Genomic DNA, 56,738 nt, shown 5'->3' with positions numbered 1-56,738 from the left:
ACAGGTGACAGGTAGGTAAGGGCTTTGCGTTCGTCGGGGGTGCTCGGGGCGGTTGGTGAATGGTGTGACACGGCACCGGGGCGGTGAGCGGGCGGGCCGTGCCTGGCGGTGTGCCGTCGCGTCAAAAGGAGTTGCAGGACGGCCATTGCCAAGAGTGGTAGGGCGTGTGGCGAACGTGCGGTTGCCGCCGTCCTCGGTGGTTGCTTTTGGTGGCGAGGACGGCGGCGGTTCTGGTCAGTCGCCCGGGGTGAACGCGTTGAAGACCGCCTCGGGTGTGTCGCGCTTCGCGTACAGGTTCCAGGCGGCGTCGGCGATCGTGTCGGGGTCGAGGGTTCCGACGTCCATGCCGCCGAGCCTTTCGGGCTGGGACGTGACCATGCGGTGGATGTCGCCGCGTTCGATGAGACCGCCGATCGTCAGGGTTCCCGCGTAAACGCCCTGGTCGGCGAGAGCCGCATGCAGGGTCACGGCGTAGTTCCGCAGGGCCGCGGACGAGATCGCCAGGTTTCCGATTATCGGCATCGGAACGATCGAGCTGAGGCCGCCGGCGAAGAGCAGCCCTCCGCTGCCGCGCTCCAGCATGCCGGGCAGCACCGCACCGACGGTCTCGATCGCCGGATACACCCACGTCATCGCGTCCTTGGTGGCGGCCACGTCCGTGGACGTGATGGGAGTCGGATGGGCGTCGGGGTCCGCGGCGCCGGGGCCGTAGTAGACGACGTCGATGCGGCCGTGCTGTTCGGCGACCGCGTCGAGCGCGGCGAGGAGGCCGTCCCGGTCACGGACGTCGGCCGGATGCGACGTCGCCTCGATGCCCTTGGCCTTCAGCGAGGAGAGGTACCCGGGGTGGCGGGTTCCGTTCCGGGAGATGAGGGCGACGCGGTGGTCTTCGCGGCCGAAGCGGTGCGCGATCGACATGCCCAGGCCCGGCCCGGCGCCGATGACGACCGTGGTTGCTGACATGTGAGGGAACCTCCATGAAGTTGAGGATGCCCTCAAGTTAACCGAAACTTGAGGGCATCCTCAACTTCGTAGGATGGAGGCATGTCCAGGAAGACGAGGCCACCCCGGGCCGACGCCGCCCGCAATCGGGACAGACTTCTCGCCGCGGCGGCCGAGGTGTTCGGTGAGCGCGGGCTCGACGCGCCGCTGGAGGAGGTAGCGCGCCGGGCGGGCGTCAGCATCGGCACGCTTTACAACCATTTCCCGGCACGCCAGGATTTCTTCGACGCCATCTTCCCCGCGCGGCTGGCCGCGCTGGACCGGATCGCCGAGGCGGCCCTGGCCGACGCCGACCCGTGGGACGGCTTCGTCGCGTTCGTCGAGGGCCTGATCGCGTTGCAGGCCGAGGACCGGGGGCTCAACGACGCGCTGGTCCGGCGGTTCCCGCTGGCCTCAGAGGTGAGCGCGGCATGCCATCGCGGATTCGCGCGCCTGGTCCAGATCATCGCGCGGGCCAAGGAGTCGGGGCAACTCCGCGACGACTTCGAGGTGCAGGACGTCGTGACGCTGATGTGGGCGATGTCCCAGGTCATCCGCGAGTCCGTGGACGTCGCGCCGGACGTCTGGCGCCGCTGCCTCGCCTTCCACCTCGACGGTCTCCGCGCGGCCGCCGCGCATCCGATCACCGTCCGGCCGCTGACCGCGGAACAGGTCGCGGGCCTGATGACCCCCGGCTGACGCCCTGTCGGGAGCGCAGATCCGCGAGAGTCGTGCGCCTGCGGCCCCTCATCTGGGAGCGCGTGGCGATGTGGGGGAGCGGTGTGGGTGGTGGGCTGCGGTGCTTGGGTTTCTGGGTGGATCGCCCGGGCGTACTGTCGCGGCCGGGTGCGGCGGGTGTCGCTGACGTTTTCGGTGGCGGTCTAGCGGATCGGCGGCTGGGGGACGGTTTCCAGGGCTTGGAGGACGGCGTTCACCGCGGCCAGGTCGGCCTCGCTGAAGACCTGGACGCCCTCGCGTTCGAGGAGGGCGGTCGTGACGCCGTCCCCGGTGATCGGCGTGCCCGTGAAGGTGCCGTCGTAGATCCGGTGGCTGCCGCAGGACGGGCTGCCCTCCTTGAGGAGCGCGATGCGGGCGCCGGAGCGGCGGGCGGCGTCGAGGGCCTGGCGGGCGCCGTGGAGGAACTCGGCGGTCACGTCCTCGCCCGTGTCCGTGCGGACGTGGGCGGTGCCGTCCAGGACGGCGTGGCCGTCGCCGCCGACGATCTCTGCGGGCGGGCGGGGGACGGCCAGCCCGCCGGACACCTCGGGGCAGAACGGGACGAGGCGGCCCTCGGCGCGCCAGCGCTCGAAGAGGTCGCCGCCCACCGGTTTGGCCGCGCCGTCATAGCGGACCGGCCGGCCCATGAGGCACGAGCTGACCAGGATGCGTTCCACGTCGTCCAGCTTAGGCGGGTATGAGGGGCGCCGGCCGCGGTCGCCGGAGCTCGATCCAGGCCGGGCGGACAGGCGGTTACTTGCGGATGCGGCTCACGGCCAGCTGCGCCACGCGGACGGCGGCGCCCGGGTTGAGGCGGACGCCGCGCCAGGCAAGCCGCCCGTGGGCGGGCGCGACGATGAGCGCCTGGTTCCTGGCGATGCCGCGCATGATGTCGCGGGCGAGTTTCTCGGCCGTGTAGAGGCGCGGGGACGCCTTGGCGATGTCGCCGGTGGCGTCCCCGCTCATCGGCGTCTCGGGCAGGTCCGGGTTGACGTTGTGGAGCAGCGGCGTGTCGACGAAGCTCGGGCAGACGACGCTGACCTTGACGCCGCGTCCGGCGGCCTCGGCGCGCAGGCCGAGGGACAGGCCGACGACGGCGTGCTTGGTCGCGGTGTACGGGATGCCGATCGGCATCGGGACGAGCCCGGCGAGCGAGGCGGTGTTGACGATGTGGCCGCTGCCCTGCTCCAGCATGATCGGGTAGGCGGCGTGGACGCCGTGCACGACGCCCTTGAGGTTGATGTCGATCGCGCGGTTCCAGTGGTCGAGGGTGAGCTCCTCGGCGAGGCCGCCGATGGCGATGCCCGCGTTGTTGAACACCAGGTCGAGGCGTCCGTGGTCGGCGCGGACGCCCTGGTAGAGGTGGGCGACGGCTTCGGCGTCGGTGACGTCGAGCGCGGCGGACGCCGCCTTGCCCGTGCCGAGGGTGTTCAGCTTCTCGGCGACGTGCGCGGCGCCTTCAACGTTGATGTCGGTCACTACGACGGTGTCGCCGCGCGCCACCAGGGATGTGGCGACCGCGCGGCCGATGCCGGACGCGCCTCCAGTCACGATCGCGATGCTCAAGGGGGCTCCGCTCGATGTTGGACGCCGGGACCACGGGCTGCTCGGGCTCAGCGGGCTCAGCGGGCTCAGGTGGCGACGGCTGAAGGGGGTGTTCGTTCACGTGCGGCGGTGCGGCGCGGCCTCTGTCACGGGCCGTCCCGCCCCGCCGCGGGCGTCGCCACGGCGGGGCGGGGGCTCTCCGTCGGTCCTGTGGGGGCTGCCGCGCCGGCCACGGTCACGCGGCCTTGACGGCGCGGCGCTGCTTCGGTTCGTCCCAGATGCCGAACGCCTTCCAGACCTGCTTGCCGACGGGGCTGACCACGCCGAGCTCGGCCATCAGGTCGCGGATCTTGCCGACGGAGTTGGAGATCTCCGCCATCGACGCCTCGCTCTTGTACGCCTGCCGGACGACGTCCTTCGGGATGCCGAAGTGCCGCACCATCGGCCCGGGCGGCGACAGCATGATCCGCGCCATCACGCCGAGGACGACCGGCGTCGCGACGCCGAGGATCCGGCGGCGCAGCGGGTTCATGTTCGGCACCCGGTGCTTGAGGTAGTGCCGGGCGAACGAGATGTGCCGGGCCTCCTCCGCGATGTGGATCTTCATGATGGTCTCTTCGAGCGGGTGCTTGATGTGCCCGCCCTTGAGCGACTTGCGCTGGACGTAGTCGATCGGGTCCTCGCCGCCGAGCACGAAGATGAAGAACATCTCGGTGCTGACCAGCGGGATCCACGGCGCGGCCTGCGCGATGAGGCTGAGCGAGCGCGGCATGCCGCGGATCGGCATCTTCGTCCGGTTCACGAACTCCTGGAACATCATCCCGTGGTGACATTCCTCGGTCGTCTCGTGGTAGACGTACCGGAATTCGGGGCGTCCGTTCGGCAGCCGGTAGGCGTAGTTCAGCAGCCCGCGCTTCAGCAGGTTCTCGAACTGCAGGCCGATCTTCATGGCGGTCGCGACGCGCCACAGCCCGATCTGCGCTTGGACCTCCGGCGGCTGCGACCCGTACCAGGCGGTCTCGCCGAGCCGGTCGAACGGCGGCAGCACCCAGCGCGGGTCGTTCTTGTCGACGGTGAACTCGGGGTCGTCCCACGGGATGTCGGCGTAGGCCTCCCAGTGCTTGTCGACCGACGCCTTGTTCAGGCGGTCGATGACGCCGAGGTAGGACTTCTTGTCCTTGACCTGCTCGCGGACCTCTTCGGCGAGTTCGGTGGGGGCTTTCGGCATGTCGGGCGCTCCCTCGGGGCGGTGCGGTCGGCCGCGGCCGACGAGGTGTTCAGGAGGTTCGGTCGGGACGTTCGGGAGGTGCGGACGGGGGCGTTCCTGGGCCCGGGACGATCAGCCGTGCGACGTCCTTGACCTGGCGCAGCACGGCGGCCTGGTGGCCGTCGGCGTCGTCGTCCAGCGCGTTCTGTATGGACAGCCCGACGAACATCGCGAACACGCCGCGCAGCATCGTCGGGACGAAGTCGGGGGGCAGCGTGTTCTCCGGGAACAGCCGCTCGAACACCTCCAGGATGACCTGGAGGATCCGCTCGTTCAGGTCGCGGCACAGCGGGCGTAGCTCGTCGTCGGTGCGGGCCGCGACGGCCAGTTCCGTGAGGGCCTTGGCCGGACGTCCGCGGAACACCTCCCACAGGAGGTCGAGCGCGCCGGAGACGTCGCGCCGCTCGGGCGGGAGCGCCGCGAACGCGGTCACGTACGCCAAACGCTGCGCTTCGAGCAGATGCTCCAGCGCGGCCGCGACCAGCACCATCTTGGTGGGGTAGTGGTGCTGCTGCGCCCCGCGCGACACTCCCGCGCGGCGGGCCACCTCGGTGGTGGACGTCCCTGACCAGCCGAGGTCCACCAGGCATTCCATGGTGGCCTCCAGGAGGCTGGCCCGCGTGCGCGACCGGCGCTCCTCCTGCGTCCGGCGGCGAGACGGGATGTGCCGGTGGCGTCGGCGGCTGCTTACTGTCACGCCCCCGACGGTACGAGCCGACATACAAGCAAGCAAGCCTGCATGTATGTTGCCCGCATCACAATTGGACATCGCGTCTTATTGATCTTCGCGAACGGGGCGGCGTACCGCGGCGGACGTAGACGGAGGCGCCCGGGTGCTTCGCTGGGAGCAGGCGGGGTGCCTCTCCTCACCCGACGACGGGCGGCGGACCTCGACGCCACGATCCCGGACATGGGAAACGCAGCAGAAGCAAGGCGATCGACCAACGACGAGACGGGCGCGGGCACCGGCAAGGGCGGCGCGACCGGCAAGGGCACCGCGACGGGCCAGGGCGGCGCCCGCACGGTTCATCTCAGCAAGGTGTACGGGACCGGCGACATGGCGGTGCGCGCGCTCGACGACGTCAGCGTGGTGCTCCCGGAACGGCGGTTCACCGCGATCATGGGGCCGTCCGGCGCCGGGAAGTCCACGCTGATGCACTGTGTGGCGGGGCTGGAGGACGCGACGTCCGGCAAGGTCTACGTCGGCGACGAGGAGCTCGGCGCGCTGTCCGACCGGCGGCTGACCCGGCTCAGGCGCGAGCGCATCGGGTTCGTGTTCCAGGCGTTCAACCTGCTCCCGACGCTGACCGCCCGCGACAACATCGTCCTGCCGATGACGCTGGCCGGGACGAGCCCCGACCGGGAATGGCTGGACACGGTCGTGCGCGTCCTGAAGCTGGCGGACCGGCTCTCGCATCGTCCGTCCGAGATGTCGGGCGGGCAGCAGCAGCGGGTGGCGCTGGCGCGCGCGCTGGTCACCCGCCCGCAGATCGTGTTCGCGGACGAGCCCACCGGCAACCTCGACTCCCGCACCGGCGCCGAGGTGCTGACGCTGCTCCGCAACGCCGTGGACGACCTGGGCCAGACCGTCGCGATGGTCACCCACGACCCGGTCGCCGCAGGGCACGCCGACTCGGTGGTGTTCCTCGCCGACGGCCGCATCGTCGACATCATGGACGCGCCCACGCCCGACCGGGTGCTGGACCGCATGCGCGGGCTGGGGGACAACCGATGATTGGGCTCGTCTTCAAGGAACTGTGGGGACGCAAGCGCCGGATGGTCGGCTCCCTAGTGGCGGTCTTCCTCGGCGTGTCGTTCCTGACGGGAACGCTCGTGCTCGGCGACACCCTCGCGGGAAGCATCGACGGCTACTTCTCCAAGGCGTACGGCCAGACGGACGTCAGCGTCCGCAACTCGACCAGTGTCAGCGACGAGCCGTGGGGGTCCCGCGGTCAGATCGACGCGTCCGCGCTCGACAAGGTCCGCCAGGTGGACGGCGTCGCGAACGCCGAACCCGTCATCCAGGGGTCGGGGCAGCTGCTCGCCAAGGACGGCACGATCGTCGAGTCGCGCGGCCCGCGCACCGCCGGGAACTGGCTGAACGACCCGAAGCTCAACCCGTACCGGCTCGCCGAGGGCCGCGCGCCGCGCGCGCCGAACGAGGTCGTCATCAACAAGATGTTCGCCGACGAGGGCAAGCTGAACGTCGGCGACCGGACGGCCGTGCTCACGCCGGAGAAGGTCCCGGTGACCGTCGTCGGGATCAGCATGTTCGGCGACGAGGAGGCGTTCGGCGAGACGTCGTTCACGGCGTTCAGCCTGGACGGCGCCCGCCGGTACGTCGCGAAGTCGCCCGACCGGATCAGCGGCGTCTACGTCAGCGCGGCGGACGGCGTCAGCCAGGACGAGCTGGCGTCGCGCATCAAGCCCGTCCTGCCGGCAGGGGCCGAGGCCATCACGAACAAGGCGCAGGTCGACGAGGGCATGTCGCAGGTCGAGTCCGGGTTCCTGCAGATCTTCCGAACCGTCCTCGGCGCGTTCGGCGGGGTGGCGCTGCTCGTCGCCGCGTTCAGCATCCACAACACGTTCGCGATCACGATGGCGCAGCGGACCCGGGAGTCGGCGCTGCTGCGCGCCCTCGGCGCCGGTCGCCGCCAGGTCATGACGATCGTCGGATTCGAGGCGCTGGTCATCGGCGCCGCCGCGACCCTCGCCGGGCTCGGGGGCGGGATGGGGTTCGCGGCGCTGCTCCGTTGGCTGTTCACGCAGTTCCGCATCGGGATCGCGATGGAGGGGCTGACCGTCTCCGCCACCTCGATCCTGATCGCGGTGCCGGTCGGGCTGCTGGTGACGCTGGTCGCCGCGCTCGGGCCCGCGATGAAGGCGTCCCGGGTGGCGCCGCTGGCCGCGCTGCGCGAGGTCGCCGCCGAGTCCGCCCGCCCGACCGACACCCGCGTCATCACCGGCGGCGTGCTCGCGGCCGTCGCCGCCGGGACCGTCGTGTTCGGCGCGGTCACCGAGCAGATGGCGATGGCGGGCGCGGGCGCGCTCCTGTGCGTCATCGCGATGGTCGCGCTCGGCCCGGTCGCGGCGCGGCCGGTCGCCGCCCTGATCGGCGGGCCCGCGGCGCGGACGCGCGGCGTGTCCGGGGCGCTGGCCCGCGACAACGCCGCCCGCAGCCCGAAGCGGACCGCGGGCGCCGCGACCGCGCTGATGATCGGCGTCGGGGTGGTCACGCTGATGACGGTGTTCATCGGGTCGCTCGGCTCGTCGCTGGAGAACAGCGTCGCCGGGTCGTTCAAGGGGCCGCTCGTCGTCAACTCCGGAGGCAACGAGACCGGCGGGTTCGGGACGGGCCTCGCCCAGGACGCGGCGAAGCTCCCGCAGGTCGAACGCATCGCGGGCGCCGGAATGGGCAGCATGCGGGTGGACGGCGACGCGTCCACCGTCAGCGTCGCCGACCCGGCGGCCCTCGGACGCGTCCTCGACCTGGACGTCACCCAGGGCGCCATGACGGACGCGGGCGCGCTCGCCGTCGCGAAGGGCGTCGCCGACGACAAGGGCTGGCGGCCCGGCTCGCAGGTCCCGGTCACGTTCGCCGACGGCACGTCGCAGCGGCTCACCGTCGGCGCCGTCTACGAGAACACCGACCTGACCGGCGACTACGTCGTCCCGAGGACGGTGTGGAACGCGCACACCCGCCAGGTGCTCGACACTCGGGCGTTCGTCGTCCTCAAGCCCGGCGCGTCCGTCGCCGCCGCGACGCAGGCGCTCACCGCGCTCGCCAAGCCGTACGGCGCGCCGGAGGTGCAGACGCGGGACGACTTCGTCACCGCGCAGACCGAGGACATGCAGGGCTTCATCACCGTCGTGTACGGGATGCTGATCCTCGCCATCGTCATCGCGCTGCTCGGCATCGCGAACACGCTGTCGCTGGCCGTCCACGAACGGACCCGGGAGCTCGGGCTGCTGCGCGCGGTCGGCGCGACGCGTCCGCAGATCAGGTCGATGGTCCGCTGGGAGTCGGTGATCGTCGCGCTGTTCGGCACGGCCGGCGGGATCGGGCTCGGCGTGTTCCTCGGCTGGGGGCTCGGCAGCGCGCTCGGCAACCCGTTCGCGCCGCCCACCGTCACGCTGGTGGTGGTCGCGCTGGTCGGGGCGGTCGCGGGGGCGCTCGCCGCGATCCGTCCGGCCCGGCGGGCGGCGCGGCTGGCGATCCTGGCCGCGATCTCCGCGCCATGATCGCCCGCGTCCCGTCCCCCCGCCCGCCCGCGCGGGGGGACGGGACGCCGGTCGCACGTGGCGGGTGGACGGGACGCCGCGGTCCGGCCGTGGCTATGGTGAGTCCATGCAGGTCAACCAGTCGGGGAAGCTCACCAGCGTCTGTTACGACATCCGCGGCCCGGTGCTCAAGCGCGCCAGGCAGCTGGAGGCCGAGGGCAACAACATCCTCAAGCTGCACATCGGGAACCCGGCCCCGTTCGGGTTCGAGGCGCCGCCCGAGCTCCTCCAGGACATGATCCGCAACCTGCCGGACGCGCACGGCTACAGCGACTCCAAGGGCATCCTGCCCGCCCGCCGCGCCATCGTGCAGCGCCTGGAGGACGACGGCGTCACCGGCGTCGACGTCGAGGACGTCTACCTCGGCAACGGCGTCTCAGAGCTGATCGTGATGACGCTCCAGGCGCTGCTCAACGACGGCGACGAGGTCCTGATCCCGGCGCCCGACTACCCGCTGTGGACGGCCGCCGTGTCGCTGTGCGGCGGGACGCCCGTCCACTACCTGTGCGACGAGTCCGCCGACTGGGCGCCGGGCCTGGACGACATCGAGGCCAGGATCGGCGACCGGACGCGGGCGCTGGTGCTGATCAACCCGAACAACCCGACCGGGGCCGTCTACCCGCGCGAGGTCCTCGCCGGGGTCGTCGAGCTCGCCCGCCGCCACAACCTGATCATCTTCGCGGACGAGATCTACGACCGGATCCTGTACGACGACGCCGAGCACATCCCCATCGCGTCCCTGGCCCCCGACCTGCTGTGCCTCACCTTCGGCGGCCTCTCGAAGAACTACCGCGTCGCCGGGTTCCGCGCCGGATGGGTCGTGCTGACCGGCCCGAAGGAACACGCCGAGTCCTACATCGAGGGCCTGGACATCCTCGCCAACATGCGGCTCTGCCCCAACGTCCCCGGCCAGCACGCCATCCAGGCCGCGCTCGGCGGCTACCAGAGCATCGACGACCTCGTCCTGCCGACGGGGCGGCTCGGCGAGCAGCGCGAACGCGCCTGGAAGCTGCTGAACGACCTGCCGGGGGTGAGCTGCGTCCGTCCCATGGGCGCCCTGTATGTCTTTCCGCGCCTCGATCCCGAGCTGTACCCGATCGAGGACGACATGCGGTTCGCCCTCGACCTCCTCGAACAGCAGAAACTCCTCGTCGTGCAGGGGACCGGGTTCAACTGGCCGTCCACCGACCACTTCCGCATCGTCACCCTGCAGTACGCCGACGACCTCGAAGAGGCCGTCGGCCGCATAGGCGACTTCCTCCGCACCTATCCCCGCTGACCGGCGCGACGTTCATAGGACGCCCTGCTCAGTCGCCGCCGAAGGCGTGGCCTGGGCGTTGGTAGGGCTGGCGTGGGCGTTGGTAGGGCTGGCCTGGGCGTTGGTAGGGCTGGCCTGGGTGCTCGTCGGGCTAGGACTGGGTGCTCGTAAGGCTAGGACTGAGGCTGGTCGGTCGCGGCTGCGTCGAGGCGGCGGAGCGCGCCGCGGACGACGTCCGGGTCGGTCGTGGCCCAGAACGGCGGCAGCGTGTTCTTCAGGAAACCGCCGTAGCGGGCCGTGGCGAGCCGCGGGTCGAGGACGGCCACGACGCCCCGGTCGTCCATCGAGCGCAGCAGCCGCCCGGCGCCCTGCGCGAGCAGCAGCGCGGCGTGGGTCGCGGCGACCGCCATGAAACCGTTGCCGCCGCGCGCCGCGACCGCCCGCGACCGCGCCGACGACACCGGGTCGTCCGGGCGCGGGAAGGGGATGCGGTCCATGATGACGAGTTGCAGGGACGGGCCGGGCACGTCCACGCCCTGCCAGAGCGACAGGGTGCCGAACAGGCTGGTCCGCTCGTCCTCGGCGAACTGCTTGACCAGCAGGGACGTGGAGTCGTCGCCCTGGCACAGCAGCGGATGGGACAGGTGGTCCTTCAGCTCGTCGGCGGCCTGCCTGGCCGCCCGCATCGACGAGAACAGCCCGAGGGTGCGGCCGCCCGCCGACTCGATCAGCTCGGTGATCTCCGTCAGGTAGGCGTCGGCGAGCCCGTCCCGTCCGGGTTGCGGCAGATGCCGCGCGACGTAGAGGATGCCCGCCTTCGGGTGGTCGAACGGCGAGCCGACGTCGAGGCCCGACCACACGACCTCCGACTCCTCGCCCTTCTCCGTCGCGGTGCGGGCGAGGCCTTCGGCCGCCGTCCTCGCGTCCTTCGAGGAGTTCTCGGCCAGCGAGGGCAGGCCCCACTGGCGGGCGAGCGGCTCGAACGACCCGCCGAGCGTCAGCGTCGCCGACGTGAGGATCGCGGTGCGCCGCTCGAACAGGGTCGTCCGCAACAGGCCGCCGACGCCGATCGGCGCGACGTGCAGCGCCGGCGGACGCCTCGGCCGCCCATCCTGGACGAACGGCTTCTCCAGCCACACCACGTCGAAGCGTTCGGCCATCTCCGGCTTGAACGCGTCCAGCACGCGCACCGCCGTGTCATGCAGCTCTTCCAGCGACGAACGCGCCGCCTTGCGCGCCGCCATGTCGCCCGGGTCCGCGTCCTTCTTCTCCGGTCCGAGGGCCGTGACGCAGGCGTGCGCGACGTCGCGTACGACCGCGAGGGTGTTGCCCAGGGCGGGGGACAGGACGTCCATACGCCCGGCCTGCGAATCCTCCAGAAGCAGACCGAGACCCTCCGCGGCCTCCTTCAACCGGTCGGCGGTGGACTCCTCGATGAGCCGCCCGCATCTGCGCGCCGCCGTCTCGACCGCAGCCGCGCTGAGATCGCCGGTCGCGACCGACGTGACCCGGTCGACCAGTTCGTGCGCCTCGTCCACGACCACCACGTCGTGCTCGGGCAGGACCTGGAACTCCTCCAGCGCGTCGATCGCGAGCAGCGCGTGGTTGGTGACCACGATGTGCGCCTCGCCCGCCTCCGCCCTGGCCAGCTCGGAGAAGCACTGCGTGCCGTGCGGGCAGCGCTGCGCGCCCAGACACTCCCTGGCCGTGACCGCGACCTGCCGCCACGCCTGCTCGCTCACCCCCGGCACCAGCTCGTCCCGGTCGCCGGTCTTGGTCTCCTCCGCCCACTCATTGAGGCGCTTGACCTGGCGTCCCAGGTTGGACAGCTGCTGCGGGTCGAACAGGCTCGGGCCTTCGTCCTCCTCGGGGACGCCCGTCTGGACCCGGTGCAGGCACAGGTAGTTGCGGCGGCCCTTGAGGATCGCGAACTTCAGCTCCGTCCCGAGCAGCGGCCCGAGCGCCTCCGCCAGCCGCGGCAGGTCGCGGTCGACGAGCTGGCGCTGCAGCGCGATCGTCGCCGTGGAGACGACCACCGTCGTCTGCTTCTCCACCGCGTGCCGGATCGCCGGGACCAGGTAGGCCAGCGACTTGCCGGTGCCGGTGCCGGCCTGCGCGGCGACGTGCTCGCCGGACGCGATCGCCTTCTCGACCGCCTGCGCCATCGTCACCTGCCCTGGGCGCTCGGCTCCTCCGATGGAGGACACGGCCGCGGCGAGCAGCGTCGCCATGTCGGGAATGCGGGTATCGCTGCCGTTCAGCAGATCAGGGGCGGGCACGCCGACCAACGCTACCGCCCACGACCGACACCCGCGTCCCGGGACGGGTTATCCACAATCTCCGGGACGGTGTCGCGCGGCGGCCCGCGGCTGCGAGGGTCGAGGACATGACAGCCCTGGTGATCCGCTCCGCACAAGACGCCATCGCAGCCGTCCCGTACCTGCTGGGGTTCCACCCGTCCCGCAGCCTCGTCGTGATCGGCTTCGAGAGCGACGGCAACGGAACCTGCGCGGTCCGGCTCGACTTACCGTCGTCGGACGCGGCCGAGCGGGTCGCCGCACTCCTCGCCTGCAACGGCTTCCGCCGCTCGCTCCTCCTCGGCTACGGGCCGGACGGCGATGTCCGTGAATCCGCGGCCGCCGTGTGCGCGGCCCTCGCCTGCGCGGGGGTGCCGGCCGCCGAGGCCGTCCGCGTCGCCGACGGCCGCTGGTGGTCGCTCACCTGCGACGACGACTGCTGCCCGCCCGAGGGCGTCCCCTACGACAGCTCCGCCAGCGTCGTCGCGGCCCAGGCGACCTTCGCCGGGCAGGTCGCCCTCGCTGATCGCGCCGAACTCGTCCGGTCCGTTCAGCCGGTCGGCGGCGCCGTCCGGGCCTCCATGCGCGAGGCCACGGCACGCGCGGAGACACGGCTCCTCGCTCAGCCCGAGACCTTCGGCGAGAGCTCCGACTTCGTCCCCGCCCTCCTGTCCCGCGCCCGCGCCGGCACGCCGCCGTCCGACGACGAGGTCGCCCGGCTCGGCGTTCTCCTCACCGACCTGCGCTTCCGCGACGAGGCCTGGATCCGCATCGACGAGGACGCCCCCGCCACCGACATCGCCTTCTGGCGCGACATCGTGCGCCGCGTGGAGGAGCCCTACGTCCCCGCCCCGGCGTCCCTGCTGGCCTTCGCCGCCTACTCCGCGGGCGACGGCGGCCTCGCCAACGTCGCCCTGGAACGGGCCTTGGACGCCGACCCCGCCTACTCCATGGCCGTGATCCTCGGCGAGGTGATCAACGCCGGCATCCCACCCTCGAAACTCCGCCTACGCATGACCCCCGACCAATTAGCGACCGCCTACTACAACCGCCAACAAAAGGCTGGCTGACCCACTCCCAACTCACGCCCGCTCGCGTGTGGGTTTGGGCGGGGGTGGGGGAGTGGTCGTTGGTTCTCGGGGCTGGGGTGTGTGAAGGGGGGATGGCGGGTGGTGTCTATGGGGCTACGGCTTGGCCGGGGGTGCCGGGGTCGATGCGGCGGTCGGGGTTGCGCTCGTTCCAGGCGCGCATGCGGGGCGGGTAGCCGACGATCTGGACGTCGTAGACCGGCAGGCCGAGGTCGCGGGCCACCTTGCCGATGACCTTGGGGGAGCCGACGCGGCGGCGGGTCCACTCGCCATCGTGGGCGACGGCGACGGCGGTGGTGTCGGTGGCGAAGGTCTCCGGCTCGACGAAGAACTCGACGCCGCGGCGGGAGCGGGCGAACGCGATCAGCGCCTCGATGTCGGAGTCGGTCGCCTCGCGGTCGAGCCTCGTCACCGTTGACCCGCGGTTCTTGCGGATCCCGAATCGGTCCCGGAACCTCATTGCCTGCCCCGTCGTCTGGTGGCGCCCCGGAACCGTTCCGGGGGCGGTTGTGGTGTACGACGATAACGATGGTTCGGTGTCCACGGGTTCCCGACACAGCGGCGGCGTCCACGGTGGTCGGGGACGCGAGCCCTAGACTTGCGGGTTCACGGGGGGATCAGCAGCGGGGGTGTTGATGGACGGGCCGAAACTGGTCCGGCGATGGGCTGCCGCCGCGCTCGCGGTCGTGATCTGCGGCTGGCTCAGCACACTGGCGCCGGCCGCCGAACGGGTCGAGCTCGTCAAGGCGCAGCGGAACGGCCTGCCGCCGCCCAAGGCGCCGGAGCCTGAGCCCGCGCCCGCACCGCCGCCGCCGGACTGCGTGCGGGCGAAATGCGTGGCCCTGACGTTCGACGACGGACCGGCGGCGAGCACCGGCGAACTGCTGGACATCCTCGCCGCCCGGCACGTGAAGGCGACGTTCTTCCTGATCGGGGAGAACGCCGCCGAGCACCCCGAGCTCGTCCGGCGCGAGCACGAGGCCGGGCATGAGCTCGCCGACCACAGCTACTCGCACGCCGACCTCGGCAGGGCGTCGGAGAAGAAGATCCTCTCGGAGCTGACCAGGACGCAGGACGCGATCCGGCGGGCGTCCGGGGTCACGCCGGTCATGCTGCGTCCGCCGTACGGGTCGACGTCCAAGCGGCTGACCAGGATCACGCGGGACCTGGGCATGGCGCAGGTGCTGTGGACCGTCGACCCGCAGGACTGGGAGAGCCGCGACACCGAGGACGTGGAGCGCCAGGTCCTGAAGGCGGCCAGGCCGGGCCACATCGTGCTGATGCACGACATCCACCGGACGACTGTGCGCGCCGTCCCGAAGATCATCGACGGGCTGGCGGCGCGCGGATACGTGTTCGTGACGGTGTCGGAGCTGTTCGGCGGGCGGCTCACGCCTGGGAAGGAGTACGTCCAGCTGAATTCAGGGGCGCCTCAGGGTCTTCCCTGATGGCCGCGGCCGCCGGTGGCGCGGACCATGAGAGGTATGGACAGCAGCTACGCGGTGGGGGATCTGCGGGTCTCGGACGCCGAACGCGAACCGGTCATCGAGCGCCTGCGGGACGCGTACGCCGACGGCCGTCTCGACCACGACGAACTCGACCTGCGGATGCACCTGGCGATGACGGCCAAGACCCGGAGCGACCTGGGCGCGGTGACCCGCGACCTGGTTCCCGCGCCCGGACGGCCGCCCGCCCTGCCGGCCGGCGAGGCGCCCACCGGCGAGGACCGCATGCTCGCGGCGGCGGCGCACGCGGTCGCGATCCCGACGCTGTTCGTCGGACCGCTGGTGCTGATGCTGGTCAGCGGCAAGCGGTCGGAGTACGTCCGGCGGCAGGCGGCGGAGGCCGTGAACTTCCATCTGACGCTGCTGCTGATCACGATCGTCACGTTCGGGATCGGCGGAGTGGTCTACGCGGTGGCGTGGATCCTGTCGGTGGTGGCGGCGATCTACGCCCTGGCCGGTCAGACGTTCCGCTACCCCTGGATCCTGCGCCTGGTGAAGAAGTAGCCGTCCTCCGGCGGCTGGCCGAATCAGGCGGCGGCTGGCTGAATCAGGCGCATCAGGCGCATTGTGCTCGGGCCTGGGGCGCTGGTCCTTGGTCGGGTGCCTTTCCCCTGTTCGGCTCGCCTGTTCGGCTTTGTGCATGCATGCGTCCGCGTGTCTTCGGGGGAGGTCGCCGAGCCCTAGGAGGTGGCTCCGGTGAAGTGGACTCCGTCGCCTGGGCGAGGACGAGCTCAGCAGAACGTCCTGGCCGTAGTCGGGCCGCTACACGGATGCGCGCACGTCGGCGCCAGCCCGTTCTCGGTGGGGTTGAGCGTGTGGGCCGGGCTGGGTAGGGGTGGGGGTTTGGGGTGGTGAGCTGTTCGGTTTGTGGTCGTGGGCTGTGGTGGACGGTCGGCTTCCGTGGCGTGGCGGCCGAGGGCGGAGTGTTCTTGGTTTGTCGGTGTAGGGCTTCGGGGAAAGGTTGACGTGGCCGAGTTGTTGCGGTTCTGTCGCTTCCGGGAGATGAAACGACGCCGATGTATGCGCCTGTGGCTTTATTCCCCTTCCATCCTGTGACTCCCATAACGTCCGAGTCTTGTGGACCGGTGCATGGGATGATCGATTAACTGTGTCCGGGAGGGGTAGATGACGGAGCTTGCGATCAAGGGCGGCCACGAGCGGTCGGTGGAGGCGCTCAGGAAGTCCTACGAGGCGATCCCGCCGGGCACGCCGGTGCGGCTGGCGAAGCGGACCTCGAACCTGTTCCGCTGGCGCGACCCCTCGGCGGCGCCGGGCCTGGACGTGTCCGGGTTCGACAAGGTGCTGAGCGTCGACGAGAAGGAGCGGACGGCGCAGGTCCAGGGCATGACGACGTACGAGGACCTCGTCGACGCGACGCTCCCGCACGGGCTGATGCCGACGGTCGTCCCGCAGCTGAAGACCATCACGCTGGGCGGCGCGGTGACCGGGCTCGGCATCGAGTCGACGTCGTTCCGCGACGGGCTCCCGCACGAGGCCGTCCTGGAGATGGAGGTCCTCACCGGCGACGGGCGGATCGTCACCGCGACGAAGGACAACGAGCACGCCGACCTGTTCTACGGCTTCCCGAACTCCTATGGGACGCTCGGCTACACGCTGCGCCTGAAGATCGAGCTCAGGCCCGTCGGCCCGTACGTCCGGCTGCGGCACCTGCGGTTCGGGGACGCGGCCGAGCTGGCCCGCGTGATGGGCGAGATCACCGGGTCGGGGACGTTCGAGGGCGAGTCCGTCGACTTCATGGACGGGACGGTCTTCGGCCCCGCCGAGCAGTACGTCACGCTCGGTTTCTTCGCCGACTCGGCGCCGTACACGTCCGACTACACCGGCCAGAAGATCTACTACAGGTCGATCCGGGAGCGGTCGGTCGACTTCCTGACGATCCGCGACTACCTGTGGCGCTGGGACACCGACTGGTTCTGGTGCTCGGGCGCGTTCGGCGTCCAGAACCCGACGGTCCGGCGGCTGTGGCCCGACAAGTACAAGCGCTCCGACGTGTACCGCAGGCTCGTCGCGTACGACCGGCGGTACCACTTCGTCGCGCGGGCGGAGCGGTGGCGCGGGCTGCGGCCGCGCGAGGACGTCATCCAGGACATCGAGGTGCCCGTCGAGCGGCTGCCGGAGTTCCTGGAGTTCTTCCACGACAAGGTCGGCATGAGCCCGGTGTGGCTGTGCCCGCTGCGCGCCAAGGAGCGGTGGCCGCTGTACCCGCTGGACGTGGGACGCCCGTACGTGAACGTGGGTTTCTGGGGGACGGTCAGGCTCCCACCGGGACAGATCCCCGAGTACCACAACCGGCTCATCGAGCGCAGGGTCGCGGATCTTGACGGCCACAAGTCCCTCTACTCGACTGCTTTTTACGGCAGGGACGAGTTCTGGCGGTACTACGACGGGGAGACCTACCGGCGGCTCAAGGGGATCTACGACCCCGGCGAGCGGCTGCTCGATCTCTACGACAAGTGCGTGCGCGGGCGCTGACCAGGCGTCCGCATCGGGGGATTGGCCCCGGCCGGAGCGGCGGGCTTCGCCGCCGCGGGCAGGGGCGGAGAGACAGGAGGGATCACCATGACGCTGGCCAGGGTCTTCGAGCAGCTCGCCGGGGCTGAGGCGCCAGTGGAGTTCACGGCGTACGACGGTTCGCGGGCGGGGGTGCCGGGCGCGGACATCCGCGTCGACGTCCGTTCGCCGTACGCGGTGTCGTACCTGCTGCATTCGCCGGGGGCGCTGGGCCTGGCCCGCGCCTACGTCACCGGCATGATCGACATCGGCGGCGACATGATCGCGGCGCTGACGACGATGCAGCAGGTGCTCGGCGACGTGACGCCGCGGGACAAGGCGCGGATCTTCGGCGCGGTCCTGGGCGACCCGCTGCTGCGCGGCGCGGTCACGCGCCGGCTGGACCCGCCGCCGCAGGAGGCGCCGTTCAGCCGCATCCCGTCGTGGCTGCGGCATTCCAAGAGGCGTGACGCGAAGGCCATCTCGCACCACTACGACGTGTCCAACACGTTCTACGAATGGGTGCTCGGCCCGTCCATGGCGTACACGTGCGCGTGCTTCCCCCGAGAGGACGCGACGCTGGAAGAGGCCCAGTTCAACAAGCACGACCTGGTGGCGAGGAAGATCGCGCTGAAGCCGGGGATGCGGCTGCTGGACGTCGGCTGCGGCTGGGGCGGCATGGTGATGCACGCCGCGAAGGAGTACGGCGTCAAGGCGCTCGGCGTCACGCTGTCGAAGCAGCAGGCGGAGTGGGCGCAGAAGGCCATCGCCGACCGCGGGCTGTCCGACCTGGCGGAGGTCCGGCACCTGGACTACCGGGACGTGACCGAGACCGGCTTCGACGCGATCAGCTCCATCGGCCTCACCGAGCACATCGGGAAGCAGAACCTGCCGTCCTATTTCGCGTTCCTGTACGGGAAGCTGAGACCGGGCGGGCGGATGCTCAACCACACCATCACCCGTCCGGACAACCGCGCCCCGGCGCGCAAGGAGAACGGGTTCATCAACCGGTACGTGTTCCCGGACGGCGAGCTTGAGGGCCCCGGCTTCATCCAGATGCAGATGAACGACGCCGGGTTCGAGATCCGCCACCAGGAGAACCTGCGCGAGCACTACGCCCGCACGCTGACCGGCTGGTGCGAGAACCTCGACGCGCACTGGGACGAGGCCGTCGCCGAGGTCGGCGAGGGCACCGCCCGGGTGTGGCGCGTGTACATGGCGGGCTGCGTGCTCGGCTTCAACCAGAACTGGATCCAGCTGCACCAGACGCTGGGCGTCAAGCTGGGCGTCAACGGCGCCAGCCACATGCCCCTGCGCCCCGACTGGGGTTCCTGACACCACGCTGGGCGGGATGGCCTGCGGGCGTCCAACCTCGGGTCAACATTCGTCCTGCCCTGATATCGACGCAGGTGGACGGGGGTACGGAGGCTACGCGGCAGTCGGTGCCTGCGAGCTCGGGGGGACGTGTGGCCATGCACATCCGGTCCCCGGTGAGGCCGATGCTGGCCGCGGCCGTCGACCACGTCCCGTCGCCGCAGTCGTGCCCGGGCGGCTGCCGGTACGAGCCGAAGTTCGACGGGTTCCGGGCGATCGCGATCGTGGCCGAGGACGGCGCCGTCCGCCTGTCGTCCCGCCGCAGGACCCGCCTGGACGACGCGTTCCCCGAGATCGCGGCGGCCGTCCGCGAGCGGCTCGCCCCGGGCACGGTCGTCGACGGGGAGATCGTCCGCTGGGGGGTGGACGGGCGCCTCGACTTCGGCGCACTGCAGCGCCGCCATTCCGCCGGACGCCGCCGCGCGGGACTCGCGCGCACGGAGCCCTGCCACTACGTCGTGTTCGACGTCCTCGAATCGGGCGGCGAGGACCTGCGGCCCCGCCCGCTGCGCGACCGCCGCGCCGTCCTTGAGGCCCTGCTCGGCGGGGCGGACGAGGCGTCGACGCGGGTGGTCGTCACGCCGCAGACGTCCGATGTGGAGGAGGCGCGCGTCTGGTTCGACGCCCTCGCCCCGCAGGGCGTCGAGGGTCTCGTCGTCAAGGACGCCGACGGCCCCTACCTGGAGGGACGCCGCCGCTGGCGGAAGGTGAAGCGCCGGTTCACGACCGAGGCGATCGTCGGCGGCGTGACCGGGACCCGGCAGGCGCCGGAGTCGCTGATCCTCGGCCGCTACGACGCCGAGGGCCGGCTCCGCGTCGTCGCGCGGACGACGCCGCTGCCGCCCGAGGCGCGCACGTCGCTCGGCGAGCTGCTGCGGCACGCCGGGCCCGACCATCCGTGGCCCGCGGAACTGCCCGCCGGGTTCGCGGGCGGCCCGTACGGGTCGCATCCGCCGATCCGCTACGTCCGGACGGAGCCGGAGACGGTCGTGGAGATCAGCGCGGACGCCGCCGTCGAGCAGGGACGCTGGCGGCACGCCGTCCGGTACATCCGCGTCCGCGCGGACCTGGACGCGTCGCAGTCCCCGCTCTTCGGCGCCTGACCCCGCGAGCCCCCGCGCGCTTGAGCCCGCCAGCCCTGCGCGCTTGAGCCCGCTAGTTCAGCCAGCCGAGGATGTGGTCGTTCACGTTTGCGGGGCGGTCGAGTTGCAGGAAGTGTCCGGCGCCCGGCACGAGCTCGGCGCGGGACCCGGCGGGGAGCGCCGCCAGGACGCCGCCGAGATCGCCGCCCGGCGCGACGACGTCCGCGCCCACGCAGCCGTCCTCGGAACCGTGCAGGTAGAGGACGGGCACGTCGCCGCGCGATGAGACGGCCCGCTGTTCGGCGGCGTAACGGTCGGAGTGCCGCGACGCGTCGAACATCGCGCGGTAGTAGCCGAGCGCGGCGGTGACGTTGTCCGGCGCGGCGAGGCACTCCATGACGTGGTCGACGTCCTCCGCGTGGCCGCCGGCGCCGGGCGGGGACCAGTCGCGCCAGAGGCCCTCGACGAAGGCGCGGCCCAGGACCGCCTCGGCGACCGGCGTCTGGAAGACGTACATGTAGAACGAGCGCTTGAGCTGCTCGTACTCGAAGAACCGGCCGGTCACCAGGGAGATCGGCGGGACGGACATCGCGACGGCCCGGCGCCAGCGTCCCGGAGCGAGGCTCGCGGCGCCGTAGGCGGCGAAGGCGCCCCAGTCGTGTCCGATGACGACGGCGTCGGGCCCGCCGCCGAGGGCCTCGTGCAGGGCGACGGCGTCGGCGGCGAGGGCGCCGGTCTGGTAGGCGCCGTCCTCCGGGACGGACGTCGGCGCGTAGCCGCGCATGAACGGGGCCACCGCGCGGAACCCGGCGGTGGCCAGTTCCGGCAGGAGGTGCCGCCAGGTGTGCGCCGAGTCGGGGAAGCCGTGCAGGAGCAGCACCAGCGGAGCGTCCGCGGGACCCGCCGCGAGGTAGCCGAAGTCCAGCCCGTTCGCCGTGACCGACCCGGTCGTGATCTCGCCCATGCAGCCTCCTCGGTTCGCGCCGCACGTTACCCCGCGTGCGCCGGCGGTCGCGTGAGCCGGCGGTAGTGTGAGCCGGGTCACCGGGCCGATCAAGGTCCGCACGGCGCTTTACTTGAGAAGCTGCCTGTAAACCGAATCGGTCGAAGCGACGAGGTGGTGGCAGGTGCTCAGGGTCAACGAGATCGACCTGACCGACTGGGAGTTCTGGCGGCGTCCGCACGAGTACCGGCACGAGGCGTTCAAAACCTTACGGTGGCACCCCGAACTGGTGCGCTTCGAGGAACCCGACATCGTCATCGTGCCGCAGGGGCCCGGCTACTACGCCCTGACCCGGCACGCCGAGGTCGTCGAGGCGTCCCGCCGCCCGCAGGACTTCTGCTCCGGCAAGGGCTCCACCAGCATCTGGGACATGCCCGGCGACCTGCACGAGTACTTCGGTTCCATGATCAGCATGGACGATCCCCGGCACGCCAAGATCAGGCGGATCGTGTCCAGGGCGTTCTCGCCGCGCATGATCCAGCGGTTCCAGGACCAGGTCGAGGCCGTCGCCGTCCAGATCATCGACGACGTGGCGGCGGGCCGCGGCACCGGCGACTTCGTCGCGGACATCGCCGCCCGGCTCCCGCTGAAGATCATCTGCGACATGATGGGGATCGGCGAGGAGCACTACCGGACCGTCTTCGACGCCACCAACGTCGTCCTCGCGGGCAACGACGACGAGTTCCTCCCGTCCGACGACCCCGAGCAGGTCGCGATGGCGCTGCTCGGCGCGGGCGAGACCCTCAAGAACCTGGTCGAGGACCTCGGACGCCAGCGCCGCAAGGAGCCGACCGACGATCTGACCTCGGCACTGGTGAACGCGAACATCGACGGCGAGTCGCTGACCGACCAGGAGCTCGGCTCGTTCTTCATCCTGCTGGTCGTCGCCGGCAACGAGACCACCCGCAACGCCATCGCGCACGGCCTCGACCTGTTCACCCGCCACCCGGACCAGCGCGCCCTGCTCACCGACGACTTCGACGCCCGCGTCCCCGGCGCCGTGGAGGAGATCGTCCGGTACGTGTCGCCGGTCATCTGGATGCGCCGCACCGCCACCCGCGACACCATGCTCAACGAGCACGAGATCAAGGAGGGCGACAAGCTGCTCCTATACTACTGGTCGGCCAACCGCGACGAGTCCGTCTTCACCGACCCGGAGAAGTTCGACATCCTCCGCGACCCGAACCCGCACATCGGGTTCGGCGGGCCGGGGCCGCACTTCTGCCTCGGCGCGCACCTGGCCAGGCGCGAGATCACCGTGCTGTTCCGCGAGCTGCTGCGGCGGACGCCCGGCGTCCGCGCGTCCGGGGAGCCCGAGCGCCTGGAGTCGAGCTTCATCAACGGCATCAAGCGCCTGCCCTACACGTTCTAGCGCGGCTACCAGGGGATCCGGCCGTCCTCGTCGATGAGGGCGCCCGTCGGGCCGTGCGCGCCGAGCCGGGCCACGTCCGCGATCACGGCCGCCCCCTGGGCCGCCGGCCGGACGCCGGTGTGCCCGTTCAGGTCGGTCGCGCAGAACCCGGGCGCCGCCGCGTTCACCTTGATCGGCGTCCCGGCCAGTTCCCTCGCGTAGGCGACGGTCACCGCGTTCAGCGCCGACTTGGACGTGTTGTACGGCAGCAGGTTCGGCCCATGGAAGGACGGATCGCCCACCCGCGCCAGCAGGCTGAGATGGCTGGACACGTTGACGATCCGTCCGGCGGGGGAGCGGCGCAGCAGCGGGAGCATCGCGTTGGTGACGGCGACGACGCCGAACACGTTGGTGTCGAACGCGGCCCGCACGAGGTCGGGCGCGACCCGGCTGGGCGGCGTGATCGTCGCGGGGTCGGACGCGTCCGTCGTCGTGATCCCGGCGTTGTTGACGAGGACGTCGAGGCGGCCGTGCTCCTGCCCGATCCGTTCCGCGGCGGCCTCGGCGGACTCCGGGACGGTCACGTCGATCCGGACGAAACGCGCGTCGATCCCTTCGCCGCGCAGCACGGCGGCGGCCTTCTCGCCGGCGCCGGCGGAACGGGCGCCGATCAGGACGGTCGCTCCGTCCCGCCCGAGGATCCGGGCGGTCTCGAAGCCCAGGCCCTTGTTCGCTCCGGTGATGAGGACGATCTGTGCGGTCATGCCCTCAGCCTGCGCGGCGGCGCCGCCGGTGCGGAGAGACCGGCCGAGGCTGGGATCGCCGGTACCACCTTGCGCCTGGCGCCGGCGCCGCTGCGTCGGACATCCTGGATGGCATGGACAGGCAGGGGATGGCGTTGTTCCTGCGCTCCCGCCGGGCCCGCGTCCAGCCGGCGGACGTCGGGCTCCCGGCCGGCGCGCGCCGCCGCACGCCCGGGCTGCGCCGTGAGGAGATCGCGCGGCTGGCGGGGATGTCGGTGGACTACTACATCCGGCTGGAGCAGGGGCGCGGGCCTCATCCGTCCAGGCAGGTCCTCGGCGCGCTGGCGCGCGCGCTGAGGCTGACCGGCGGCGAACGCGACCACCTCTACCACCTGGCCGGTCAACCTCCGGAATCGCCGGGCGCGCCGTCGCAGGACGTCCCGCCGGGCATCCTGCACCTGCTCGAACGGCTGGACGACACGCCCGCCTACGTGCTGAACGCCCGCCATGACATCCTCGCCTGGAACGCCCTGGCGGCGGCGCTGATGACCGACTTCGCCGCCATGGAGCCGCGCGAGCGCAACGTCGTCCGCTGGCTGTTCACCGGCCGGTCCATCGAGCGGTTCGGCGCGGACGAGTACGTGACGCAGCTCGCCCGCGAGTCGGTGGCGGACCTGCGCGCCGCGTCGGGCCGCTACCCCGGCGACCCGGGCATCGCCGAGCTGGTCGCCGAGCTGTCCGCCCGCAGCCCGCTGTTCGCCCGGCTCTGGGACGAGGGCGAGGTCGGGATCAGGCGCGGCGGCCGCAAGCGGATGACGCACCCGGTCGTCGGGGAGCTGGAGCTGCACAGCGACGTCCTGTACGTCCCGGAACGCGACCAGCGGGTGGTGCTGTACACGGTCACGCCCGGGACGCCGTCCCACGAGGCGATGAAGCTGCTCCGCGTCATCGGGACCCAGGACCTCAGCTCGCGCTGAGGACGGCGCCCCGGCCGGGGGTCAGCGCAGCTCGCGTTTGAGGATCTTGCCGGTGGCGGTCATCGGCAGCTCGTCCCGGAACTCCACGATCCGCGGGTACTTGTATGTGGCGAACTGCTCCTTGCCCCATTCGACCAGTTCGTCCTCGGTGACGGCGGCGCCGGGCTTGCGGATCACGTACGCCTTGATCTCCTCGCCGTGCGAGGGGTGCTCGACGCCGACGACCGCGGCGAGCGACACGTCCGGGTGCGTCATCAGGACCTCTTCGAGCTCCCGCGGGTACACGTTGTAGCCACCCCGGATGATCATGTCCTTGGAGCGGTCGATGATGAAGTAGTAGCCCTCGTCGTCGCGGCGGGCCACGTCGCCGGTGCGGAACCAGCCGTCCTTGATCGCGTCGGCGGTCGCGTCGGGACGCCCGTAGTAGCCCTTCATGATGTTGTGCCCGCGGATGGCGACCTCCCCGGGCCCCTCGCCCTCGATCTCCTTCCACTCGTCGTCGATCAGCTTCATCTCCACGCCCCACACGGGCAGCCCGATCGAACCGGGCTTGGTCGGACGGTCAGGACGGTTGAACGAGGCGACCGGCGAGGTCTCCGACAGGCCGTAGCCCTCCAGGATGTCGACGTCGAACTTCTTCTTGATCCCCTTGAGGACCTCCATGGGCAGCGCCGAGCCGCCCGACACCGCGACCCGCAGGTTCTCCCGGATCGTCGTGATGTCCTCCTCGGACGTGTCGTCGGTCAGCAGGCCCCAGTACATCGTCGGGACGCCCGCGAAGATGTTCACCTTCTCCTTGACCATCAGCTCGACGGCCTGCTTGGCGTCGAACCTGGCCTGCATGACGAGCGTCGCGCGGCGGTAGAGCCCGACGTTCATCACGCACGTCTGCCCGAAGATGTGGAACAGCGGCAGCGTCACCAGCGAGGTGTCGTGCAGCGTCCGGTAGAACAGCGTGTCGTCCACCATGGCGTTCAGCAGCAGATTGTTGTGCGTGAGCTCGGCGCCCTTCGGCTGGCCGGTCGTGCCGCTGGTGTAGATGATGACGGCGGTGTCGTTCGGCTCGGTCTGCTCCGTCTCGAAGGTGTTCGGCTGCCCGCCGAGCGCCGCCCAGAACAGTTCGGCCCCCTCGATGGGGGATTCGGCCGCGCCCGGGTCTGTGGGCAGCAGGAAGAGGTGCTCGCAGTTCTCGGCCTGCTCGAACCCGGCGTGCGCCATCTGGCCGAGCGGCAGCTCAGGCGTCCCCTCGAAGCAGAACAGCGCCCGCGCGTCGGAGTCGGCCAGGTGGTAGGCGATCTCCCGCGGCTTGAGCAGCACGTTCAGCGGGACGACCACCGCGCCGGCCTTGAGCGCCCCGAAGTACACCATCGGGAAGTACGGGAGGTTCGGGCAGGACAGGGCCACCTTGTCGCCCGGCCGGACGCCGCGCGACACCAGCAGGTTCGCGACCTGGCTGGCGACCGTGTCGATGAACGAGTAGGAGAGCCGGATGTCGCCGAACACGACCGCGTCACGATCGGGCGTCTCCCGGGCGGCGTCCTCCAGCAGCACGGACAGGTTGAGCATGGCACTCCTCGCGCGGAATGGTGACCGGCCGGTTAGTTACCGGCGAGTGTACGAACCGTTCCGCACATCCTGCTCCATCGGCCTCCGCCCGCGCCATCCCCTGCGCTGGGGAAAGACCGGGGGAGGCGACGAAGACGGCGGGAGGCGGCGAAGGGGAGAGACCGGTGGCGGCGAAAGACCCGGGGAAGGCGGCCCAAGAAGGGACGGGGGAGGCGGCGCAAGAAGGGAGGGACCGGGCGGGAGCGCGGTCCCGCCCGGTCCCTCAGGTGCGGGCGACGGAGAGCGACGCGGCCCGCGGGGGATGGTCTTTAGCTGAACTCCACATCCGAGCACTGGTAGAAGGCGTTGCCGGTGTCGGCGATGTCCCAGACGGCGAGGATCAGGTGCCGGCCCTGCTTGTCGGGCAGCGTGCCCTGGTGGGAGACGCTGTTCGGCGGCCGCTTGCCGCCGTCGTTGATCTGCAGGAAGGGCTGCGGTTCCAGCGCGGCGCGGGTGAGCGGCTTGGTGGGGTCCCAGCCGTCCTTCGTGATGAAGTACCGCCAGGAGGTGGTGGCGTGCGCGGCGGTGAGCGTCCATTTGAAGGTGTAGGACTGGCCGCCCGTGAGCTTGTTCGCAGGCCACTGGCCGCCGCGCGGGTCGTCGAGCGGCGCGAACCCGCCGCCTCCGCAGATCGTGCCGTCGCGGGGCCCGCGCTCCGGGAACCCCTTCGGCCCTTCGATGCTCTGCGGCTCGTGCTCGGCGCCGCCGCAGTTCTTCGCGGCGCCCTGCTTGCAGAACAGGGCGCGGCTGATGGGAGCGTTGGTGTAGCCGTGCGAGAGGGCGGCCGTGGCGGTGGCCACGGTCAGCCCCGTCGAGGCGACGGCGGCGAGGGCGAGCGTCCGTTTTCGGGGCGGACGGAGCTTGGCGGGCATACTCGGTCCTCCTGGCGGGGGGTGGAGGCGACCTTGATCGGAGTCGGTAGCCACGGGTCGGATGGACGTCTGGGAAAGCTTTTTATAGGAAACCTTCCTATTAGATCGAGGATGGAGGATGGACGCCCACCGCGTCAACCCCTGATTTCACGGCCGCTCCGAGCCCGCCCGTCCATGGCCGGTTTTCTCCCCCGTCGGCCGATTCCCGCCGCATCCCGCAGCCCGGCACCGTTACGATGTGCGATTCGAGCGAGGAGAGGTGCGGGATCTTGATCATTTTCGGTTGGCGGGTGGTGTTCTTCACCCTGAGCAGGGGAGTCTTCCATTGCCCCGACTGCGGCGGCGACCGCGACTACCGGCGCCGGCAGGGCCGCAACTTCTTCACCCTGTTCTTCATCCCGGTCATCCCGCTGACGAAGGCGGGCGGTGAGATCGTCGAGTGCGACACCTGCCGCGGGCGCTGGAACCCCGCCGTCCTCGACGTGCCGACCACCGCGCAGCTCGCCCAGATGCCCGCGATGCTCCTGCGCATGACGATCGCGCAGGTCCTGCGCTCGGGCGACTACACCAACGCCGCCGCCCGCGCCCGCGCCGTCACCGTCGTCCGGCAGGCCGGCGAGCACGCCTACGACGACAACGCGCTGACCGCCGACCTCGGCCGTCCGTTCGAGGAGGTCCGCGTCGAGATCGGGCACGCCGCGCCCGCGCTGGCGCCCGAGGCGCGCGAGAGCATCCTGCGGGCCGCCGCCGAGATCGCCCTCGTGGACGGCCCCCTCAGCGTCTCGGAGGAGGAGACCCTGACCGCCGTGGGCGCCGACCTCCGCCTCACCCGCGTCCAGGTGACCGGCGTCATCTCGCTGGCCCGCCAGGAGTCCGGTCACTGAACCCCCGGCGGGAGGGCTTGCGATTGCGCTACTCTTGATGTATGTCGGCACGGCTGCTCCTCGAACGACCACGTTGACGCACTGACGTCGACGTGGTGGCCCCTCCTGAGCGAGGGGCCGTTTCATGTCGGAGGACGGCCCACGCCCCTGAAGCAGCCCAGCGAACGAGCAAGAAACCGGAGTCTGGAAGCGTGAGCAGCGACGCAACTACCCGCGCGGCGGCCGGGGGGCCAGGGGGGTCGCCCTCCCCGAGTGACGGGTACGACCCACGGGCGGTTCAGGACAAATGGCAGGCCCGCTGGGCGGAGCTCGAACCGTTCGCGGCCGACGAGAAGGACGACGACCGGGAACGGCGCTATCCGCTGGACATGTTCCCGTACCCCAGCGGCGACCTGCACATGGGCCACGCCGAGGCGTTCGCCATCGGCGACGTCCCCGCGCGGTACTGGTTCCAGCGCGGCTTCAACGTCCTGCACCCCATCGGCTGGGACTCCTTCGGCCTGCCCGCCGAGAACGCCGCCATCAAGCGCGACTCGCACCCCGCCGAGTGGACGTACGCCAACATCGACACGCAGGCGTCGTCGTTCCACCGCTACGCGCCGTCGTTCGACTGGACGCGGCGGCTGCACACGTCCGACCCCGAGTACTACAAGTGGACGCAGTGGCTGTTCCTGCGCTTCTACGAGCGCGGCCTGGCGTACCGCAAGGGCGGCCACGTCAACTGGTGCCCGAAGGACCAGACCGTCCTCGCCAACGAGCAGGTCGTCGGCGGGCACTGCGAACGCTGCGGGACGCTGGTCGAGAAGCGCGTCCTGACCCAGTGGTACTTCAAGATCACCGAGTACGCGGACCGGCTGCTGGACGACATGGAGCAGCTGGAGGGCAAATGGCCCGAGCGCGTCCTGCTGATGCAGCGCAACTGGATCGGCCGCTCCACCGGCGCCGACATCGACGTGGTGATCGAAGGACTGGACCAGCCGGTGACGATCTTCACCACCCGGCCGGACACCATGTTCGGCGCGACGTTCTTCGTCGTGGCGCCGGACGCCCCCCTGGCGGAGGAGGTCTGCGCACCGGAACGCCGGGCGGCCTTCGAGGCCTACCGCGAGGAGACCTCCCGGGAGAGCGACATCGAGCGGCTGTCCACGGAGCGCGAGAAGACCGGCGTCTTCCTGGGCCGGTACGCGATCAACCCCGTCACGGGCGAGCGCATCCCGGTCTGGGCGTCGGACTTCGTCCTGGCCGACTACGGACACGGCGCGATCATGGGCGTGCCCGCGCACGACCAGCGCGACCTGGACTTCGCGATGAAGTTCGGGCTGCCGGTCCGCATCGTCGTGGACACCGGCGAGGACGATCCCGCCGAGACCGGGATCGCGACGCCCGGCGACGGCCGCCTGATCAATTCCGGGCCGATCGACGGGCTGACCAAGGCCGACGCCATCGCCCGCATCATCGAGATCGTGGCGGAGCGCGGCACGGGCCGCGCGGCGGTGAACTTCCGGCTGCGCGACTGGCTGGTGTCCCGGCAGCGGTTCTGGGGCTGCCCGATCCCGATCGTCCACTGCGAGGCGTGCGGCGAGGTGCCCGTCCCCGACGACCAGCTGCCGGTGACGCTGCCCGAGGGGCTGCGTGGCTCCGACCTGGCCCCGAAGGGCACGTCGCCGCTGGCAGCCGCGGCCCACTGGGTGAACGTCGAATGCCCCAAGTGCGGCGGCCCCGCCAGGCGCGACACCGACACCATGGACACGTTCGTCGACTCGTCCTGGTACTTCTTCCGTTACTGCTCGCCCGGCTACGAGGGCGGCCCGTTCGACGTCGACCAGGTCCGCCGGTGGATGCCGGTCGACCAGTACACGGGCGGCGTCGAGCACGCCATCCTGCACCTGCTGTACAGCCGGTTCTTCACCAAGGTGCTGTACGACATGGGCATGGTCGAGTTCACCGAGCCGTTCCGGCGGCTGCTGAACCAGGGCCAGGTCATCAACCAGGGCAAGGCGATGTCGAAGTCGCTGGGCAACGGCGTCGACCTGGGCGCGCAGATCGCCGAGTTCGGGGTGGACGTCGTCCGGCTGGCGATCCTGTTCTCCGGGCCGCCGGAGGACGACATCGACTGGGCGGACGTGTCCCCGCACGGCATGTCGAAGTTCCTGTCCCGCGTGCACCGCATCGCCACCGAGGTCGCGTCCCCGCCGGGCGTGGACGTCGCGTCCGGCGACCCGGCCCTGCGCCGCGTCACCGCCCGGACGATCCACGAGGCCACGACCCTGGTCGAGACGCAGCGGTTCAACGTGGCGATCGCGCGGATCATGGAGCTGGTGACCGCGACCCGCAAGGCGGTCGACTCCGGGCCCGGCGCCGCCGATCCCGCCGTCCGCGAGGCGGCCGAGGCCATGGCGATCATGCTGTCGCTGTTCGCGCCCTACACGGCCGACGAGGTGTGGGAGCTGCTGGGGCGCACCGCCCCGGTCATCCGCGCGGGCTGGCCGTCCGCCGACCCCGCCCTGCTGGTGGAGGAGTCGGTGACGTGCGTCGTCCAGGTCGCCGGGAAGGTCCGCGACCGGCTGGAAGTCGCGCCGGGCATCGCCGAGGCCGACCTGGAGCGGCTGGCGCTGGCGTCCACCAAGATCCAGGACGCGCTGGGCGGCGCCGAGATCGCCAAGATCATCGTCCGGGCGCCCAAGATCGTCAACATCGTCCCGAAGCGCTGACGAATCCCGAAGCGTTGACGACACCCGTCCGTCTGGCCGGGGGGACCCACCGGGCCTGAGGGACGAGACCACGACCGGCCCGGTCGCGCGGCCCCGGGTTCGCGGGGCCGCGCGCGGGTCACATCTTGCGGAGGACCGCGACGACGCGTCCGAGAACCGTCGCCTCGTCGCCGGGGATCGGCTCGTAGGCGGGGTTCTGCGGGAGCAGCCAGATGTGGCCGTCCTCCCGGCGCTTGAACGTCTTCACCGTCGCCTCGCCGTCGATCATGGCGGCCACGATGTCGCCCTGCTCGGCCACCGGCTGCTGCCGGACGACGACCCAGTCACCGTCCGCGATCGCCGCGTCGATCATCGAGTCGCCGGTGACCTTCAGCAGGAAGTGCGTGCCCTCGCCGACGAGTTGCTTCGGCAGGGTGAACACGTCCTCCACGGCCTCCTCGGCCAGGATCGGCCCACCTGCGGCGATCCGTCCGACGAGCGGCACGTAGGCGGGCGTGGGCTGCGCCGACGAGGGCTGCCCCCCGGCCGCCTCGTAGGCCTCGTCGTCCGTCCGCACCGGCGTGGCGCCCGGCACCCGCACCTCGACCGCGCGCGGCCGGTTGGGGTCGCGGCGCAGGAAACCCTTGCGCTGCAGCGCCCGGAGCTGGTGCGACACGCTGGACGTACTGGTCAGGCCCACGGCCTCGCCGATCTCGCGCATCGAGGGCGGGTACCCACGGCGCTGGACCGAGTCGCGGATCACCTCCAGGACCATGCGCTGCCGCTGCGTCAGCCCCGACTCGTCCATGGGGCCGTCTGGCAGCTCCCGGACCTTGCTCATCGCTTGTCGCCTCCCGGCGCCTCGATCGGTCACTCCTTGTCATGGAACCTATCGCGTCGGAGCGCAATGATCAAACAATTGTTCGAAGTGGTGCTCGCTTTTTGTCGGCGCCTCCTGGTAGAACATCGTACAGGCGTTCGATCGAAAATGCATTCGACGACGAGGAGGGGAGAGATGCCGGGTTCACCCCAGAGTGACCGTGCCCCGATCCGCCTGACCCGCCGCGGACGCGCCGTCCTGGTCCTGTTCGCGGCGACCGTCACGCTCGTGGGTCTGTGGCTGAGCGTGGGGCCCGGCGCCTCGGCCGGGGGCCGCGAGACTCGCACCGACCCGTCCGGGCCGTCCAGAACGGTGGTCGTCGAACCCGGCGACACCCTCTGGAACCTGGCCGCCGACGCCGACCCGGGAGCCGATCCCCGCGTCGTCGTCCAGCGCATTATCGATCTCAACGGGCTCGGCGGCGATCCGACCGTCCAGCCGGGCCAAGAGATCCGCCTCCCCGCCCGCTGACCCGCCGCCCGGCACGAGCGTCGTGGACGGTTGCGCGCGGCCCTCGGAAACGCCGACCGCGTCGGGGTTGTGGGCGGTATGCCCGCTGTCTGGAGGGGCGATCTGACGCTCTGTGTTCAATGCGGGGCTCCGTGTGACGACACGCCCGGGACGAAATCGCGGATGATCGTCCTGACCTGGTCGTACGCGGCGGATGTGATCCATGAGGCGCCGGTTCAGGTTGCGTACGCCTGCGGCGAGTCGTACCGTTGGACCACAACATCTAGTAGTCACACCGATGTACTTCACCTATATATGGAATCGTTCAGCGGTGTGAAGCGTTATCGTCAGGGGAGGGATCCAACGTGCACTGCCCGTTCTGTCGCAACCCTGACACCAAAGTGATCGACAGCCGTTCGACCGACGACGGGGGCGCCATTCGGCGTCGCCGCTCGTGCGCCGAATGCGGCCGGCGATTCACGACGCAGGAGAATGTGCTCGTCATGGTGGCCAAGCGCAGCGGGGTCACCGAGCCGTTCTCGCGCGAAAAGATCATCGCCGGTGTGCGCAGGGCCTGCCAGGGCCGCCCGGTCGACGAGGACGCGCTCGCGAAGCTGGGGCAGCGGGTCGAAGAGGAGATCAGATCCTCCGGCTCCGCGGAAATCCCCTCGCACGAGATCGGCCTCGCGATCCTGGGGCCGCTCGGCGAGCTCGACGAGGTCGCCTATCTGCGATTCGCCTCGGTCTACCGGGGCTTCGAGTCGCTGGACGACTTCGCCAAGGAGATCGAAACACTGCGCAAGGCCGGTTTCTCGGGGGAGCCGGGACCGCCTCGGTAAGGCGGGTTCCGAAAACACATCAGCACAGGTAAGAGCGTCTCCGCGCGGGGCATGCCCCACGCGGCGGCAGGGTTGTTCCTGAACAGGGCCCCGGCGGGTGGGCCCGAGAGGGGGAAGGTCATGACGGAGACGGTGAGCGGCTCGGCGGCACGGCGCGGCAAGGGGAGCCGCAAGGGGCTGAAGATCGAGCGCATTTTCACCACGCCCGGCGTGCATCCGTACGATGAGCTGCGCTGGGAACGTCGTGACGTCGTCATGACCAACTGGCGCGACGGCTCGGTGAACTTCGAGCAGCGCGGCGTCGAGTTCCCCGACTTCTGGTCGCTGAACGCCGTCAACATCGTCACGTCCAAGTACTTCCGCGGCGCGGTCGGCACGCCGCAGCGCGAGTGGAGCCTGAAGCAGCTGGTCGACCGCGTCGTCCGCATGTACGCGGACACGGGCCTCAAGCAGGGCTACTTCGCCACCGAGCAGGACGCCGAGATCTTCGACCACGAGCTGAAGTACGCGCTGGTCCACCAGCTCTTCAGCTTCAACTCGCCCGTCTGGTTCAACGTGGGCACGAAGTCCCCGCAGCAGGTCAGCGCGTGTTTCATCCTGTCGGTGGACGACACGATGGAGTCGATCCTCGACTGGTACAAGGAAGAGGGCGTCATCTTCAAGGGCGGTTCCGGGGCCGGCCTGAACCTGTCGCGCATCCGGTCCAGCAAGGAGCTGCTCTCGTCCGGCGGGACGGCCAGCGGCCCCGTGTCGTTCATGCGCGGCGCCGACGCGTCCGCCGGGACGATCAAGTCCGGCGGCGCGACGCGGCGGGCCGCGAAGATGGTCGTGCTGGACGTCGACCACCCCGACGTCGAGGAGTTCATCGAGACCAAGGCGCGCGAGGAGAACAAGATCCGCGCGCTGCGGGACGCCGGGTTCGACATGGACCTCGGCGGCAAGGACATCGGCAGCGTCCAGTACCAGAACGCCAACAACTCCGTCCGGGTGTCGGACGAGTTCATGCACGCCGTCGAGTCGGACGCCGAGTTCGGCCTGCGCGCCCGGATGACCGGCGAGGTCGTCGAGACCGTCAAGGCCAAGGACCTGTTCCGGCTGATGGCGAAGGCCGCCTGGGAGTGCGCCGACCCCGGCATCCAGTACGACGACACGATCAACGACTGGCACACCAACCCGGAGACCGGGCGCATCACCGCGAGCAACCCGTGCTCCGAGTACATGAGCCTGGACAACTCGTCCTGCAACCTGGCGAGCATCAACCTGCTGAAGTTCCTCACCGATGAGGGGACGTTCGACGTCCAGAGGTTCGTCAAGCTCACCGAGCTGATCATCACGGCGATGGACGTGTCGATCACCTTCGCCGACTTCCCGACGGAGAAGATCGCGGAGACGACCCGCGACTACCGGCAGCTCGGCATCGGCTACGCCAACCTCGGCGCCCTGCTGATGGCGACGGGCCACGCCTACGACTCCGATGGCGGACGGACCCTCGCCGCGGCGATCACGTCGCTGATGACGGGCGTCGCCTACCGGCGGTCCGCGGAGATGGCGAGCGTCGTCGGCCCGTACGCGGGCTACGCGCGCAACGCCGAGGGCCACAAGCGCGTTATGCGCAAGCACGCCGCCGCCAACGACGGCATCCGCACGCTGGACGCGATGGACAAGACGATCCACGCGGCCGCGGCGAAGCAGTGGCAGGAGTGCCTGAAGCTCGGCGAGAAGCACGGCTACCGCAACGCCCAGTCCTCGCTGCTCGCGCCGACCGGGACGATCGGCCTGATGATGGACTGCGACACCACCGGCATCGAGCCGGATCTCGCGCTGATGAAGTTCAAGAAGCTCGTCGGCGGCGGGTCCATGCAGATCGTCAACCAGACGGTGCCGCGCGCGCTGGAGATGCTCGGCTACCAGCAGGAGCAGATCGAGGCGATCGTCGAGTACATCGCCGAGCACGGCCACGTCGTGGACGCCCCCGGCCTGCGCACCGAGCACTACGAGGTGTTCGACTGCGCGATGGGCGAGCGGGCGATCAGCCCGATGGGGCACGTCCGGATGATGGCGGCCGTCCAGCCGTTCCTGTCCGGCGCGATCTCCAAGACGGTGAACATGCCGGAGCAGGCCACCGTCGAGGACATCGAGAAGGTGTACTTCGAGGGGTGGCGGCTCGGCCTGAAGGCCCTGGCGATCTACCGCGACAACTGCAAGGTCGGCCAGCCGCTGTCGGCCGCCGGGAAGAAGGAGGAGGCCAAGGAGGCGCCGGCGGAGGCCGCCGGGGCGACGCGTCCGGTCCGCAGGCGGCTGCCGAAGCAGCGTCCGGCGACCGTCACGCGGTTCTCCGTCGCGGGCGCCGAGGGCTACATGACGGCGTCGTCCTACCCGGACGACGGCGTCGGCGAGGTCTTCCTCAAGCTCGGCAAGCAGGGCTCCACCCTCGCCGGCGTGATGGACGCCTTCTCCATGGCGATCTCCATCAGCCTGCAGTACGGCGTCCCGCTGGAGACGTGGGTGGAGAAGTTCACCAACATGCGGTTCGAGCCCGCCGGGATGACCGACGACCCCGACATCCGCATGGCGACCTCGGTGATGGACTACATCTTCCGCCGCCTGGCGCTGGACCACCTTCCCTACGAGGAGCGGGCGGGCCTCGGCATCCTGACGGCGGGGGAGCGCGCCATGCAGGCCAACGGCGAGGACCCCGCCGCCCTGCACGCCGAGGACGAGGTCGACCACGAGTCCCTGGCCCAGTCCGCCGCGATCTCCCGGCCCGCGCCCGCGGCGTCGGCCCCGGCGGGGGAGGCGCGCTCGTCGATGGAGGTCATCGAGAGCCGTCAGGGACGCACCGCGGACGCGCCGCTCTGCCTCACCTGCGGCACGAAGATGCGCCCGGCGGGCAGCTGCTACGTCTGCGAGGGCTGCGGCTCCACCAGCGGCTGCAGCTGATCCCGGGCCTTCTCGCTCGCCTGATCACGCGCCGAGGATGGAGATCGCTCGCGCGCGTGATCAGGTGTGTGCGCGTGATCGCTCGTGTGTGCGGGATCAGGAGTTGTCGGCGGGGTCGTTCTTGTCGTCGGGCGAGGCGGTGCTCTCGGCCGGCTGGGCGCCCCGAGCGCGGCGCCGCCGGGCCGCCTTGCGGGGGCCGGCCACCAGCAGGTCGTCCTCGGAGCCCTCGGGGACGGCGGGGAGCCCGGCGGGCCCCGCCGGCCCGGCGGGCTCGGAGGTTTCGGCTGGCGGGGCCTTCTTGGCCGACCGTCGCGCCCGGTGCTTCCGCGCGGGCTTCGTGTCGGGCTTCGTCTCGGCCGCGGGCCTCGATTCGGCCTCGCGGAGCGATCTCACGAAGCTCGCCGCGTCCTCCTCGACGTCGTCCGGACGGCGCTGCCGCTTCGTCGCGATCCACTGGTCGAGGGTCAGCCGGCCGCCGGCGCCCGCGGCGAAGAGCAGGCTCGCCAGGCCGAGCACGAGGACGAGTTCGTAGCCGTTCTCGACGGTTCCGCCGTCCACCATGAACAGGCCCTCGCCCGCGTGGACGAACACGAACGCGCCGGCCATGTCCACGAACAGCAGCAGGCCGGTGATCGGCAGGGCGAGCCCGGCGATCAGCGCGGCGCCGCCCAGCAGTTCGGCGAACGCGGCGTAGACGGCCGCGGCCGTCGGGAGCGGGACGCCGAGGTCGTCGAACGAGCGGCCGGTGGCGGTGATGCCCGCCTCGATCTTCTGCCAGCCGTGTGCGATGAAGACGAGGCCCACCCCGAGCCGCGCGAGGACTGCCACGACGTCGTACAGCGGGCGAGAGCGCATGTCGTCGCTCCTTGGGGTGCGGTGAGGGCCCGGTCGAACGGAGAGTATGACGGCCTTTGCGCGGATTCGGCGACCAATGCAGGTGAGGACGGGTGCCAGCCGCCTCCGGGACGGCGTGAGGGGCCATGTCAGCGTTCGGTCGCGGCGGCCTGGGGCAGTGCCGCGGTGGCGGTCTCTGTGGCGTGTTCTATGGCCTTGATGCCGTCCCGCATGGTGGCGTTGCGCTCGGAGATGGCGGCGATCAGATAGCGGTGCCCGGCGGCGCGGACGATGCCGATGCTGTTGATCGTCCAGCGGCCGCCGTGGACGTCGCGGGGCAGCCAGCCGTTCTTCACCTCGGCCTCGCCGCCGGCGGCGCTCACGCCCCATGCCTGGTCAGGCGCGACGTCCCGCATCAGGCGGCGGACGTAGCGGCGGCCGGCGGCGTCGAGGGGGCTCTCCGGCGAGGTGAGCGCGGCGAGCAGCCGGACCTGGTCGGCGGCGCTCGTCGTCGTCGAACCCCACGCGCCGCCCGGGCCGGGTTCGGTGTCGCGAAGGCCCAGCCTCCTGTTGGCGGACGCGAGGCCGGCGGAGCCGCCGATCGCGTGCCAGAGTTCGGTCGCGGCGGCATTGTCGCTCGTCTTGATCGCGCGTTCGGCCAGGGCTTTCTCGGCGGACGTGAGAGGCCGTTTCCGGCGCTGCGCCTTGAGCATTAACGCCATGACGATGTCGACTTTGACGATGCTCGCCGTCGCCGTTCGCAAGGTGGCGGCGTAGGAGTACGAGATGCCGGTGGACAGGTCGCGAACCGATAGCGCCAGGCTCCCTTGCCGGTCGCCGAAATGGTCGGCGAGGGCCCGGGTGAGTGCTTCACGTTGTGTGTCCGTGAAGGTGGGCGTTGGCTTCTGCCGCGGAATGGGAGTCGTCTCCATAATCGAAGGTGCCGGGACGGGGACGGGCTCGTACACGAATGTCGAAGAACCGGCCACAAAGACGGCGATCGCCGCGAGTACGACGGGGATGAGGAGCCATGCGCGTCTCATGGGCGCGGCCATGCGGCCTCGGACTGCATGGTCGGGAGTGTTGTGAGAGCGCCGTTACCTTGGCGTTAGCACTCCGGGCCCGCCACGAGCGGAGGCCGTGTTTCTCGAACACGCCGTTCAGCGGGTGCGGCCTCGCGGTTTCAATGGCGTGGCGGGCATGGTGGGCGCGGGGATTGGCGGGCCGTCGTAACCGTTCACCACGCCGAAGCGATCGCCCGCCATCCAATCACGGCGTGCCTGAGCGATCTCCTCACCCGTTCGGGCGACGAAATTCCACCACATCACGAGTTTCTCCTCGAACGGCTCGCCGCCCAGCAGGACGAGTCCGCTGCCGCCGTCGGCCGCCCTCAGCGGCAGTTCGCGGCGCCCGCATCCGAGGTACAGCATCGAGCCGGGCTCGACGCGCTGCCCGTCGATTTCCGTCATGCCGGACATCGTGAGTGCGGCGTACTCGAAGTCGGGCTCGACCGGCACCCGCACGTCGGCCCCGTCCGCCAAGGCGATGTCCGCGCCGACGATCGGAGTGTGGGCCGTGCCGGGCGAGGCGGCTCCGTCGAGTTCGCCCAGGATCACGGTGGCGCCGAACCCGGAGGCCCGTACGACGGGCAGGTCGGCGTGGTGCTCGAACGCGGGGTCGGTGTGCCGGTGGGCGTCCGGTAGCGCGACCCACAGTTGGGCCCCGTGCAGGATCGCCGGATGGTTCCGCGGCGATTCCTCCGAATGCGCGATGGCCCGTCCGGCGGTCATCAGTCCGAGTTCCCTGGGCCGGACGGTCTGGAGGCTGCCCAGGCTGTCGCGGTGCAGTACCTCGCCTTCGTGCAGCCAGCTCACCGTCTGCAGCCCGATGTGCGGATGCGGCGGAACCTGCATGCCGGGCTCGTCGGCGATGTCGTCCGGTCCGTAGTGGTCGACGAAGCACCAGGCGCCCACCATCCGCCGTCCCAGGCTGGGCAGGAGCCTCTGGACGAACGTGCTCTCACCGAGCGGAACACGCCTCGGGGGCAGATGTTCATGCACGGGATGGCCGGGCACGTCGTCCCGTCCACCGCACTCGACCGGCTTCGGCCGGACATCGAGATTGCTCACCGGCGCCGTCCTTCCCGTAACCCGCGACCTGTAACGATGCCTGGACGCCCCGTCCGCGAGGCCGTTCGACGGAATCAGCGGTGGGGGCGGCGGGGTTCGACTGTATGTGATGCACGGTGAGTACAAGGTCCCAGGTGGCAAGCTCGTCGTCGCCGACGTGGACGTCGTGGACGGGCTGTTGCGCGAGCCGAGGATCAGCGGCGATTTCTTCCTGGAACCGGACAGGGCACTAGAGGACATCAACGCCGTCCTCGACGGCCTCCCCGCCGGGCTCGACGCAAAGGCGATCGGCGCGCGTGTGGAGGCGGGTCTTCCACGAGACACGGTGATGCTGGGAATCACCGCGGAGGCCGTAGGAATCGCTGTGCGGCGAGCCATTACGCGGGCTTCGGACTGGCGGGACCACGATTGGCGGCTGATTCACGAGCCGCCGCAGGAACCGGCCCTGCACATGGCGCTGGACCAGGTCCTCGCAGAGGAGGTCGGCGCGGGACGGCGTCCGCCGACGCTGCGGGTGTGGGAATGGGCGTCGCCCGCGGTGGTCATCGGCAGTTTCCAGTCGCTGCGCAACGAGGTCGACGCCGAGGCGGCCGACCGGCACGGGGTGGGCGTGGTCCGCCGCATCAGCGGCGGCGGCGCGATGTTCATCGAGCCGGGCAACACGATCACGTATTCGCTGTACGCGCCGGAGACGCTGGTGGCGGGCATGTCGTTCGCGGAGAGCTACGCCTTCCTGGACGACTGGGTGCTCGGCGCGCTCGGCGGACTCGGGATCAAGGCGTGGTACCAGCCGCTGAACGACATCGCGTCCGACCAGGGCAAGATCGCGGGTGCGGCGCAGAAGCGGCTCGCCGCGGGCGCGGTGCTGCACCACGTGACCATGGCGTACGACATCGACGCGGAGAAGATGCTGCGGGTGCTGCGGATCGGCCGGGAGAAGCTTTCCGACAAGGGGATCGCCAGCGCGGTCAAGCGCGTCGACCCGCTGCGCCGCCAGACCGGCCTTCCCCGGGAGGAGATCATCGACCGCATGATCGGGCACTTCCGGAGCCGGTACGGCCTGACCGGTGACCGCGTGAGCGAGGACGAGTTGCGCCTCGCCCACAAGTACGTCACGGACAAGTTCAGCACGCCGGAGTGGACCGCCCGCGTCCCCTGACGCCTGCCGCCACACACCCCCCGCAAGGCCAGGCGTGTCGTAGCGAGCCGGTCACCGAAACGCCGCCGGTTTACGGGCCGGAACTCCGTGCCGTTTCCGTGCGTCCCTCATTTGCAGGTCGCGAGGCCGCGCATCGGCCCGTAGGTTGGGGACATCGATCGATGATGAGGAGCGTTCATGTCGTTGCAGAAGGGCGCCAACACCGCGGTGCCGGTTCCCTCGGTCCGGGTCGAGCTCGGCTGGCAGAGCGGCCCGGGCGTGCCCGACGCGGATGCGTCCGCGCTCCTGCTGGCCGACACGGGACGGGTGCGTTCGGACGACGACTTCGTCTTCTACAACCAGCCGGCGCACAAGTCGGGTGCGGTCCGCCATGACGGCAAGCAGCAGGGGCCGACCGTCCTGGACGTTCTGTCGATCGATTTGGACCGTGTAGAACCCGCCATCGACAGGATCGTCGTCGCGGCGTCGTCCGACGGAGGCGCGTTCGGCAAGTTCCAGGGGCTGTACGTGCGCGTGGTCGACGCGGCGGCCGGAACGGAGGTCGCACGGTTCGACAGCGAGGGCGCCACTACGGAGACGGCGTTCGTGTTGGGCGAGCTGTACCGGCGCCAGGGCGCCTGGAAGTTCCGCGCCGTCGGCCAGGGCTACGATTCGGGGCTCGCCGGTCTGGCGACCGATTTCGGGATCTCGGTGGACGAGCCCGGTCAGGCTGCCGCCCCGCCGCCGCCACCGGCTCCTCCCGCCGCTCCGGCTCCTCCTGCGCCCCCGCAACCGCAAGCGGCGCCTCCGGTGCCCCCTGGCGGGCAGTACGCGCCTCCTGGCGGCCAGTACACGCCGCCTCCGCCTCCGCCTGGGGGCCAGTACGCGCCGCCTCCTCCGCCCCCGCCTCCGCCGGGCGGCCAGTACCAGCCGCCTCCCCAGCAGCCCGCTCAGCCTCAGCAGGCGCAGCCCCAGCCGGGCGGGGGCGGGGCCGTCTCGCTGACCAAGAACTCGCCGTCGGTGTCGCTCACGAAGCACGGTGCGACATCCGGACACATGCGGGTCAACCTCAACTGGACCGCGCGGGAGGGCGTCGCCAAGGGACGGCTCGGCAAGCGCCGCCGCGGCGTCGACCTCGACCTGGACCTGTGCTGCCTCTGGGAGCTCCAAGACGGCCGTAAGGGAATCATCCACGCGCTCGGCGACATGGGTGCGCTGGATCGTCCTCCGTTCATCAAGCTCGACAAGGACGACCGGACCGGAGCGATCGAGACGGGTGAGAACCTCCACATCAACCTCGACCGCACCGCCGACTTCAAGCGGATCCTGGTGTTCGCCGAGATCTACGAGGGCGCGGACGACTTCCGCGGCCTGGACGCCATCGCCACGCTGTTCCCGGTGGGCGCGCCGCAGATCGACATGAGCATGAACGACTGCGTCGACGCGTCCCGGGACGCCGTCCTCGCGCTCATCGAGAACGTGAACGGGGAACTGGTCGTCCACCGGGAGGGCCGATTCATCCTGCCGCCTCCCGGCCGTCCGCGCTGGGGGAAGATGTCGGTCGACCAGGCGTACGGCTGGAACCTGGAGTGGGTCGCCTCCCGCGGCAAGGACTGAGCGCCTCTGCCGGTGACGGGCCCGGAACGTTGGCTGATGCTGCCGGTTGTCCCGGGCCGGACGCCGAGGGTAGGAACGTCGCATGACCTCTGAGCGGCAGTACCCCGTCGTCCCCGCACCCCGTTTCGACGTTCCGGAGGACGAGGCGGTCGGGCGCGTCCAAGCGTTCGCCGACAGGATGACGTTGCGCCGGACCGTGCGTGACTTCTCCCACCGTCAGGTGCAGCCGGACGTCATCGAGCATGCGATCCGTGCGGCCGCGACCGCTCCCAGTGGGGCCAACCTTCAGCCGTGGCGGTTCGTGGTCGTCAGCGACCCCGAACGCAAGCGAAGGCTCAGGGAGGCCGCAGAGCAGGAGGAGCGGGAGTTCTACGAGCGGCGTGCCTCTCAGGAGTGGCTCGACGCGTTGGCGCCGTTGGGCACCGATTGGCGTAAGCCGTTCCTGGAGGACGCCCCGGCGGTCATTATCGTTTTCGAGGTTCACAAGGGCCCGGAGACGCCGCGGCCTTACTACGTGAAGGAGTCGGTGGGTATCGCCGTAGGGTTTCTACTGGCCGGGTTGCACCAGGCTGGTCTGGCGACCCTCACGCACACGCCGAGCCCGATGAAGTTCTTGAACGAGGTGTGCGACCGTCCGCCGGAGGAACGCGCGTACGTGGTGATCCCGGTCGGCTACCCGGCGGACGACGCGATGGTGCCCGACATCACCCGCAAGCCGGTCGACGAGGTCATCGTCCGGCTGTGATGTCCGGCTGTGACGTCCGGCTATGACCTTCCCCGTCCGCCAGGCGCGCCTCACGCGGCCTTGACGGCGTCGGCCAGCTTCTTGTCGCGGGCCACGCGCACCAGGGCGGCGCTGAGCCGCGCGAGGTCCTTGTCGGGCACCTTGGACGCGAGCTCGCCGGCGTCCGTGGGCAGGCCGAGCCGTTCGGCGCCCTTCCTCACCTGGCCGTCGATGTAGGGGCGCAGCCAGGGCCAGATGGACTGGGCCTCGCGGCAGAAGATGTCCACCCCCGTGGGGCCGATTCCGGGGAACTCCTGGAGCAGCTCGGCCGCCTTCGCGGGGTCGCGACCGGCGTCCATGGCGAGCCGCCGCAGATCGCCCTGGTACTTGTCCTGGACGATCTCGGCGGTGTCGCCGAGGCGGGACGCGGTGCTCTCGTCGTAGCGGACGTAGTGGCCGCGTCCGAGCGCGTCGACCCGCTCCTGCCAGGTCAGTTTGCTCATCCCACGCGGTGTCCCGCCGCCCGCCTCGAACAGTTCGCGGGCCGCCGCCATGGCGATGTCCGACGAGATGCGGGCGCTCAGCAGGTTGGCCAGGACGAGCAGCTTGAAAAGCGCGGCCGGCTGGTCCTTCAGGGGAATGCCGGCCTCTTCGGCGAACGTCTCGCCGGACTCGTGCAGCAGCTTTCTGACGACGGTGTCCATGGCATGTACCTCCTGTCGACGCGGGCCTACCCGGGTCGACCGAGATGACTCATGCGCGGACGCCGCACAAGGGTCACATAAGGCTGAGCTGCCCTTCCCCTGCGAGCGGGTCACGGTGCTTCTTGAGATGCCGCCAGCGCGGAAGGTCGTCCAGGTAGGACCACGACAGCCGGTGATGCGGCGTCGGTCCCGACTCTTGAAGGGCCTTCTGGTGGACGGGTGACGGATAGCCCGCACTGTCCGCGAACCCGTATTCGGGGAATTCGCCGTCGAGCTCCGCCATCAGCCGGTCGCGGTGCACCTTCGCCAAGACGGAGGCTGCCGCGACGGTGACCGACCTCTGGTCGGCCTTGATTTCGCAGCGCACCCGCCAGGGCCGGCTCAGGAAATCGTGCTTGCCGTCCAGGATGACCACGTCGGGCTGGACGGGAAGCGACTCCAGTGCACGCACGGCCGCGCGCCGCAGCGCCTCCGTCATGCCGACCTCGTCGATCTCCTCGGGACCGGACGCGCCGATGGCGTGGCCCACGAGCCAGCCCGGCAGCACTCCGGCGAACGACTCGCGGTGGGTTTCGGTGAGGAGCTTGGAGTCGGTCAGGCTGATCGTCCTCTTGCCGCGCCCTTGGAGGACCGGCGGCGGCGTCAGGTCGGTGACCGCCGCGCACACCACGACCGGGCCTGCCCACGCGCCGCGTCCCACTTCGTCCACTCCGGCGATCGTGGGCGGGCGGCCGCTCCCGGACGACACGGCCTGCAGTTCGCCCTCTATCTCGTAGCCTGCGACACGAGAGATCTCCTCGGTGATGGCAGGGCCGGGATCCAGGCCGGGCAAAGCGTCGGTGGGGTCGGTCGGCATGCGCCCATCATCGCAGCGGTTGCGGAAGCAGAACCTGTACTTCCGGACAGTACAAATGTGCTGGTCTTGGGACCGAGGTCTTGCCTGTTCCGTACCAGGCCGGTGGATGGCGGCCAACGAACCGGGCGCGGGGAGTCCCGTTCCGGGCGGTCCTGCGCTTTACTCGCTTCTGATGGCTTTGTTCGGCAGGTCTCGCTCCCGCCCGGCGAAGGACGCCGCGGCACGGGATCTTTTCGAGCGCCTTCGGTGGCGCTACTTCCAGGTCACCCCGGGCGTGCGATTCCTGGGTGGACTGTTGCTCGTCGCCCTGGTCGTGTCCGCCACGGTCGTGGTGGAAGGGCCCGTCCTAGCGGCGGTGGCGTTCTCGGTGATCCTGCTTGTGGTCGTCCATCTGACCTTGCGTTCGCCCACGGGCATGGCGGTCGTCACGGTTGTCTTGGCCTGGCTGGCTCTGTCGGTGCCTTTGGCAAGCCTTTACCCGGACGACGGGCACCCGTCCTATCTGAGGCCCGAACTGCTCTTGGCCCTGCTCGCGCTACCGGTGGCGTTCGTCGCGTTCAGGCTGCGCGGATACACCCCGTGGCGGACGGCGCTCCTTGCGCTGGGCGTCGCGGGCGTGGCGACGGCCGCCGCCGCGCATCCGTTTCCTGAGGCGAGCGTGGCGCCCGGCTGGGTCGCGGCCCTGGCCTTCCTCGCCTACCGCTGGGATCAGGCACGGCGGACGGTGCCCGCCGAAGCGTACGAGACCGGCTGGGTCCAGGAGCAGGCTGGCCCTAAGCCGGACGCCCCTCCGGGGCAGCGCAAGAACCCGCCCGACAACGACAGGCGCGAACGCCCGGACTGGCCCGACTCCGACATGGCGGACAGACCGAGCCGGCCGACCAGATCCGATCGGCGCGCCTCGAACGACGAAGAAACCGCCGCTTCGGCGGCCGTGATCGCGGGCCACGACCAGCGGGCCGCGGCGCAGGCCGCCGACAGCGCCGTCGCCGCGGATCGCGTGAACCCCGTGGAGACCCGCAAGGAGAAGGCACCGGAGATCTCAGTGGCCGAGGCGCTCGCCGAACTGGAGGACATGATCGGGCTTGAGCCGGTCAAACGCCAGGTCCGCTCCATCGCCGCCTCCATCGAGGCCGCGCATATGCGGGCCGCCGCCGGGGTCCCCACAGAGAAGCCGATGCGGCATTTCGTGTTCGTCGGGCCGTCCGGGACGGGCAAGACCACCGTGGCGCGCGTCCTGGCCAAAATCTTCTACGCCTTTGGGCTGCTCCCAGAGCCCGCCCTGGTCGAGGCGCACCGCGCCGACCTCGTCGGTGAGTTCCTCGGAGCCACGGCACTGAAGACCAACCGGCTCGTTGACTCCGCCCTGGGCGGGGTGCTGTTCATCGACGAGGCGTACAGCTTGGTCAACTCCGCCGAAGGGCAGCCGGACCGGTTCGGTGACGAAGCCGTGCAGGCCCTCCTGAAGCGCGCGGAGGACGACCGCGACAACCTGGTCATCATCCTCGCGGGATACGACGCGCAGATGGCCGAGTTCCTGGACTCCAACCCGGGGCTGGCCTCACGGTTCGGCACGCGCGTGCATTTCCCGTCGTACCGTCCGGCCGAGCTGCTCCAGATCGCCGACTACCACACCGGCCTCCGTGAGGACCGGCTCGACCACGAGGCGCGGCGACGTCTCGCCACACGGTTCGAGGAGGTGGAACGGCGCGGCATCGTCGACGAACTGGGCAACGGACGGTTCGTGCGGTCGCTGACCGAGGCGGCGGCGCGCGCGCGGGACGTGCGCGTAGTCGACGCCGTGTCCGCGTCCGCGGCCCCCGCGAACCCCAGTGCCGACGACCTGGTCACCCTGCGCGCCGAGGACGTCGAGGCCGCGTTCGCCGAGGTCACCGAACGCTACCGCGGCTACGCCGAGACGCCGACGCTCGACGAGGCCCTCGGCTCCCTCGATGCGATGATCGGGCTCGAACCGGTGAAACGGCAGGTCCGCGAGATCGCCGCCCAGCTCCAGGTCGCCCGGATGCGCCAGGAGCAGGGCCTCGTCACCCGCCCGCCGACTCGCCACTTCGTCTTCACCGGCCCGCCCGGCACCGGCAAGACGACCGTCGCGCGCGTGCTCGGCCGCATCTTCGCCGCGTCCGGGCTCCTCGCCCGGCCCGAAGTGGTCGAAGCGCAGCGAGCGGACCTCGTCGGCGAACACCTGGGCGGGACGGCGCTCAAGACGAACAAGGTGGTCGACTCCGCTCTGGGCGGTGTGCTGTTCGTCGACGAGGCGTACGCGCTGAGCAACCCGGGTTACACCAGTGGGGACGCGTTCGGCGCTGAGGCGGTGCAGACCCTGCTCAAGCGCGCCGAGGACGACCGTGACCGTGTCGTCATCATCCTCGCCGGATACGAGGCCGAGATGGACCGGTTCCTGTCGTCCAACCCGGGACTGGCCTCACGGTTCGACGTCCGCGTCGACTTCCCCTCCTACGGGCCGGACGAACTGCTCCGCATCGCCCAGCTCATCGCCGAGGAGGGCGGCGACCAGTGGGAGGAACGCGCGCTCGACGACCTCGCCCTGGTCTTCCAGCGCGCGTGCGGGTCGGGCCGGATCGACGAACTGGGCAACGGCCGGTTCGCCCGCTCCATGTACGAGAAGGCGTCCGCACGCAGGGCGCTGCGTGCCGCGCGGCTCGGCGACGCCGCCACCGCCGACGACCTCACGGTCCTCACCACCGAGGACGTCCGCGACGCGTTCGCCGAACTCACCCACCGCCTGGCCTGACCGGAGGCGCGGGGGTGCCGTTCCGCCCCTGTCGGGGGCGTGCGCTGTAATCGAGGCATGACCTCGGTGACCTGGGCTCAGGTGCTCGCCTGGCGGATGCGGCGGCAGTTCATAGAACGCGCCGGTGACGCGTCGGTGGTGCAGATCGCGCGGCGGCTGGCGGGACTGCAGGCGCAGGTCGCCTCGGCTGCGGAATTGGCCGCGGCGGTACGGCAGACGGCTCCTGAACCGGGCGCGGTGCAGCGGGCCCTCCTCGACGAACGAACCCTCGTCAAGACCTGGGCCATGCGCGGAACCCTGCATCTGCTGCCCACGGACGAGGCCGCCGCCTATCTCGTCCTGTGCGCCGCCGTGCGCAACTGGGAGAAACCCGTCTGGCAGAGGAATTTCGGTGCCACGCCCGCCGATCTGGAGGCGATCGCCGAAGCCGCCACCGAAGCGCTTGGCGACGGCGCGATCCTCACGCGCGAAGAGCTCACCACGGCCGTCGTCGAACGGACCGGCTCACGGCATCTCGCCGAAGTGCTCGGCTCCGGCTGGGGCACCCTCCTTAAACCCCTGGCCTGGTGGGGCGTCCTCTGCCACGGGCCTTCGCAAGGCACCCGTGTGACGTTCACGTCGCCGGAGCGTTGGCTGCCCGGCTGGACGGGCCTGCCATCCGCGGAGGACGCCGCCCGGACGGCCATACACGCCTTCCTAGGCGCGCACGGGCCCGCCACCCCTGACATGTTCGACAACTGGCTGATGCGCAAGCTGAACCGGAAGAAGGACGTCAAATCCTGGTTCGCCGCGGCAGCGGACGGGCTTTCCACCGTCGAGGTGGACGGCATGCAGATGTACGTCTTGGACGAGCACCGCGACGAACTCCTGAACACCGAACCGAGCACTTCCGTCCGGCTCCTCGGGGCCTTCGATCAGTACGTCCTGGGCGCCGGTACGGGCGCGCTCTACCTCGTGCCTGCAGAGCGCCGCAAGGAAGTGAGCCGCACCGGCGGTTGGATATCTCCTGTCGTCCTGTACGAGGGGCGCGTTGCGGGCGTCTGGGAGCCGAAGGACGGCGCCGTGGCCGTGACCACGTTCGAGGACGTTCCCGCCGCGCCCCTCAAGGCCGAACTGGGCCGACTGGAAACGCTGCTCAGGGCACAGGCGGGCGCCTAAAGGCGGAAACGGAGACGTTGGCCAGGGCGCAGCTGTGCGGCGTCGGCGATGTCGGTCGAGGCGAGCACCGCGATCACCGGATAGCCGCCGGTCGTCGGATGGTCGGCCAAGAAGATGATGGGCATTCCGCTGGGCGGCACCTGAAGCGAACCGGTGACCACGCCCTCGCTGCCCAGTTCGCCCTCGCGGACGCGGGTCAGCGGCGGCCCCTCCAGGCGCACGCCCACACGGTTGCTGTCCGGCGACACGATGAAAGCCGAAGACGTGAGCGCGGTCATCGCGTCCTCTGCGAACCAGTCGTCGCGTGGGCCGGGCAGGATGCGCAGCACTGGAGTGTCAGGCAACGACGGTGCGGGTGCGACGTCAACGGCAATGTCACCGAATCCCTTAGCGGAACCCACCGGAATGCGGTCCCCAGGCGACAGGGGTGCCGGTCCGAGCCCCGACAGGAGATCGGTCGAACGGCTCCCAAGAACCTCGTCGACCACGACACCACCACGCACGGCGAGATAACTGCGCAGCCCGGACGTCGGCGTACCGAAGTCGACCAGCCCACCGTCCGGGACGTGGCAGGGCGCATTCGTCCCGTACGCGCGGCCATCGACGCAGAGCGGCAGCGGCGCTCCGGTGACCGCGATCCAGGCGTTCCGGTGGAAACGCAGCGCGGCCCCGCCGAGTGTGAGTTCCACGGCCGCCGCGCTCTCGGGGTTGCCGACGAGCCGGTTGGCCAGGCGGAAAGCACGCCCGTCCGCGGCTCCGGAACGCGGGACGCCGAGGTGGGCGCGGCCCGGTCTCCCAAGGTCCTGGACGGTCGCCAGCGGCCCGGCCCGCACGATCTCGATCAACGCACGACCTCGATCACGACGGTTCCTCGGGCACGAAGCGGACGCGCGTCCCCGGCCTGAGCAGCGACGGAGGATCGCGCGTCACGTCCCACAGCCGCAGCCCGGTCCGGCCGAGCAGCCGCCAGCCGCCCGGTGACCGGGACGGGTACACCGACGCGTACGGCCCCGCGATCGCCACCGAACCCGCCGGCACCGAGGTCCGCGGTGACGAGCGTCGCGCCACGTGCAGGGCCGGGTCGAGGCCCGACAGATACCCGAAACCGGGGGAGAAGCCGAGGTAGGCGACCGTGTACGCGGCGGCGGAGTGCCGGCGGACGACGTCGCCCCGGGACAGCCCCGTGAGCGCGGCGACCTCGTCCAGGTCGGCCCCGTCGTAGACGACGGGGATCTCCACCGGCTCCACGTCGCTCGCGGCGTCCTCCGGCAGCCGCAGTTGCGAGAGACGCGCCGCCAGACGATCCAGATCGGCCGACGGGTCGGCGATCAGCAGAACGGTCTGCTCTCCTGGGACGACGTCCACGACTCCCGGCAGCGGATCGTCCCGCAGCGCCGCGTCCAAGCGGTGCGCGGTCACGAGATCGCCGGTCTCCACGAGCACCGCCGCGTCACCGGCGCGCAGCACCTTCACGCGAACGGCTCCAGCGCGACCCCCGCCTCGGACAACGCCGACCGTACCGACCGGGCCAGATCCACCGCGCCGGGAGTGTCGCCGTGCACGCACATCGAACGGGCGTCCAGAGCGACCGCGTCGCCGTCCACAGAAATGACGGTTCCCTCTACGGCCATCCTGACGGCGCGCTGGACGACGGTGTCCCGGTCGTGGACGACGGCCCCCGGTTCACGACGCGACACGAGCCGACCGGACGGTGTGTAGGCCCGGTCTGCGAAACATTCGGCGACGACGGTGAGCCCTTCGGCGACGTCGCGCACCGCGGAACCGGCCAGTGTCAGAAGTGGAAGCGAAGGGTCGTATGCCCGTACCGCGTCGGCCACCGCGCGCGCCTGGACAGGGTCGCGCGCCACCCGGTTGTACAGCGCCCCGTGCGGCTTGACGTAGGCCACGCGTCCGCCTTCCGCGCGCGCTATGCCGTCCAGCGCGGCGAGCTGGTAGAGGACTTCGGCGGTCAGTTCCGGTGGGGCGACGTCCATTTCGCGGCGGCCGAAACCGGCCAGGTCCCGGTACGAGACCTGCGCCCCGATCGTCACCCCGCGTTCGACGGCCGCCGCGCACACCCGCCGCATGATCAGCGGATCGCCCGCGTGGAACCCGCACGCCACGTTCGCGCTCGTGATGACGTCCAGCAGCGCCAGGTCGTCGCCCAGTTCCCAGATGCCGAACCCCTCGCCGAGGTCGGCGTTGATGTCGATGACCGCCATGTCCAAGACCTACCACCGATCACCGCGCTTCAGACGGCCTCCCCGCGCACGCCCTCCACCTCCTGGCCGCGATCTCGCCGGCCGAGGCCGTCTCGGGCGGCCGCGGCACGGGCGGCGGGAGCGCGGGCCGCAGGGGTCTGTGAGCGTCTCTGAGTCCGCGGGAACGCCGGAAGGTGCCCCAGGTCCAGTCCGCGACGGAGAGGGGCTCTCAGGCGGACTGGAGCCCGTCCGGGCCTCGCCGGGCTCGGCGTCAGTCGGCCCGCGGAGCGGGCACGGCATCGGCCTTCGCCTGCGCCCACACTCCGCCGATGGCGTCGTAGACCGCGAGAGGGGTCTCGTCGCCCTCACCGGACGAGCGCCAGAGGCGGGTGCCATGGGGCGGCCGCATCGGAACGCCCGCGGGTCGCTGCGCCGAAGCGGCTGGCTTCCTGTTCGTCGGCGCGCCCAGAGGGAGCGCGGCGGCGTGTTCCGGCTCGGCGGGTTCGGGTTCGGCAGCCTTCGGTTTCGCGGGCCTCGGCGCGACGGCCTCGGGTGCGAGGTTCTCCCGGACGGCGCTCTCCGGTTCGGTGGTGTCCGACCCGAGCGCCGCGCGCAGATCGGCGGCGGTGTACGGGTCGATGGCGGTGTGGGACTCGTCGTGCGCGCGGTCGACGGCAGGGACCGAACCGTTGGCCGCCGGCATCGAGCCACCGGCGACGGGATTGGGCCCAGAGAGCGCGTTGGGGTCGACCTTCCCGTACGGGTTGGGGACGTCGGGCGCGAGGGACGGCGCCGCGCCCGGGCCTCCGTGCATGCGGGCGATGACGGACGAGTCCAGGAGGACCTCGCTCGGCAGGCCCCAGTTGATCGCGAGCCGCCAGGTGGGATCCGGCCAGCCGGTCGCCAGCCGGGCGAACGAGGTGCGCCGGTAGAGGCCCGGGTGCCGGTCGCCGGTGCGGGCCAGGGCGCCCGGAGAGGTGAACACCGTGACGTAGGTGCTGCTGCCGATCGTGATCGTGGGGAACTCGGCGCGGTCGGGGTCCTCCACCGCGGACGCCGTGGCAGGGAGCACCAGATCGGCGTTCGCCAGCAGCCTGAAGTACGTGGTGTTGTCGCCGTTCGCCTTGGCCTCGGCAAGACGCGGTTCGAGCAGATCGGCGTCCACGCTGGGTAGGCCCTCCGGCGCCATGGAGGTCCCCGTGGGCGGCGCCTTGGGCGGAAGCGGACTCGCCTCGGCGAGCGGGTCGCCGGAAGGACGGCCGGACGAAGCGCGGCGCTTGTTCACGCGCGACGGATCAGCGACGTCGATACCGAAATCGCTCAGTTCGATCAGGCCGGTGCCGTGCCGGTGGAACGACTCGTACACGAGGTCGGACGGCCGCCGGATGCCCTGGACGTCGCGCAAGGCGGTGACCATGACATCGGCCAGCCGCGAGAAGTCGCCGTCGGTCACCGACTGCATCCCGCCGGGCGTGCCGAACTCCGGCAGTTCGGTCCACCAGTTGCGTGGTGCGGGCTCGGCGGGCGGGCGCCAGCCCGCGTCGCTCATGACCTCCTCGTCGGCCAGCGTGAGCAGCAGCGGGCCTTCGAGGAAGTTGTTGCTGACGGCCTCCGCGTAGAGCCGGTCGGGCTCGCGCATGGCCTGTACGTAGTGCCGGCTCTCATCGCGCTCCCGCACGATGAGGATGGTGTCCCGTTCGAGACCCGCGAGCTCACGACCCAGCCGCCGGGCGAACTCGGACCACTCCAACAAGATCACTCCCTACGACCGGGGACCGGCCCCCCGGGCCCCCGCGAGACCATGCCCGAGATCCGATGATTACCGCCGGGGACGCCGCGTGCAAACCGGGAGTTCACTCCGGCGGGGGTTCGTGACGCAGCACGTGCAGGGCCTCGCGGAGCGCCTCCGCGTCGTCCCCGCAGCGGTCCAGGACGTCGATGAGTTTGTGCAGGATCTCGTGGCGTTCGTAGCCGACGTCGAGCAGTGATTGTGCGGTATCCCACAATTGCGGGGGCTCACCGTCCCACAGGCGTTCCGCGAGGCGTTCGTGCGCGTCCAGGTGCTCCTCGTCGGCGCCGGGGTGCTCGAACTCCAGGATGACGCGGCGGTCGTCCGGGTCGGCCGGGTCCAGGGTGGACAGGTCGATGAAGCCGTGCCGCCCGGACCGCCTGTGAGTGCCGGACAGGAACGGCAGGGCGAACGCCCTCCGCGGCAGCGCCTCAAGGTCGCCGTCGGGCAGCAGCCGGTCGACGAGTTCGCGGTCGAGACCGAACGCGGACGGGTCGCGGTAGGCCTCGGCGAATTTCGCGGTGGCGTCCCAGAGGGCGTCGAGCGTCGCCCTGATGCCCTCCTCGGGCAGCCCTGTGCGCTTGCCTGCCCATCGCACCCACGCGGCCAGCACGTGGGGTACGGCCTCCTGCTCGGTCGGGGAGAGCAGGACCTTCCGAGGTAGCCAGTCGAGCAGGAACATCTCGCACTTGATGGGGCTGACCCGCAAGGGCCGCCCGTAGTCGTGGGTGCAGCCGTAGTCGATGATCCGGTCGACGCACCGGCTGGCCGCCGAGCGGTCGGACAGGCCCTCGGCCTCGTCCGAGGCAAGGAACCTCGCGGCGATCGTCGCTCGCCGGTCGCGTCCGTACACCGGCGGCTGGGGGAGGCGCCCGCCAGGCGGCAGGATGTCCACACGCGCGCGGACGAAGGCGTGGTAGGACCCGAAGTTCTCGTTCACCGGCGGATCGTCGGTGTCGTCGGTGAGGTCCAACGCGCTGTGCAGCAGCGCCTTGGCGTCCCGCGAGTCGAGGGGCTCGAACCGCATCAGCGGGTTGTCGCGACCCTCCCGGCGGCAGTGGTCCAGGAGCTTGTCGACCTGGGAGGAGACCCAGGCGTCCCTGACCATCCCGGGCATCGGCGGCCGTCCGGCACGCGCGGCCGGGGCGAACCGGTCGCCGGCAGGCTGGACGGCCCCGGCCTTGTTGCGATCGACCAGGATGACCAGGGCGTGCCGTTCGGCCCCTCCGTAGGTGTAGGTGCAGACGACGGAATCCTGGTCGCCGTAGACGTCCCTGGACACGAAGCACTCCTCGGGAGCGACCATCCCCACGCGGTCGGCCCAGCCTGGTCTGGCGACGCCGTTGCCCATCAGTTCCAATGCGGCGCGCTCGGCCTTGGCGGCCTGCCGCGGAGTGCCCATGTAGGCCATTCCGATGAGCAGCGCCAGCGCGGCCGGGGTCCCCGCCGTTCCGGCGTAGTCGACCAGTGCCTCGCCGATGATTTCCTCGACGTCGCCGTCCGGCACCCGGTGCCCCCACCACGACCCCAGGATTTCGCTGACGATGAGCTCTGCGTCCAAGGGGCTGCGCACGGCCAGGAGTTCGCGGGCGTGCTGCAGCATGCCGTCGAATATCGACGTGACCTCGTCGGGGGGTGTCGTTCCGTCCCGGGCCGGTTCCCCGGAGGAACGGTGGTGGCGGCGGGGACTCACCCTTCTAGCCTCTCAGATCAGCCGCGGGCAGTGCCCAGGACACGTCCGAACACGGGACGGCGACGACTCCGGGGCATGCGAAGAATCCGCTCAGCCGTCCAGTCCGGCCGGAGCGCGTCCGGACGGCGGCTCCGACTTGAGGATGCCGGTGAGATGCTCACGGGCCATCCGCTCGACCCTGGCGGGCGTGACCTCCAGACCCAGGTGCGCCATGCGCGCCTGGACGTCGGCCACGCACCGGAGCACCGTGTCCGAGTGGAAGGACGCGAACTCGTCGCAGAGCCGACGTGCGAGCGCGTCGCGGGTCTCGCTCCGGTGACCGGCCAGTGCAGGCATCAGCGCACACCTCCGCGCACGGGGTACCGGCGGACGGGGACGTCGCCGGCCGAGACGGAGCACACACGGAGCGCCCGAGGCCAGACGTTTCCGCGCGAACAGCGCCTCGATGTCCCATTCCAGCGCTTCTGCGGAGAGAGTCAATAGATATCAGGACGTCGTTGGGCAAATTCTGTGCCGTCCTTGGCGGAGGCCTCGTCCGGATCGGTGTCCGCCGCTCTGACCTGGGAATTCGGCCCGCCACTGGATGATCTCCGGACGGCGTCCCGCGACCTCTGCCAGGCGTCCGCCCAGCCTGCGTGGTGCCGCGCCGCCCAATCAAGCTCCACACGCCCGGTCAGCATCGCATTGAGCGCGCCCCGGTCCCGGAACGCCTCCCACAGGTGCCCCACCGTCACCACCACGACGACAAGGAAAAGCCAATCGTGGACGAACGTCGCGCCCGTCCGCCAACGGTCTCCCCAAGGGTCGGGGAACGTCATGATCTCGCCGGTGCCGAGCATCAGCAGGATCGCGCCCGCAGTGAACGCGGCGTTCAGCTTCTGCCCCGCGTTGAACTTCCCAACGGGAAGGACCCCGCGCCCGCCCTGCACGGCCCTGCGGTCGCGGCGCTTCAGCCACTCCCAGTCGTGCGGAGCGAATCTGTTCAACCGCCTCACGTCGGCCCTGAAGGCCCGCGAGACCAGCCCGAGCACGATCGGCAAAGGCAGCGCGAACCCGCACCACACATGGACGGTCTTCAGCGTCTCCCGATACCCCACCAGCGTCGACAACACCGGCAGATACAGGCACGCAGCGGTCGCCAAGCAGATCAGCATCAGCAACGCGGTCACGTGGTGGATCGACCTTTCCGCCACGGTGAACCGCATCAACCACGTCCGTTCGGACGAGCCCATGTCACGTCGGCGCATCGTTCCGGCCGTTCGACCGTCCCACCCAGGCGTCCACGTCGTAGCCGAGGTTCTCCCAGTAACCGGGAATGACCTTGTCGGTCAGTTCGATGCCGCCGAGCCACTTCAACGACTTGTAGCCGTACATGGGCGCCACGTAGAGCCGCGTCGGTCCACCGTGATCGTGCGTAACCGGCTTGCCGTCCATCTGGGTCGCCACAAGCACGTCCCGCCGCCGCGCCTGCTGCAGCGTCAGCGACTCTGTGTAGACACCGTCGAACGACGTGAACCGAACGGCACGGGCCTTCCGGGACACTCCTACCGCGTCCAAGAGATCGGGGAGCGCCACACCCACCCAGCGCACATCCGGTACTCGCCAACCCGTCACGCACTGGAAATCCCGGTCGAGCACGGTTTGGGGCAACCGCGCCAGGTCGGCCAGCCCGAACGCCTGAGGCTTGTCGACGAGACCGCCGACGGTCACGCGGTGGGTGGCCGCGCTGTGCCGCTTCACGCTCCCGGTGACGGAGTAGTACCGGAACCCTCCCGCCGCCGGAAGGATGTCCCCGATCGGCCCCACCGGCGCGAGAGTACGGCTCACCTTGTCCTGTACTGATGCCCCCACGGCGACCCCCGCCGCGCCGAGGCCGAGCATCCCGAGCACCACCCGCCTACCGACGGGACTGCCTTCCGCCCGTTCGTCCTCGCTCACTGTCTTATTCGAACACCAGGGCACGCGTCGCGCCAGGTCCCGGGCATTCCCGTAAGACTTCGGACAGATCTGAACCGGCTCTAAGCTGACCTCATGGCCACGAAGGTTCACCTTGCACAGCGTCCGGAAGCCGACGAACTGCTCGGACGCAGCCCGCTGGCCGCGCTGGTGGGCATGCTCCTCGACCAGCAGATCCCGATGGAATGGGCCTTCACCGGCCCCTACACCATCGTCCAGCGGCTCGGCACCGACGACCTGGACGCGCACGAGATCGCCGCGTACGACCCCGAGCGCTTCGCGGCGCTGCTGTCGGAGAAGCCCGCCGTCCACCGGTACCCCGGTTCCATGGCCAAGCGCGTCCAGCAGCTGTGCCAGTTCGTGGTGGACAACTACGACGGGGACGCGGAGAAGATCTGGAAGGGCGTCGACAGCGGCAAGGAGCTGTTCAAGCGGCTCAACGGCCTCCCTGGTTTCGGCAAGCAGAAGGCACAGATCTTCCTGGCGCTGCTAGGTAAGCAGTACGGAATCCGGCCTGAGGGCTGGCGCGAGGCCGCCGGCGCCTACGGCGAGGAGGGTTCCCATCGGTCCGTCGCCGACATCACCGGCCCCGAGTCGCTCGCCCAGGTCCGCGCCTTCAAACAGGAACAAAAAGCCGCGGCCAAAGCGGCCAAGTAGCCCACCGAACCCCAGCTGGCACCACGGGGTTCCAGGGGGTCGTCCCCCTGGGCCAGCGCAGCAACACAACTAACACTCCGAAGGAGCCGAGTTGACGCCCTGTGACCCCTGAGCGCCGTAATATCACCTACTCGCCGTCCTGGCGGACCGCCTCCCGTGTCCTCCGCGACGGTGTCCGAATCCGACGTGTTCGCCGGGGGCCGAAGGGAACAAGGATGTTCATCAGGGCTTCCGTACGCGGCGAACCATCGGGATGATGAATACCTGACTCCGACGGTGTTGTGATGGAGGCGGGAGCGCTAGCCTGCTCCCATTCACTCATAGTGATGAAAACTTGCCGCGCGGTACGGGACCCTCTGGGGCGGAGGTGTTGTCCATGAGCACCGAGACGTCCGTCCCGCATCCCCGCGTCTCAGGGGTGGAGGGGCAGCCCATGGATGCGTCCGACGCCGCGTTGTACGCGACCTTGCTGACCGAGGCACCCGCCGGGCTCGCCTTCTTCGACCGCGACCTGCGCTGCCGCAGGGCCAACGACGCGCTCGCCGCGCTTCTGCGCGTGCCTGTGCGGGAGCTGCAGCAGCGCAGGCCGGCCGAGGTTCTGCCCGAGGGGCTCGCGACGGCGGTCGAGACGGCCTTGCGCAAGGTGATCGACGAGAACCGTCCGCTGAGCGACCTCGATCTGGTCGTCCCGGCGGGTGAGCCGTCCGAGCCCGCCGAGCAGGCCGACGTGGCCGCCGCGCCGGTGGCGCCCGGGGACGCGGCGATGGTGGCGACGGCGGTCGAGGAGCGCATCCTGGCCTGCTCGTGGCTGCCGGCCAAGGGCGCCGACGGCAAGCACTTGGGCGTCGTCCTGACCGCCCTGGACGTGACCGAGCGGCGCAGGGCCGAGGAGGTCATCCGCCGCAAGGAGCAGCGCTACCGCTCGCTCGTGGAGGCCAGCGCCCAGGTGGTGTGGGTCGCCGCCCCGGACGGCGGCGTGATCGACGACGCCCCCGAGTGGCGCTCGATCACCGGCCAGGCGCCGGACGACTACGCGGTCGGCGGCTGGCTGTCGGTGGTCCACCCCGAGGACCGTCCCCGCATCGAGGCCGCCTGGCGCGAGTGCGTCGAGGAGAACCGGGTCTTCGAGACCAACTACCGGGTCCGCACCAAGAGCGGCACCTACCGGCACTTCGACGTACGGGCCGTGCCCATCTGGCAGGGCGACGCGGTCATCGAGTGGGTCGGCGCCAACACCGACGTCACCGGGCAGCGCGAGGCCGAAGAGATGCGCGGGCGGCTGACCGAGCAGCTGTCGGCGGCGGCGCTGCGCACGGCGCGCCTCCAGCAGGCCACCTCGATGCTGGCCGAGGCGCTGACCGTGTCCCAG

49 protein-coding genes (1 of these 49 only partly in view) are annotated in these 56,738 nt (G+C 70.6%); 24 read left to right on the top strand and 25 right to left on the bottom strand.

Annotated features, from left to right (window positions below):
- Nucleotides 1-234 precede the first annotated feature (234 nt).
- Nucleotides 235-963: an SDR family NAD(P)-dependent oxidoreductase gene (locus ACH34T_RS31435; protein ID WP_396024564.1), complete on the bottom strand. Its 729-nt coding sequence runs from the start codon at nt 961-963 to the stop codon at nt 235-237.
- Nucleotides 964-1,044: 81 nt separating this feature from the next.
- On the opposite strand from ACH34T_RS31435, the gene ACH34T_RS31430 reads away from it, so the two are divergent.
- Entirely contained in the window at nt 1,045-1,680 is a 636-nt protein-coding gene (locus tag ACH34T_RS31430) for a TetR/AcrR family transcriptional regulator (RefSeq protein WP_396024563.1), read from the top strand.
- A 182-nt stretch (nt 1,681-1,862) separates the two neighbouring features.
- On the opposite strand, the gene ACH34T_RS31425 is transcribed toward ACH34T_RS31430, so the two are convergent.
- The 4 genes from ACH34T_RS31425 to ACH34T_RS31410 all read right to left on the bottom strand — a co-directional run bounded on the left by ACH34T_RS31425 (nt 1,863) and on the right by ACH34T_RS31410 (nt 5,207).
- Nucleotides 1,863-2,375, bottom strand: coding sequence for a DUF523 domain-containing protein (locus ACH34T_RS31425; RefSeq protein WP_396024562.1), 513 nt, complete (start codon nt 2,373-2,375; stop codon nt 1,863-1,865).
- Nucleotides 2,376-2,451: 76 nt separating this feature from the next.
- Complete coding sequence (locus ACH34T_RS31420) at nt 2,452-3,264, bottom strand: SDR family NAD(P)-dependent oxidoreductase (protein WP_396024561.1); 813 nt, start codon at nt 3,262-3,264, stop codon at nt 2,452-2,454.
- A gap of 214 nt (nt 3,265-3,478) precedes the next feature.
- A complete protein-coding gene (locus ACH34T_RS31415) occupies nt 3,479-4,471 on the bottom strand; it encodes a diiron oxygenase (protein WP_396024560.1) in 993 nt (330 codons plus the stop codon).
- A 49-nt stretch (nt 4,472-4,520) separates the two neighbouring features.
- A complete protein-coding gene (locus tag ACH34T_RS31410) occupies nt 4,521-5,207 on the bottom strand; it encodes a TetR/AcrR family transcriptional regulator (RefSeq protein ID WP_396024559.1) in 687 nt (228 codons plus the stop codon).
- 213 nt (nt 5,208-5,420) lie between these two features.
- Here ACH34T_RS31410 and ACH34T_RS31405 point away from each other — a divergent pair, with 213 nt between their 5' ends.
- The 3 genes from ACH34T_RS31405 (at nt 5,421) to ACH34T_RS31395 (ending at nt 10,070) form a co-directional block, all read left to right on the top strand.
- Nucleotides 5,421-6,245, top strand: a complete 825-nt coding sequence (locus ACH34T_RS31405) for an ABC transporter ATP-binding protein (protein WP_396024558.1) — start codon at nt 5,421-5,423, stop codon at nt 6,243-6,245.
- Nucleotides 6,242-8,752: an ABC transporter permease gene (locus tag ACH34T_RS31400; protein ID WP_396024557.1), complete on the top strand. Its 2,511-nt coding sequence runs from the start codon at nt 6,242-6,244 to the stop codon at nt 8,750-8,752. Before ACH34T_RS31405 ends, ACH34T_RS31400 begins: the two co-directional genes overlap by 4 nt.
- A gap of 106 nt (nt 8,753-8,858) precedes the next feature.
- Nucleotides 8,859-10,070 carry a pyridoxal phosphate-dependent aminotransferase gene (locus ACH34T_RS31395; RefSeq protein ID WP_396024556.1) on the top strand — a complete coding sequence of 404 codons (1,212 nt, stop codon included), beginning with the start codon at nt 8,859-8,861 and terminating at the stop codon, nt 10,068-10,070.
- A gap of 152 nt (nt 10,071-10,222) precedes the next feature.
- On the opposite strand, the gene ACH34T_RS31390 is transcribed toward ACH34T_RS31395, so the two are convergent.
- Nucleotides 10,223-12,280, bottom strand: coding sequence for an ATP-dependent DNA helicase (locus tag ACH34T_RS31390; protein WP_396024570.1), 2,058 nt, complete (start codon nt 12,278-12,280; stop codon nt 10,223-10,225).
- A gap of 155 nt (nt 12,281-12,435) precedes the next feature.
- On the opposite strand from ACH34T_RS31390, the gene ACH34T_RS31385 reads away from it, so the two are divergent.
- Nucleotides 12,436-13,416, top strand: a complete 981-nt coding sequence (locus ACH34T_RS31385) for a DUF4192 domain-containing protein (RefSeq protein ID WP_396024555.1) — start codon at nt 12,436-12,438, stop codon at nt 13,414-13,416.
- A gap of 106 nt (nt 13,417-13,522) precedes the next feature.
- Here the strand turns inward: ACH34T_RS31385 and ACH34T_RS31380 are convergent, their stop codons facing one another.
- Nucleotides 13,523-13,894, bottom strand: coding sequence for a hypothetical protein (locus tag ACH34T_RS31380; RefSeq protein ID WP_328367079.1), 372 nt, complete (start codon nt 13,892-13,894; stop codon nt 13,523-13,525).
- A 175-nt stretch (nt 13,895-14,069) separates the two neighbouring features.
- Here ACH34T_RS31380 and ACH34T_RS31375 point away from each other — a divergent pair, with 175 nt between their 5' ends.
- The 5 genes from ACH34T_RS31375 (at nt 14,070) to ACH34T_RS31355 (ending at nt 19,927) form a co-directional block, all read left to right on the top strand.
- Nucleotides 14,070-14,882 carry a polysaccharide deacetylase family protein gene (locus ACH34T_RS31375; protein WP_396024554.1) on the top strand — a complete coding sequence of 271 codons (813 nt, stop codon included), beginning with the start codon at nt 14,070-14,072 and terminating at the stop codon, nt 14,880-14,882.
- Nucleotides 14,883-14,918: 36 nt separating this feature from the next.
- Complete coding sequence (locus tag ACH34T_RS31370; RefSeq protein WP_396024553.1) at nt 14,919-15,443, top strand: DUF1707 and DUF4870 domain-containing protein; 525 nt, start codon at nt 14,919-14,921, stop codon at nt 15,441-15,443.
- 621 nt (nt 15,444-16,064) lie between these two features.
- Complete coding sequence (locus tag ACH34T_RS31365; protein ID WP_396024552.1) at nt 16,065-17,432, top strand: FAD-binding oxidoreductase; 1,368 nt, start codon at nt 16,065-16,067, stop codon at nt 17,430-17,432.
- Nucleotides 17,433-17,519: 87 nt separating this feature from the next.
- The gene (locus ACH34T_RS31360) at nt 17,520-18,785 is read left to right on the top strand and encodes a class I SAM-dependent methyltransferase (RefSeq protein ID WP_396024551.1); all 1,266 of its coding nucleotides are present in this window, start codon (nt 17,520-17,522) and stop codon (nt 18,783-18,785) included.
- A gap of 137 nt (nt 18,786-18,922) precedes the next feature.
- Complete coding sequence (locus ACH34T_RS31355; protein ID WP_396024550.1) at nt 18,923-19,927, top strand: ATP-dependent DNA ligase; 1,005 nt, start codon at nt 18,923-18,925, stop codon at nt 19,925-19,927.
- Between the two features lie 52 nt (nt 19,928-19,979).
- On the opposite strand, the gene ACH34T_RS31350 is transcribed toward ACH34T_RS31355, so the two are convergent.
- On the bottom strand, nt 19,980-20,870 hold the full coding sequence (locus tag ACH34T_RS31350) for an alpha/beta fold hydrolase (RefSeq protein ID WP_396024549.1): 891 nt from the start codon (nt 20,868-20,870) through the stop codon (nt 19,980-19,982).
- A 163-nt stretch (nt 20,871-21,033) separates the two neighbouring features.
- On the opposite strand from ACH34T_RS31350, the gene ACH34T_RS31345 reads away from it, so the two are divergent.
- Entirely contained in the window at nt 21,034-22,281 is a 1,248-nt protein-coding gene (locus tag ACH34T_RS31345; RefSeq protein WP_396024548.1) for a cytochrome P450, read from the top strand.
- Nucleotides 22,282-22,286: 5 nt separating this feature from the next.
- Here the strand turns inward: ACH34T_RS31345 and ACH34T_RS31340 are convergent, their stop codons facing one another.
- Nucleotides 22,287-23,024 (bottom strand): SDR family oxidoreductase, encoded by a 738-nt coding sequence (locus ACH34T_RS31340; RefSeq protein WP_396024547.1) that lies wholly within the window; start codon nt 23,022-23,024, stop codon nt 22,287-22,289.
- Nucleotides 23,025-23,137: 113 nt separating this feature from the next.
- Between ACH34T_RS31340 and ACH34T_RS31335 the strand changes: the two genes are divergently transcribed.
- A complete protein-coding gene (locus ACH34T_RS31335) occupies nt 23,138-23,980 on the top strand; it encodes a helix-turn-helix transcriptional regulator (RefSeq protein WP_396024546.1) in 843 nt (280 codons plus the stop codon).
- Between the two features lie 21 nt (nt 23,981-24,001).
- Here ACH34T_RS31335 and ACH34T_RS31330 read toward each other — a convergent pair whose 3' ends face one another.
- Together ACH34T_RS31330 and ACH34T_RS31325 are read right to left on the bottom strand one after the other, a co-directional pair.
- A complete protein-coding gene (locus ACH34T_RS31330; RefSeq protein ID WP_396024545.1) occupies nt 24,002-25,546 on the bottom strand; it encodes a long-chain fatty acid--CoA ligase in 1,545 nt (514 codons plus the stop codon).
- 308 nt (nt 25,547-25,854) lie between these two features.
- Nucleotides 25,855-26,457 (bottom strand): lytic polysaccharide monooxygenase, encoded by a 603-nt coding sequence (locus tag ACH34T_RS31325; RefSeq protein ID WP_396024544.1) that lies wholly within the window; start codon nt 26,455-26,457, stop codon nt 25,855-25,857.
- A gap of 269 nt (nt 26,458-26,726) precedes the next feature.
- Between ACH34T_RS31325 and ACH34T_RS31320 the strand changes: the two genes are divergently transcribed.
- The gene (locus tag ACH34T_RS31320) at nt 26,727-27,341 is read left to right on the top strand and encodes a hypothetical protein (RefSeq protein WP_396024543.1); all 615 of its coding nucleotides are present in this window, start codon (nt 26,727-26,729) and stop codon (nt 27,339-27,341) included.
- Between the two features lie 191 nt (nt 27,342-27,532).
- Nucleotides 27,533-30,052: a leucine--tRNA ligase gene (gene leuS, locus ACH34T_RS31315; RefSeq protein WP_396024542.1), complete on the top strand. Its 2,520-nt coding sequence runs from the start codon at nt 27,533-27,535 to the stop codon at nt 30,050-30,052.
- A gap of 118 nt (nt 30,053-30,170) precedes the next feature.
- Here leuS and lexA read toward each other — a convergent pair whose 3' ends face one another.
- Complete coding sequence (gene lexA, locus ACH34T_RS31310) at nt 30,171-30,872, bottom strand: transcriptional repressor LexA (protein WP_396024541.1); 702 nt, start codon at nt 30,870-30,872, stop codon at nt 30,171-30,173.
- 174 nt (nt 30,873-31,046) lie between these two features.
- Between lexA and ACH34T_RS31305 the strand changes: the two genes are divergently transcribed.
- The 3 genes from ACH34T_RS31305 to ACH34T_RS31295 all read left to right on the top strand — a co-directional run bounded on the left by ACH34T_RS31305 (nt 31,047) and on the right by ACH34T_RS31295 (nt 35,140).
- Entirely contained in the window at nt 31,047-31,382 is a 336-nt protein-coding gene (locus tag ACH34T_RS31305) for a LysM peptidoglycan-binding domain-containing protein (RefSeq protein ID WP_396024540.1), read from the top strand.
- A gap of 344 nt (nt 31,383-31,726) precedes the next feature.
- On the top strand, nt 31,727-32,200 hold the full coding sequence (gene nrdR / locus ACH34T_RS31300) for a transcriptional regulator NrdR (RefSeq protein ID WP_396024539.1): 474 nt from the start codon (nt 31,727-31,729) through the stop codon (nt 32,198-32,200).
- 120 nt (nt 32,201-32,320) lie between these two features.
- Nucleotides 32,321-35,140, top strand: coding sequence for a vitamin B12-dependent ribonucleotide reductase (locus tag ACH34T_RS31295; protein WP_396024538.1), 2,820 nt, complete (start codon nt 32,321-32,323; stop codon nt 35,138-35,140).
- 96 nt (nt 35,141-35,236) lie between these two features.
- On the opposite strand, the gene ACH34T_RS31290 is transcribed toward ACH34T_RS31295, so the two are convergent.
- The 3 genes from ACH34T_RS31290 to ACH34T_RS31280 all read right to left on the bottom strand — a co-directional run bounded on the left by ACH34T_RS31290 (nt 35,237) and on the right by ACH34T_RS31280 (nt 38,103).
- Complete coding sequence (locus tag ACH34T_RS31290) at nt 35,237-35,995, bottom strand: DoxX family protein (RefSeq protein ID WP_396024537.1); 759 nt, start codon at nt 35,993-35,995, stop codon at nt 35,237-35,239.
- Nucleotides 35,996-36,123: 128 nt separating this feature from the next.
- Nucleotides 36,124-37,017 carry a serine hydrolase gene (locus ACH34T_RS31285; protein ID WP_396024536.1) on the bottom strand — a complete coding sequence of 298 codons (894 nt, stop codon included), beginning with the start codon at nt 37,015-37,017 and terminating at the stop codon, nt 36,124-36,126.
- A 117-nt stretch (nt 37,018-37,134) separates the two neighbouring features.
- Nucleotides 37,135-38,103 (bottom strand): pirin family protein, encoded by a 969-nt coding sequence (locus ACH34T_RS31280; RefSeq protein WP_396024535.1) that lies wholly within the window; start codon nt 38,101-38,103, stop codon nt 37,135-37,137.
- Nucleotides 38,104-38,212: 109 nt separating this feature from the next.
- On the opposite strand from ACH34T_RS31280, the gene ACH34T_RS31275 reads away from it, so the two are divergent.
- The 3 genes from ACH34T_RS31275 to ACH34T_RS31265 all read left to right on the top strand — a co-directional run bounded on the left by ACH34T_RS31275 (nt 38,213) and on the right by ACH34T_RS31265 (nt 41,603).
- Entirely contained in the window at nt 38,213-39,262 is a 1,050-nt protein-coding gene (locus ACH34T_RS31275) for a biotin/lipoate A/B protein ligase family protein (protein WP_396024534.1), read from the top strand.
- Nucleotides 39,263-39,439: 177 nt separating this feature from the next.
- Nucleotides 39,440-40,858, top strand: a complete 1,419-nt coding sequence (locus ACH34T_RS31270; RefSeq protein WP_396024533.1) for a TerD family protein — start codon at nt 39,440-39,442, stop codon at nt 40,856-40,858.
- Between the two features lie 82 nt (nt 40,859-40,940).
- Nucleotides 40,941-41,603: a nitroreductase family protein gene (locus ACH34T_RS31265; protein WP_396024532.1), complete on the top strand. Its 663-nt coding sequence runs from the start codon at nt 40,941-40,943 to the stop codon at nt 41,601-41,603.
- A 50-nt stretch (nt 41,604-41,653) separates the two neighbouring features.
- Here ACH34T_RS31265 and ACH34T_RS31260 read toward each other — a convergent pair whose 3' ends face one another.
- Both ACH34T_RS31260 and ACH34T_RS31255 read right to left on the bottom strand, forming a co-directional pair.
- Entirely contained in the window at nt 41,654-42,286 is a 633-nt protein-coding gene (locus ACH34T_RS31260; RefSeq protein WP_396024531.1) for an endonuclease, read from the bottom strand.
- Nucleotides 42,287-42,359: 73 nt separating this feature from the next.
- Nucleotides 42,360-43,142: a ribonuclease HII gene (locus ACH34T_RS31255; protein WP_396024530.1), complete on the bottom strand. Its 783-nt coding sequence runs from the start codon at nt 43,140-43,142 to the stop codon at nt 42,360-42,362.
- A 172-nt stretch (nt 43,143-43,314) separates the two neighbouring features.
- On the opposite strand from ACH34T_RS31255, the gene ACH34T_RS31250 reads away from it, so the two are divergent.
- Both ACH34T_RS31250 and ACH34T_RS31245 read left to right on the top strand, forming a co-directional pair.
- The gene (locus ACH34T_RS31250) at nt 43,315-45,915 is read left to right on the top strand and encodes an AAA family ATPase (protein WP_396024529.1); all 2,601 of its coding nucleotides are present in this window, start codon (nt 43,315-43,317) and stop codon (nt 45,913-45,915) included.
- Nucleotides 45,916-45,972: 57 nt separating this feature from the next.
- Nucleotides 45,973-47,073 (top strand): winged helix DNA-binding domain-containing protein, encoded by a 1,101-nt coding sequence (locus ACH34T_RS31245; RefSeq protein WP_396024528.1) that lies wholly within the window; start codon nt 45,973-45,975, stop codon nt 47,071-47,073.
- Here ACH34T_RS31245 and ACH34T_RS31240 read toward each other — a convergent pair.
- From ACH34T_RS31240 to ACH34T_RS31205, 8 genes are all read right to left on the bottom strand, one after another.
- Nucleotides 47,070-47,906 carry a biotin-dependent carboxyltransferase family protein gene (locus ACH34T_RS31240; RefSeq protein ID WP_396024569.1) on the bottom strand — a complete coding sequence of 279 codons (837 nt, stop codon included), beginning with the start codon at nt 47,904-47,906 and terminating at the stop codon, nt 47,070-47,072. The two genes, ACH34T_RS31245 and ACH34T_RS31240, sit on opposite strands and share 4 nt — an antisense overlap.
- A 25-nt stretch (nt 47,907-47,931) precedes the next feature.
- Nucleotides 47,932-48,546, bottom strand: coding sequence for a 5-oxoprolinase subunit PxpB (gene pxpB, locus ACH34T_RS31235; protein WP_396024527.1), 615 nt, complete (start codon nt 48,544-48,546; stop codon nt 47,932-47,934).
- Nucleotides 48,543-49,295, bottom strand: coding sequence for a LamB/YcsF family protein (locus ACH34T_RS31230; protein WP_396024526.1), 753 nt, complete (start codon nt 49,293-49,295; stop codon nt 48,543-48,545). The genes pxpB and ACH34T_RS31230 overlap by 4 nt, the downstream gene beginning before the upstream one ends.
- A gap of 250 nt (nt 49,296-49,545) precedes the next feature.
- Nucleotides 49,546-51,027: an SseB family protein gene (locus tag ACH34T_RS31225; protein WP_396024525.1), complete on the bottom strand. Its 1,482-nt coding sequence runs from the start codon at nt 51,025-51,027 to the stop codon at nt 49,546-49,548.
- A gap of 100 nt (nt 51,028-51,127) precedes the next feature.
- Nucleotides 51,128-52,666, bottom strand: coding sequence for a hypothetical protein (locus ACH34T_RS31220; protein WP_396024524.1), 1,539 nt, complete (start codon nt 52,664-52,666; stop codon nt 51,128-51,130).
- Nucleotides 52,667-52,846: 180 nt separating this feature from the next.
- On the bottom strand, nt 52,847-53,092 hold the full coding sequence (locus tag ACH34T_RS31215) for a hypothetical protein (RefSeq protein WP_396024523.1): 246 nt from the start codon (nt 53,090-53,092) through the stop codon (nt 52,847-52,849).
- Between the two features lie 140 nt (nt 53,093-53,232).
- Nucleotides 53,233-53,961 carry a cytochrome b/b6 domain-containing protein gene (locus ACH34T_RS31210; protein ID WP_396024522.1) on the bottom strand — a complete coding sequence of 243 codons (729 nt, stop codon included), beginning with the start codon at nt 53,959-53,961 and terminating at the stop codon, nt 53,233-53,235.
- Nucleotides 53,962-53,989: 28 nt separating this feature from the next.
- Nucleotides 53,990-54,694, bottom strand: coding sequence for a molybdopterin-dependent oxidoreductase (locus ACH34T_RS31205; RefSeq protein WP_396024521.1), 705 nt, complete (start codon nt 54,692-54,694; stop codon nt 53,990-53,992).
- Nucleotides 54,695-54,787: 93 nt separating this feature from the next.
- Here ACH34T_RS31205 and ACH34T_RS31200 point away from each other — a divergent pair, with 93 nt between their 5' ends.
- The gene (locus tag ACH34T_RS31200) at nt 54,788-55,369 is read left to right on the top strand and encodes an HhH-GPD-type base excision DNA repair protein (protein WP_396024520.1); all 582 of its coding nucleotides are present in this window, start codon (nt 54,788-54,790) and stop codon (nt 55,367-55,369) included.
- Nucleotides 55,370-55,745: 376 nt separating this feature from the next.
- Nucleotides 55,746-56,738 carry the 5' portion of a SpoIIE family protein phosphatase gene (locus ACH34T_RS31195; RefSeq protein WP_396024519.1) on the top strand. It continues 1,182 nt past the right edge of the window, so 993 of the gene's 2,175 nt are visible here — the first part of the coding sequence; it begins with the start codon at nt 55,746-55,748; the stop codon falls past the right edge of the window.

The sequence above is a fragment of the Actinomadura sp. 9N215 genome (assembly GCF_044326345.1).
Lineage (GTDB): Bacteria > Actinomycetota > Actinomycetes > Streptosporangiales > Streptosporangiaceae > Spirillospora.
Note: the sequence above shows the minus strand (reverse complement) of the source record. Positions and strands in the feature narration are given on the sequence as shown.

Coding starts and splice junctions, on each gene's coding strand:
- ACH34T_RS31435 (WP_396024564.1), bottom strand. CDS start 963: ATGTCAGCAACCACGGTCGTCATCGGCGCCGGGCCGGGCCTGGGCATG.
- ACH34T_RS31430 (WP_396024563.1), top strand. CDS start 1,045: ATGTCCAGGAAGACGAGGCCACCCCGGGCCGACGCCGCCCGCAATCGG.
- ACH34T_RS31415 (WP_396024560.1), bottom strand. CDS start 4,471: ATGCCGAAAGCCCCCACCGAACTCGCCGAAGAGGTCCGCGAGCAGGTC.
- ACH34T_RS31405 (WP_396024558.1), top strand. CDS start 5,421: ATGGGAAACGCAGCAGAAGCAAGGCGATCGACCAACGACGAGACGGGC.
- ACH34T_RS31400 (WP_396024557.1), top strand. CDS start 6,242: ATGATTGGGCTCGTCTTCAAGGAACTGTGGGGACGCAAGCGCCGGATG.
- ACH34T_RS31395 (WP_396024556.1), top strand. CDS start 8,859: ATGCAGGTCAACCAGTCGGGGAAGCTCACCAGCGTCTGTTACGACATC.
- ACH34T_RS31390 (WP_396024570.1), bottom strand. CDS start 12,280: ATGGCGACGCTGCTCGCCGCGGCCGTGTCCTCCATCGGAGGAGCCGAG.
- ACH34T_RS31385 (WP_396024555.1), top strand. CDS start 12,436: ATGACAGCCCTGGTGATCCGCTCCGCACAAGACGCCATCGCAGCCGTC.
- ACH34T_RS31380 (WP_328367079.1), bottom strand. CDS start 13,894: ATGAGGTTCCGGGACCGATTCGGGATCCGCAAGAACCGCGGGTCAACG.
- ACH34T_RS31375 (WP_396024554.1), top strand. CDS start 14,070: ATGGACGGGCCGAAACTGGTCCGGCGATGGGCTGCCGCCGCGCTCGCG.
- ACH34T_RS31370 (WP_396024553.1), top strand. CDS start 14,919: ATGGACAGCAGCTACGCGGTGGGGGATCTGCGGGTCTCGGACGCCGAA.
- ACH34T_RS31365 (WP_396024552.1), top strand. CDS start 16,065: ATGACGGAGCTTGCGATCAAGGGCGGCCACGAGCGGTCGGTGGAGGCG.
- ACH34T_RS31360 (WP_396024551.1), top strand. CDS start 17,520: ATGACGCTGGCCAGGGTCTTCGAGCAGCTCGCCGGGGCTGAGGCGCCA.
- ACH34T_RS31355 (WP_396024550.1), top strand. CDS start 18,923: ATGCACATCCGGTCCCCGGTGAGGCCGATGCTGGCCGCGGCCGTCGAC.
- ACH34T_RS31350 (WP_396024549.1), bottom strand. CDS start 20,870: ATGGGCGAGATCACGACCGGGTCGGTCACGGCGAACGGGCTGGACTTC.
- ACH34T_RS31340 (WP_396024547.1), bottom strand. CDS start 23,024: ATGACCGCACAGATCGTCCTCATCACCGGAGCGAACAAGGGCCTGGGC.
- ACH34T_RS31335 (WP_396024546.1), top strand. CDS start 23,138: ATGGACAGGCAGGGGATGGCGTTGTTCCTGCGCTCCCGCCGGGCCCGC.
- ACH34T_RS31330 (WP_396024545.1), bottom strand. CDS start 25,546: ATGCTCAACCTGTCCGTGCTGCTGGAGGACGCCGCCCGGGAGACGCCC.
- ACH34T_RS31325 (WP_396024544.1), bottom strand. CDS start 26,457: ATGCCCGCCAAGCTCCGTCCGCCCCGAAAACGGACGCTCGCCCTCGCC.
- lexA (WP_396024541.1), bottom strand. CDS start 30,872: ATGAGCAAGGTCCGGGAGCTGCCAGACGGCCCCATGGACGAGTCGGGG.
- ACH34T_RS31305 (WP_396024540.1), top strand. CDS start 31,047: ATGCCGGGTTCACCCCAGAGTGACCGTGCCCCGATCCGCCTGACCCGC.
- ACH34T_RS31295 (WP_396024538.1), top strand. CDS start 32,321: ATGACGGAGACGGTGAGCGGCTCGGCGGCACGGCGCGGCAAGGGGAGC.
- ACH34T_RS31290 (WP_396024537.1), bottom strand. CDS start 35,995: ATGCGCTCTCGCCCGCTGTACGACGTCGTGGCAGTCCTCGCGCGGCTC.
- ACH34T_RS31285 (WP_396024536.1), bottom strand. CDS start 37,017: ATGAGACGCGCATGGCTCCTCATCCCCGTCGTACTCGCGGCGATCGCC.
- ACH34T_RS31275 (WP_396024534.1), top strand. CDS start 38,213: ATGCACGGTGAGTACAAGGTCCCAGGTGGCAAGCTCGTCGTCGCCGAC.
- ACH34T_RS31270 (WP_396024533.1), top strand. CDS start 39,440: ATGTCGTTGCAGAAGGGCGCCAACACCGCGGTGCCGGTTCCCTCGGTC.
- ACH34T_RS31265 (WP_396024532.1), top strand. CDS start 40,941: ATGACCTCTGAGCGGCAGTACCCCGTCGTCCCCGCACCCCGTTTCGAC.
- ACH34T_RS31260 (WP_396024531.1), bottom strand. CDS start 42,286: ATGGACACCGTCGTCAGAAAGCTGCTGCACGAGTCCGGCGAGACGTTC.
- ACH34T_RS31255 (WP_396024530.1), bottom strand. CDS start 43,142: ATGCCGACCGACCCCACCGACGCTTTGCCCGGCCTGGATCCCGGCCCT.
- ACH34T_RS31250 (WP_396024529.1), top strand. CDS start 43,315: ATGGCTTTGTTCGGCAGGTCTCGCTCCCGCCCGGCGAAGGACGCCGCG.
- ACH34T_RS31245 (WP_396024528.1), top strand. CDS start 45,973: ATGACCTCGGTGACCTGGGCTCAGGTGCTCGCCTGGCGGATGCGGCGG.
- ACH34T_RS31230 (WP_396024526.1), bottom strand. CDS start 49,295: ATGGCGGTCATCGACATCAACGCCGACCTCGGCGAGGGGTTCGGCATC.
- ACH34T_RS31220 (WP_396024524.1), bottom strand. CDS start 52,666: ATGCTGCAGCACGCCCGCGAACTCCTGGCCGTGCGCAGCCCCTTGGAC.
- ACH34T_RS31215 (WP_396024523.1), bottom strand. CDS start 53,092: ATGCCTGCACTGGCCGGTCACCGGAGCGAGACCCGCGACGCGCTCGCA.
- ACH34T_RS31210 (WP_396024522.1), bottom strand. CDS start 53,961: ATGCGGTTCACCGTGGCGGAAAGGTCGATCCACCACGTGACCGCGTTG.
- ACH34T_RS31200 (WP_396024520.1), top strand. CDS start 54,788: ATGGCCACGAAGGTTCACCTTGCACAGCGTCCGGAAGCCGACGAACTG.